We start from the raw sequence: 56620 nt of genomic DNA, 5'->3' as shown, positions 1-56620 counted from the left end.
GCGGTGCTGGAACGCCTCGACAAGGGCGAGCCGGTCCTGCTGGAGATCGACCTCCAGGGCGCACGGCTCGTCCGCGAGTCGATGCCCGACGCCCAGCTGGTCTTCCTGGCTCCGCCGAGCTGGGACGAGCTGGTCCGCCGGCTCACGGGCCGGGGCACGGAATCGGCCGAGGTCATCGAGCGCAGGCTCGGGGCGGCCAAGACCGAGCTCGCTGCCGAATCCGAGTTCGACACCACCCTTGTCAACACCTCCGTCGAGGACGTAGCACGTGAGCTGCTAGCCTTGATGAACGTTGTCTGATCGTCGATCGCTGTTTCTGAGCCGATCGGTCACCATCTGATCGGCAGCGATCTTTTTCCCATCTTCGGAAGGTAGAGCGTGTCCTCTTCCATTACTGCGCCCGAGGGCATCATCAACCCGCCGATCGACGAGCTGCTCGAGGCCACGGACTCGAAGTACAGCCTCGTGATCTACGCGGCCAAGCGCGCGCGTCAGATCAACGCGTACTACTCGCAGCTCGGTGAGGGCCTGCTCGAGTACGTCGGCCCGCTGGTGGACACCCACGTCCACGAGAAGCCGCTTTCGATCGCGCTGCGCGAGATCAACGCGGGTCTGCTGACCTCCGAGGCCATCGAGGCCCCGGCTCAGTAAGGCACCGGCATTCCTTTCGCCACAGGCCCGGCAGACCATCTGCCGGGCCTGTGGTGTGTCATGGGTACTGTCGGGCCTGTCCGGGCCGGGTCGAGCTCGGTCGAGGCGGTCGAAGGGATGTGTACGGATGGGTAAGCCCAAGGTCGTGCTGGGGGTGAGCGGCGGGATCGCCGCCTACAAGGCGTGCGAGCTGCTGCGCCGGCTGACCGAGTCCGGGCACGAGGTGCGGGTGGTGCCCACGGCGGCTTCCCTGAACTTCGTCGGCGAGGCCACCTGGGCCGCGCTCTCGGGGAACCCCGCCTCCACGGAGGTGTGGGAGACCGTCCACGAGGTGTCGCACGTGCGCATCGGGCAGTCCGCCGACCTCGTCGTGGTCGCCCCGGCCACCGCCGACATGCTGGCCAAGGCCGCCCACGGGCTGGCCGACGACCTGCTCACCAACACCCTGCTCACCGCCCGCTGCCCGGTGGTCTTCGCCCCCGCCATGCACACCGAGATGTGGGAGCACCCGGCCACCCAGGAGAACGTCGCCACGCTGCGGCGCCGCGGGGCCGTGGTCATCGAGCCCGCCGTCGGCCGGCTGACCGGCAAGGACACCGGCAAGGGCCGGCTGCCCGACCCCGAGGAGATCTTCGAGGTGTGCCGGAGCGTCCTGGCCCGCGGAGCGGCCGGGCCGGACCTCGCCGGACGGCACGTGGTGATCAGCGCGGGCGGCACCCGCGAACCCCTGGACCCCGTCCGCTTCCTCGGCAACCGCTCCTCCGGCAAGCAGGGGTACGCCCTGGCCCGCACCGCCGTGGCGCGCGGCGCCCGGGTCACCCTGGTCGCGGCCAACACCGCGCTGGCCGACCCGGCCGGGGTGGACGTCGTACGCGTGGGGACGGCCGTGCAGCTGCGCGAAGCGGTCCTCGAGGCGGCGGCGGACGCCGACGCCGTGGTGATGGCGGCGGCCGTGGCCGACTTCCGGCCCGCCGTGTACGCGGGCGGGAAGATCAAGAAGAAGGACGGGGAGGAGCCGGCGCCGGTCGCCCTCGTGCGCAATCCGGACGTCCTCGCCGAGATCTCGGCCGACCGGACCCGGGAGGGGCAGGTCGTGGTGGGATTCGCCGCCGAGACCGACGACGTCCTGGCGAACGGCCGCGCCAAGCTCCTGCGCAAGGGCTGCGATCTCCTCGTCGTCAACGAGGTGGGCGAGACCAAGACCTTCGGTTCGGAGGAGAACGAAGCTGTGATCCTGGCCTCGGACGGCTCGGAACTTCCCGTGCCCTACGGTCCGAAGGAAGCCCTCGCGGAACTGGTGTGGGACCAGGTGGGAGCGCGACTGCCGGCGCGACGCGCCTGACGCACTTCCCTTCTCCTTGCCGGGTCCGTGCGCCAGAATGGAGTGCCGCAGGTCACACGCCTCCCATAAGGCGAGACGGGTGGACCGGCGAACGGTGGCAACCGATAAACTGCATTCGGAACGTGATCAGGCGCAGCCTCTGGTGTGGTTCCAACAAATGATCAGCCAGCAGCCGCTGCAACCCCAGGGAGCGTTGTGTCCCGTCGTCTGTTCACCTCGGAGTCCGTCACCGAGGGCCACCCTGACAAGATCGCTGACCAGATCAGCGACACGATCCTCGACGCCCTCCTCACCGAGGACCCCACCTCGCGTGTCGCCGTGGAGACCCTCATCACCACGGGTCTCGTGCACATCGCGGGAGAGGTGACGACGAAGGCCTACGCGCCGATCGCGCAGCTCGTCCGCGACAAGATCCTCGAGATCGGCTACGACTCCTCGAAGAAGGGCTTCGACGGCGCGTCCTGCGGCGTCTCGGTGTCCATCGGCGCGCAGTCCCCGGACATCGCGCAGGGCGTCGACACCGCGTACGAGAAGCGGGTCGAGGGCGACGAGGACGAGCTCGACAAGCAGGGCGCCGGCGACCAGGGCCTGATGTTCGGCTACGCCTGCGACGAGACCCCCGAGCTGATGCCGCTGCCGATCCACCTGGCGCACCGGCTCTCCAAGCGGCTCTCCGAGGTCCGCAAGAACGGGACCATCCCGTACCTGCGCCCCGACGGCAAGACCCAGGTCACCATCGAGTACGACGGCGACAAGGCCGTCCGCCTCGACACCGTGGTCGTCTCCTCGCAGCACGCCTCGGACATCGACCTGGACTCGCTGCTCGCTCCCGACATCCGCGAGTTCGTCGTCGAGCACGTGCTGGCCCAGCTCATCGAGGACGGCATCAAGCTGGACACCGAGGGCTACCGCCTGCTGGTGAACCCGACCGGCCGCTTCGAGATCGGCGGCCCGATGGGCGACGCCGGCCTGACCGGCCGCAAGATCATCATCGACACGTACGGCGGCATGGCCCGCCACGGCGGCGGCGCCTTCTCGGGCAAGGACCCGTCGAAGGTCGACCGCAGCGCCGCGTACGCGATGCGCTGGGTCGCCAAGAACGTGGTCGCCGCCGGTCTCGCCTCGCGCTGCGAGGTCCAGGTCGCGTACGCCATCGGCAAGGCCGAGCCCGTCGGCCTGTTCGTCGAGACCTTCGGCACCGCCAAGGTCGACACCCAGAAGATCGAGGACGCCATCGGCGAGGTCTTCGACCTCCGCCCGGCCGCGATCATCCGCGACCTCGACCTGCTGCGCCCGATCTACGCCCAGACCGCCGCCTACGGCCACTTCGGCCGCGAGCTGCCGGACTTCACCTGGGAGCGCACCGACCGCGTCGACGCGCTGCGCGCGGCCGCCGGTCTCTAGGCACCACCGCTCGTCACGGACGGCCCCGGACCCAGCGGTCCGGGGCCGTCCGCATGCCTGCCTGTCAGTGGTCTTTGGTAAGAATGCTGATGTGAGCAGCGCGAACGATCCCCCGCCGGAGCAGCTGGCGCTGATCCGGGAGATGGTCGCCGAGGCGAAGGCCAAGGCGCCCAAGGCGAAGCCCCGCACCTGGCGCGGCGCCGCCCTCGCCGAAGAGCTCCCCGTCGCGCGGATCCTCGTGAACAAGGGCGTGCTCCACCTCGACCAGCTCTGGGACTACGCCGTCCCCGCCGAGCTCTCGGAGGCCGCGCAGCCCGGCGTCCGCGTCCGGGTCCGTTTCGGGGCCGGCTCCCACCAGGTGCACGGCGGCCGCCGCGAGGGCGGCGGCCTCATCGACGGCTTCATCGTCGAACGGCGCGCCGAGTCCGACTACAACGGGGCGCTGGCCGCCCTCGCCCACGTCGTCTCGCCCGAGGTGGTCCTCGGCCCGCGCATGCTGGCCCTGGCCCGGGCCGTCGCCGACCGGTACGCGGGCAGCCTGGCCGACGTACTCCAGCTCGCCCTGCCCGCGCGGAGCGCCCGCGCCGAGTCCAAGCCCTCACCCGAGCCGCTGCCCCCGCCCGCCGCGCCCGAGCCCGGCGGCTGGCAGCGCTACGGCTCGGGGCCCGCCTTCCTGCGCGCCCTCGCCACCGGCGGCACCCCGCGCGCCGTCTGGACCGCCCTGCCCGGCCCCGGCTGGGCCGACGAGCTGGCCCGCGCCATGGCCGCCACCCTCGCCTCCGGCCGCGGTGCCCTCGCCGTGGTGCCCGACGGGCGCACGGCCGCCCGTGTGGACGCGGCGCTCACCGCCCTGCTCGGCGAGGGACGGCACGCGCTGCTGACCGCCGAGTCCGGGCCGGAGAAGCGCTACCGCCAGTGGCTCGCCGTGAGCCGGGGCTCGGTGCGGGCCGTCGTCGGCACCCGCGCGGCGATGTTCGCCCCCGTGCGCGACCTCGGGCTGGTCGCGGTCTGGGACGACGGGGACTCCAGCCACAGCGACGACCGCGCCCCCTTCCCGCACGTCCGCGAGGTCCTGGAACTGCGCGCGGTCACCGACGGCTGCGGGTTCCTGGCGGGGAGCACGAGCTGCACCGTCGAGGCCGCCCAGCTGGTCGAGTCCGGCTGGGCGCGGCCGCTGGCCGCGGACCGGGAGACGGTGCGCCGGTGTGCCCCGCGGATCCGGACGGTGGGCGACGAACTGCTGGCCCGCGACGAGGCGGCGCGGGCCGCGCGCCTGCCGAGCCTGGCGTGGGAGACCGTACGGGAGGGGCTCAAGACCGGGCCCGTACTGGTCCAGGTGCCGCGGCGCGGCTATGTGCCCCGGCTGGCGTGCGAGCGCTGCCGTACGCCGGCCCGCTGCACGGCCTGCGCCGGGCCGCTCGAGGCCCCCGACGCGCGGGACCTGCACTGCGGCTGGTGCGGGCGGCCCGAGCCGTCCTGGCACTGCGAGGAGTGCGGGTCCTTCCGGCTGCGGGCCCAGGTGGTCGGCGCGCGGCGGACCGCCGAGGAGCTGGGCCGGGCCTTCCCGGCCGTGGCCGTACGGACGTCCGGGCGGGACCACGTCCTGGACGAGGTGCCCGACCGGCCGGCGCTGGTGGTGAGCACCCCCGGGGCGGAACCGGTCGCGGCGGGCGCCGGGTACGCGGCGGCGCTGCTGCTCGACGGCTGGGCCATGCTGAGCCGGCCCGACCTGCGGGCCGGCGAGGACGCGCTGCGCCGCTGGATCGCGGCCGCCTCGCTGGTACGGGGGGAGGGGCAGGTCGTCGTGGTCGCGGAGCCGACGCTGCGGCCGGTGCAGGCGCTGGTGCGGTGGGACCCGGTGGGGCATGCCGTGCGGGAGCTCGCGGAGCGGTCCCAGCTCGGGTTCCCGCCGGTGTCCCGGATGGCGGCCGTGGCCGGCCGGGGCGAGGCCGTGGAGGCCTTCCTGGCCGGGGCCGGACTGCCGCCGGACGCCGAGATCCTGGGGCCGGTGCCGCTTCCGGGGCGGCGGGGCGAGGCGTCGCCGGGGGAGCGGGCGCTGGTACGGGTGCCGCCGGGGAGCGGGGCGGCGCTGGCCGCGGCGCTGAAGGCCGCGCAGGCGGCGCGGATGGCCCGGGGGGTTCCGGCGGCGGAGGCGGTGCGGGTCAGGATCGACCCGGCGGACATCGGCTGACGGGCGGGGCCGGTGGTGCTGCTGGTTCCGCTGCGCGGGGAGGGGGGAGGCCCCGCGCAGCGGAACGGGCCTGTCGTCGGGGGTCGGCGGACCGGCGGCAGGCGGGGTCAGCCGTTGCGGGGGCCCGGGAAGGCCGGGGAGCGGGGGGCCGTCACGGCCTGGGACTCCTCGCGCAGCGGCTGCGGCGGGACCGAACGGGCGGCCGGGATCGTCGGCAGCGGGCCCATGGTCCGGGTGGTCGTCCCCTCGGCCGGCGGCTCCACGGCCTCGGCGGCCTGCGCGCGCCGCGCACCGTAGCGCCGGTGCACGGCCTGCTTGGTGACGCCCAGCGCCGAACCGACCGCGTCCCAGGAGAAGCCGAGTGAGCGGTCGAAGTCCACGGCGGCGGTGACCAGCGTCTCGACGCTGTCCCGCAGTTCCTGGGCGAGGCGGACGGTGGGCGCGGGCGCCCGGCCGTAGACGACGAAACCCGTGGAGGGACCGGAGCGGCGCGGGCGGTACACGTTGCCGAGCTGGGCGGTGAGCGTACGCAGGGCATCCACTTGCCGGCGAACCCGCTCGATGTCCCGCACCAGCAGGTGCAGGCTGGCCCGGGCTTGGGCGTCGTGGGTGGCGTGGTCGGCCATGAAGAAGCCTCTCGAACCGGTGCTGAAGGGCGGATCGGGCCGCAGAAACCGTTCGCGAACGCGGCCCGTTTTGGTCAATCTCTTTTGACCAACGCGCCACCTGGCGCGCAGGTCACGCTCTGGGGGCGTGTCGGCATATGCGAGAGGCGCGTGGGTGTGCGTACGCCCCCTGTCGGCCGCGGGTGGGGCGTCCGGGCCGTGCCCCATAGACTGGTGCGCTGCTGACAGCCGAGATAGCGAGGTAGGACCCAGTGAAGCTCGTCTTCGCAGGCACCCCCGAGGTCGCCGTGCCCGCCCTGGACGCCCTCATCGCCTCCGGGCGGCACGAGGTCGCGGCCGTCGTCACCCGGCCCGACGCTCCCGCCGGCCGCGGGCGCCGGCTCGTCGCCAGCCCGGTCGCCGAGCGCGCCGAGGAGGCGGGCATCGAGGTGCTCAAGCCCGTCCGGCCGCGCGACCCCGATTTCCAGGACCGGCTGCGCGCGATCGACCCGGACTGCTGCCCGGTCGTCGCGTACGGGGCGCTGATCCCCAAGAGCGCCATCGAGATCCCCCGGCACGGATGGGTCAACCTGCACTTCTCGCTGCTGCCCGCGTGGCGCGGTGCGGCGCCCGTGCAGCACTCGATCATGGCGGGGGACCAGCTCACGGGCGCCTCCACCTTCCAGATCGAGGAGGGCCTGGACTCCGGCCCGGTCTACGGGATCCTGACCGAGGAGGTCCGCGCGACCGACACCAGCGGAGACCTGCTGACCCGGCTGGCCTTCGCCGGCGCCGGACTGCTGGCCGCCACCATGGACGGCATCGAGGACGGCACCCTGCGCGCCGTCGGGCAGCCCGCCGACGGGATCTCCCTCGCGCCCAAGATCACGGTGGAGGACGCCCGGATCGACTGGACCGCCCCGGCCATGCGCGCCGACCGCGTCGTACGCGGCTGCACGCCGGCGCCGGGCGCGTGGACCGTCTTCCGCGGGGAGCGCCTCAAGCTGATCTCGGTGGGCCTGGTGCCGGACCGCACGGACCTGGCGCCGGGCGTGCTGGCCCCGGCGAAGAACAACGTCTACGTCGGCACCGGCTCGCACGCGGTGGAGCTGCTGTGGGTCCAGCCCCAGGGCAAGAAGCCGATGCGCGGCGCCGACTGGGCCCGCGGGGTGCGGATCGCTCCCGGCGAGCGCGTCGGCGGCACGGACGTAGGCTGAATCCGCCCCGAGCGGTTCCCGTACCTCCAGCACTCCCGTCCCTCTAGTTCCTCCAGTTCCTCTAGCACCTCGTAAATCCGGAGCACCTTTCACGTGAGCGAACAGCCCCGTCGTCGTCCCGCCGCAGGCGCGGGCAACAAGCCCAATAAGCCCAACAAGTCAGCCAAGCCCTACCGGCGGCCGCAGAAGGACCCCGTCCGGATGCTGGCCTTCGAGGTGCTGCGTGCGGTGGACGAGCGCGACGCGTACGCCAACCTCGTGCTGCCGCCGCTGCTGCGCAAGGCCCGCCAGGACGAGAGCTTCCAGGCGCGGGACGCGGCGCTGGCCACCGAGCTGGTCTACGGCACGCTGCGTCGGCAGGGCACGTACGACGCGGTGATCAAGGCCTGCATCGACCGCCCGCTGCGCGAGGTCGACCCGCCGGTGCTGGACGTGCTCTCGCTCGGCGCGCACCAGCTGCTCGGCACCCGCATCCCCACCCACGCCGCCGTCTCGGCCAGCGTGGAGCTGGCCCGGGTGGTGCTCGGGGACGGGCGCGCGAAGTTCGTGAACGCCGTGCTGCGCAAGATCGCCGCGCACGACCTGGACGGCTGGCTGGAGCGGGTCGCGCCGCCGTACGAGGAGGACGCCGAGGAGCACCTCGCCGTCTTCCACTCGCACCCGCGATGGATCGTCAGCGCCCTGTGGGACGCGCTGGGCGGCGGGCGCGCCGGGATCGAGGACCTGCTGGAGGCCGACAACGAGCGGCCCGAGGTCACCCTGGTGGCGCGACCGGGACGGTCCACGCCCGAGGAGCTGCTGGAGGCGGTGGGCGAGGAGTCGGCGCTGCCGGGCCGCTGGTCCCCGTACGCGGTGCGGATGGCCGAGGGCGGCGAGCCGGGCGCGCTGGAGGCCGTGCGCGACGGGAGCGCCGGCGTGCAGGACGAGGGCAGCCAGCTGGTGGCCATGGCGCTGGCGGCGGTACCGGTCGAGGGCCGCGACGAGCGCTGGCTGGACGGCTGCGCGGGCCCCGGCGGCAAGGCGGCGCTGCTCGCCGCGCTGGCGGCGGGGCGCGGCGCCTTCCTGCTGGCCTCCGAGAAGCAGCCGCACCGGGCGCGCCTGGTGGAGCGGGCGCTGGCGGGCAACCCCGGCCCGTACCAGGTCATCGCGGCGGACGGCACCCGGCCGCCGTGGCTGCCCGGCTCCTTCGACCGCGTCCTGATGGACGTCCCGTGCTCCGGCCTGGGCGCCCTGCGCCGCCGCCCGGAGGCCAGGTGGCGCCGCCGCCCGGAGGATCTGGAGGGCTTCGCGCCGCTCCAGCGCGGCCTGCTGCGGGAGGCGCTGTCGGCGGTGCGGGTGGGGGGCGTCGTGGGCTACGCGACCTGCTCGCCGCACCTGGCGGAGACGAGGGTGGTCGTGGACGACGTCCTGAAGGGCCGCGGCGCGGGCGCGGACCCGGTGTCGGCCGAACTCATCGACGCCAGGCCCTTCATGGCGGGCGTTCCGGGTCTGGGCGACGGCCCGGACGTCCAGCTGTGGCCGCACCTGCACGGGACGGACGCGATGTACCTGGCGCTGCTGAGGCGCACGGCCTGAGGCCCGCGGCGCCGGACAGAAGCGTGCGAAGGCGACCTCGCAGGACAAGTGAAGTGTTCTGCATGATCACTTAAGCCGCGCTACAGGCCCGGCGAGTTCCGGGGTCGTGGCCGGAACCGTGCGGAGGCATGGCACGCTTGGGGCATGGCCGCTCAGATTTCTCCCAGCATCCTGTCCGCAGACTTCGCCCGACTCGCCGAGGAGGCGAAGGCGGTCGAGGGGGCCGACTGGCTGCACGTCGACGTCATGGACAACCACTTCGTCCCCAACCTCACCCTCGGGGTGCCGGTCGTGGAGTCGCTGAGCAGGGCCACGGACACCCCGCTGGACCTCCACCTCATGATCGAGAACCCGGACCGCTGGGCCCCGCAGTACGTGGAGGCGGGCGCCGGGTCGGTCACCTTCCACGCCGAGGCCGCGGCCGCTCCGGTGCGCCTCGCGCGGGAGATCCGGGCGAAGGGCGCACGGGCGTCCATGGCGCTCAAGCCCGCGACGCCGATCGAGCAGTACGAGGACCTGCTCCCCGAGCTCGACATGCTGCTGATCATGACCGTGGAGCCGGGCTTCGGGGGCCAGCCCTTTCTGGACATCATGCTGCCCAAGATCCGCCGCACCCGGGAGCTGATCTCCAAGCACGGCCTGGAACTGTGGCTCCAGGTGGACGGCGGGGTCTCGGCCTCGACCATCGAACGGTGCGCCGAGGCCGGCGCGGACGTCTTCGTCGCGGGCAGCGCGGTCTACGGCGCGGTCGATCCGGCCGCGGCCGTACGCACGCTGCGTGAGCAGGCGGACGCGGCGATCGCCGTGGCGCCGTGGGCTTGCGACCACTGAACCAATCGTTGGTGAACAGCTCGATGAACGGGAGCTGTCCAGGCTGATCAACGGCCGTCGGATCTGACAGGATGAACGGCGAGTCGAGAGTGTGAACAGCAGTGAGGAGAACGCGGTGTCTGCAATGTCGGCGGGACGGTCAGCCCTGCGGATGGGACCCGCGGAGCTGGTGCAGGCGGCGGCCATGGCCCGCCGTTTCTACCTGGAGGGCAAGTCCAAGATCCAGATCGCCGAGGAGTTCGGCGTGAGCCGCTTCAAGGTGGCCCGGGTCCTGGAGACCGCCCTCGAACGCGACCTCGTACGGATCGAGATCCGGGTACCGGCCGAACTGGACGCGGAGCGCTCGGACGCCCTCCGCGCCCGGTACGGGCTCCGGCACGCCGTCGTCGTGGAGTCGCCGGCCGACGCCACCGAGGACGCGCCGGACCCGGAGAACCTGGGCGCCGTCGCCGCCGATCTGCTGGGCGAGCTGGTCAACGAGGGCGACGTACTGGGCCTGGCGTGGGGCCGTTCGACCATTCACATGGCCGCCTCCCTGCACCGGCTGCCGCCGTGCACCGTCGTCCAGCTGACCGGTGTGTACGACGCGGGGACCGCCGAGCGCGGGTCCGTCGAGGCCGTACGCCGTGCCGCGCAGGTCTCGGGCGGGGACGCCCACCCGATCTACGCCCCGATGCTGCTGCCCGACCCGGCCACCGCGGCCGCGCTGCGCAACCAGACCGGGATCGCGCGCGCCTTCGAGTACTTCGACAAGGTGACGGTCGCGGCCGTCTCCATCGGGTCGTGGGAGCCGGGCATCTCGACCGTCCACGACATGCTGACGGACGAGGAGCGGGCCCACTACGCCTCGCTGGGCGTCGCGGCCGAGATGTCCGCGCACCTCTTCGACGCCGAGGGCCGGCGGGTCGGCCGGGACCTCGGCGAACGGTGCATCACCGTCGAGGCCGACCGGCTGCGGCGGATCCCCGAGGTCGTGGCGATCGCGGGCGGGCTGCGCAAGGCCTCCGCGATCGGGGCGGTGCTGCGGTCGGGTCTGGTGACCAGCCTGGTCACGGACACGGCGGTGGCCGACTACCTGCTGACCGAGTCGGCGCCCGGGCTGCGGCCGGCGCTCGAGCGGGCGGATCCGGACGACCTGTAGGCGCCGCTGGTGCGGATGGTGCCGGAATTGAGATCCGAACGGCGGACCGCGAGGCGGCCTGCTGGGCGCATACTGGTCCCAATGACAAAGTCAGCAGTACCTCGCCGCCATTTGCCGTCCAGCCCGTTCAAGGCCCCCGTGGAACAGCCCATCCGGCAGTTCAGCGTCGGCGACCGGGTCTCTCACGATGAGCACGGCCTCGGCCGTGTCGTCGGAATCGAGGAGGGGATCGCCGTTCTCGTCGACTTCGGGTCGGTTCAGAAACGGGTCCTGAGCCCGTACACCAAGATGTCCGCGCTCTGAGCCCTTGAGGCGCCGATTCGCGCGCGATTCGCGAGCGAATCGGATATTTGGCACGATCGGTGCATGATCCCTTGGAACGTGCCCCGATTGCTGTTGCGTTTGCTGGGGGCCGTTTTCCTGTGCGCCGCGCTGGTCGGCGTGGCGGGGTGCGGCGGGACGGAAGCCGCGTCGCCTGCCGCGGCCAGTTCCGGTGCCGTGCCCGGTGCCGCGCCGAGCGCCTCGCCCAGTGTGCCCAGTGCCGCTCCCGGGTGGGCGAAGGGGATGGCGACGGTACGGGCCGACGCCCTGCCGCAGCAGGCCCGGGACGTGCTCGCGCTCATCGACAAGGGCGGGCCGTATCCGTACCGCCAGGACGGGACGGTCTTCGGGAACTTCGAGAAGATCCTGCCCAAACAGAAGCGCGGGTACTACCACGAGTTCACGGTGCGGACGCCGGGGGAGCGCGACCGCGGGGCCCGGCGGATCGTGACGGGTGAGGGTGGGGAGTTCTACTACACGGACGACCACTACGACACCTTCAAGGCGGTTCTCCGATGAGCCTGGACCCGCAGCCGCTCGCCCCTGCGCTCGCCGCCGCCGAGGAGGCGGGCTGGACGACCCTGCGGCTCGACCTGGACGGCGTACGGAGCAAGGCCGGGCTGATGCGGCGGTGCGGGGACGCGTTGCGGGTGCCGGAGTGGTTCGGGGGGAACTGGGACGCGCTGGCCGATGCGCTGCGGGATCTTTCGTGGCTGCCGGATGCGGGTGGGCGGCTGGTTGCCGTTACCTCGTGGCAGGGGTTCGCGGGGGCGCGGCCGCGGGACTGGGAGGTCCTGGTGGAGGTGCTCGAGGAGGCCGTGGATTTCTGGCGCGAGCCGGGGGCGGGGCCGGTGTTGACGGTGCTGCTCGCCGAGGCCGGGCCAGGGCCGGGGCCGGCGCCCGTCGACGGGGCTCCGCCCCGGACCCCGCGCCTCAAGCGCAGGCGGGGCTGAAAGATCCCGGGGCTCCGCCCCGGACCCCGGGCCTCAAGCGCAGGCGGGGCTGGATGGAGGGGGCAAGGGTGGCCCTGCCCCCTGTTCCGGTCAGGGGGTCGGGGTTTTGGGGATCCAGGGCGGGGTCTGGCCCCAGGACCAGACCGGGATCTTGGCCGCGTCGACCGGGGGCGGGTTGGGGCCCGAGTAGATCAGGGCCATACGGGTGCCCCACTCGATGTAGTAGGCGAACACGCCTCGGAACTCGGGGTCCGTCGGGAGGCCGACCTCGTCGGCGGTGTCCATGAGCAGGTCCACCCAGCGGCGGCGCTGCTGCTCGGTGATGGCCCGGCCCAGGTGCTTGGTGGCCATGTGCTGGTGGCCGCCGTGGTGGGCGGTGTAGTCGGACGGGCCGCCGAAGACCTCCGAGAGCCACACCGCGACGTGCTGCGGGTGCTCGGAGTCCATGCCGGCGAAGACCGGGGCCAGGATCTCGTCCTGCAGGGCGTGCGCGTAGAACGCGTCGGTGAGGCGGTTCATGGCCTCCGCGCCGCCCATCCACTCGTAGATCGTGGGTGTCGTGCTCATGGTTACTCCGCGGCCTTTCCCGTTCCGACGACGGACGTCACGAGGTAGTGCTGCATCTCCTCGATGGCCGTCACGTACGGCCGGATCGCGCTGAAGAAGGCGGGGAAGTGCTCGCCCTTGCGGAAGCCGCCCAGGTGCGCTTCGACCGAGGTCCAGCGGATGCGCAGGATGTAGCGCTCGCGCTCCTCCTCGCAGCGGGCCAGTTCGTAGTCGATGCACTCGGGCGCGGCGGCCAGGGACTCGGCCGCCCGGGTGTACGCGTCCTCGAAGGCCTGCTGGTCGTCCAATGCGATCCGGTAGCGGATGTATTCGACGGTCGTGGTCATGGTGCGTGCCTCTCCCTGGATGGTGGTCGTGGCCAGCCTTACGGGATCATGCGTGCCCGTGGGGGAATCGCGCTATTCGGACCCGGACTTCCTGGAGTCCGCGTCCTCCGCCACGTCCGGACCCTGCGCGCGGACCTGCCGGACCTTGTCCAGCGAGTCGCGCAGTTCCGTCAGCCAGGTGTCGGTGTTGCGCCCCACCAGGCGGACGCACCAGGCGAGGGCGTCGGCCCGGCTGCGGGCGACGCCCCCGGCGACCAGGGTGTCGAGGACCTGGCGTTCGGACTGGCGCAGGCGGGTCATGACCGGGACCGCGAGGTGGGTGAAGAGGGTCGTCTCCTCACCCGCCCGCACGCCCCAGGCGACCTTGCGGCGGTAGAGCTCCTCGGCCTCGCGGGCCACCTCGATGCGCTGTTCGCGGGTGCGTTCGCGGAACGCCTTGACCGACTCGGTCGCCGGCAGGGTGCCGACGACCGTGATCTCCTCGCGGTCGGCCGTGACCGACACGAGGGACTCGTACACGTCCACCGGCAGGCGCTCGGCGAACCACACGCGGAGCTGTTCGCTCTGTTCGGCTGTAATCATGTAATCAACGTTGCATCCGATACCTTCTTGATCGCAAGGACCGGGTGTTCGCTCTCAGCCCATCGAGCGGTAGCGGTGGATCAGCGAGACCGCCATCGCGCCCTCGCCGACGCCCGACGCGACCCGTTTCACCGAGTGGGCGCGGACGTCGCCCGCCGCGAACACGCCGGGGACGCTGGTCTCCAGCGGGTAGGGCGCCCGCTCCAGGCTCCACTCGGCCGGCAGCTCGCCGCCGTTCGCGATGAGGTCCGAGCCGGTGAGGACGAAGCCGTACTCGTCGCGCTCGACGACGCCCGAGAGCCAGTCGGTGTGCGGGCGGGCGCCGATGAAGGTGAACATGAAGCGGGCCGGGACCTCGGTGTCCTCGCCGGTGTCCGCGTCGTGCAGGGTCAGCCGCTCCAGGTGCTCCTCGCCGTCGAGGCGGACCACCGTCGTGCGGACCCGCACCTCGATGTTCGGGGTGCGGTCGATCTCGTCGATCAGGTAGCGGGACATGCTCGCGTCCAGGGAGGCCGCACGGACCAGGATCGTCACGCGGGCCGCGTACTTGGCGAAGTGGACGGCCGCCTGCCCGGCCGAGTTGGCCCCGCCCACGATGAACACGTGCTGCGAGATGCAGGCCGAGCTCTCGGTGGTGGCCGCGCCGTAGTAGAGCCCCGCGCCCTCGAAGCGGTCCGCGCCGGGTGCCTCCAGGCGGTTGTACGAGACCCCGGTGGCCAGCAGTACCGTCTCCGCGCTGATCTCCGTGCCGTCGGCCAGCATCAGGATCTTCGCCGGGTCGTCCCGGGTCAGCGAGACCACCTCGACCGGGTGCAGGATCTCGGCGCCGAACCGGGAGGCCTGGATCGTGGCCCGGCGGGTCAGGTCGCCGCCCGAGAGGCCCGACGGGAAGCCGAGGTAGTTCTCGATCAGGCTGGAGGTGCCGGCCTGGCCGCCCGGGGCGCGGGCGTCGAGCATCAGAGTGGACAGGCCCTCGGAGGCCGAGTAGACCCCGGCCGCCAGGCCCGCCGGGCCCGCGCCGACGATGACGCACTCGTAGTGCGGGCGGGAGGCGGTGGTGGCGAGCCCCAGGTGCTGGGCGAGCTGGGTGTCCGTCGGGGCGGAGAGCACCGCTCCGTCCGGGAAGCGGACGAGCGGCAGTGCGGCGTCGGGCTGGCCGGCGATCAGGGTCAGCGCCTCGGGGTCCCGTTCCACGTTGAGGAAGCGGAACGGCTGGCCGTTGCGGGTGAAGAAGTCCCGTACGGCGTGGGTGCCGGGGGAGACCAGGTGCCCGGCCACGATGATCCCGTCGTACGCCGGCCGGTAGGTGGCCAGCCAGTCCGACAGCAGGTCGTCCAGGACCGGGAAGAGCCGCTCGTGCGGCGGGTCCCACGGCTTGAGCAGGTAGTAGTCCAGCCGGACCCGGTTGATCGCGGTGATCGCCGCGTCGGTCTCCGCGTACGCGGTCAGCAGCACGCGGCGGGCGTCCGGGAAGCGGCTGACCGCCTCCAGCAGGAACTCCACGCCGGTCACGTCGGGCATCCGCTGGTCCACGAGGAACAGCGCCGGGTCGTGGCCGCGTTCGTCGAGGGAGTCCAGGATCTTCAGGGCGTCGGCGGCCGAGGAGGCGCCGAGCACCCGGTAGCGGTCTCCGTAGGCGCTGCGCAGGTCGCGGCGCACCGCGCGCAGCACCTGCGGGTCGTCGTCCACGGCCAGGATGACGGGCTTGCGGTGCTCGGCGCGCTCGGTCGCGGCGGCGGTCGCGGCGGCCGTCACGGCGGCGGCGCTCTCGGGGGCCGCGCTCACGCCGGGTCCAGCATCAGCTTGTCGGCGTAGCACCAGGCCCAGTCCTCGCCGGGCTCGTGGGAGGCGGCGATGGGGTGTTCGGACCTGCGGTAGTGCCGGGTGGCGTGACGGTTCTTCGAGGAGTCACAGCATCCGACGTGTCCGCAGCTGAGGCACATCCGCAGATGCACCCAGCCGTCACCGGCGATGAGGCATTCCTCGCAGCCCTCGGTCCCGGGCTTCACCGGACGTATCTGGTCGATGTGTGTGCACAACAGGTCCATCGTCATCGTCCCCGTCCCTCTCCTGGTGCTCGCGCTCCGCGGCCGTCCCGGCCGCGCGCCCGTGATTCACGGCGCGTCCAGACGATAGATCGGAGCCTTCGCGATGGTTCACTGATTCGGCCGAAGTCAGGTAGTCCTGAAGCTACTTCATGACGTCGGCGGACGACTTCCTGAGGTGCCCCCATGACCTGGGCCGCTACCTCACGAAGTCGCACACAGGCGCTTTGACGCAGCCTCCGGGCGCGGCCAGTGTGGGGGACGCCAACGACAACAGGCGGCGCCTGGAGGAATACGTGAGCAGAAAGATTCTGGTCATTGTCTCCGAACACGGTTACTGGGCCGAAGAACTGATAGGCCCCGTATCGAAGTTCGATGAGCGGGGCTACGAGGTCATATTCGCCACGCCGACCGGAAAGCGTGCACACGCTCTCCCGCCGAGCCTCGACGCGAACTACATCGACCCTCCACTGGGACGCTCGGTCACCACCGAGGAGAACGCCCGGCTGGGCCGGGAGTTCGAGCAGTCGAGCCGGCTCGACTCGCCGCTCGACATCGAGGCGTGGGTCCCGGAGCGCCCGTACACGAGCGACGAGGGCTACCTGCGCAAGCTCGAGCAGTACCACCGCGACCTGGACAAGCTCGACGCCGACATCGACGGCTACGACGCGATCCTCATCGTCGGCGGCAGCGGCCCGATCGCCGACCTCGCCAACAACGAGCGCGTGCACGCCCTGATCCTCGCCTTCAAGAAGGCCGGCAAGGTCGTGGCCGCGGAGTGCTACGGGGTCGCCTGCCTGGCCTTCGCCCGGGACTGGAGCGACCGCAAGAGCATCATCTGGGGCAAGCACGTGACCGGCCACTGCAAGGAGTACGACTACAAGGACGGCACCGGATTCCTCGGTACCGACTTCAACATGGGACCGCCGCCGTACCCGCTGGAGTACATCCTGCGCGATGCGACGGGCCCGCGCGGCGCGTACCACGGGAATTTCGGAAAGCCCGTCTCCGTCATCGTCGACTTCCCGTTCGTGACCGGACGGTCCACCCCGGACTCGTACCTCACCGGACAGAAGATCGTGGAAGTTCTCGAGGACGGTCTCACCCGATACGGCTGGTAATTCCGGAAACTCGTGGGAATGAGGGGGAGTTCGATGAATACCGGAGCCACTCCCGGACGGGAAAGGCTGATCGAGCAGTTCAAGGCCGACGGCCTGAAGGTGATGTTCGGAAATCCGGGGACGGTGGAACAGGGATTCCTCGACGCGGTGGACGCGGCGGAGGACTTCCAGTACATCCTCGCCCTCCAGGAGACCGTGGCCGCCGGTATCGCCGACGGGTACGCCCGGGCCACCGGCGGCGCGGCGCTCCTCCAGCTGCACTCCGGGGTGGGGCTGGGCAACGGCATCGGGATGCTCTACCAGTCGCTGCGCGGCCACACCCCGCTCGTCGTGGTCGCCGGTGACGCCGGGGTGCGCTACGACGCCATGGACGCGCAGATGGCGTCCGACCTGGTGGCGATGGCCAAGCCGGTGACGAAGTACGCGACCCGGGTCACCGACCGGCACTCCGTGCTCCGCACCATCCGGCGGGCCGTCAAGATCGCGCTCACCCCGCCCCGCGGACCCGTGTTCGTGGCGCTGCCGATGGACGTGCTGGACGAGCTCAACTCCGAGCCCGTGCTGCCCGCCACGGTGCCGCTCACGGACGTGGCACCGTCCCCGGCCTCGGTGGGGCGGGCGGCCGAGCTGCTCGCCTCCGCCGAGCGGCCCGTCCTCCTCATCGGGGACGGGGTCTCGCTCTCCGGGGCGCAGAACGAACTGGCCGCCGTCGCCGAGCTGCTGGGCGCCGACGTGTACGAGGTCGACTCCTCCGAGGTCAACATCGCGGCCTCGCACCCGCTGCGCCGGGGCCAGACGGGCCACATGTTCGGCCCGCACAGCAAGGAGCTGGTCGGGAGCGCCGACGGGGTGCTGATCGTCGGCACCTACGTCTTCCCGGAGGTGTTCCCCGAACTGGAGAGCCCCTTCCGGGCCGGCGCGAAGGTCGTCCACATCGACCTCAACGCCTATGAGATCGCCAAGAACCACCCGGTGGACCTGGGCCTCGCCGCCGATCCCAAGCAGGCGCTGCGCGCACTGGCGGGCGTACTGGAGCACCGGCTGACCCCGCAGCAGCGGGCCGCCGCGGCCGCCCGGATCGACGTACGGGCCCGCGAGCGGGCGCGGGAGGCGCGGTCGGCCACCGACGGCGGCACGCCGATGGAGGTCTTCCTGCGGACCCTCGCCGAGCGCACCGCCGGGGACCTGATCGTCTTCGACGAGGCGCTGACCACCTCCCCGCTCGTCACGAAGTACCTGCCCGCGGAGCGCCCGGGCGACTACCACCTCACCCGGGGCGGTTCGCTGGGCGTGGGCTTCCCGGGCGCGGTCGGGGCCAAGCTGGCCCGTCCGGACCGGCTCGTCGTCGGCTTCGCGGGCGACGGCGGGTCGATGTACACGTACCAGGCGCTGTGGACGGCGGCCCGGCACGGCATCGACGCCAAGTTCGTCGTCTGCAACAACCGCAAGTACCGGCTGCTGGACGACAACATCGCCCAGTACTGGCGGGAGCGGGACATCCCGGAGCACGGGTTCCCGGGCTCCTTCGACCTCTCCCATCCCGAGATCGACTTCGCCGGGCTGGCCCGGTCGCTCGGCGCCGGCGGCGTACGGGTGGAGAAGCCGGACGAGGCGGCCGCCGCCGTGAGCCGGATGCTGGCCCACCCCGGTCCGTTCCTCGTCGACATCCAGATCTGACCAGAGCAGTCACGCAGCACGGAACAGGAGGAGACCGCATGCCCGCCGAGCGGCAGTTGACCGAGGACGCGATCCGCAGTTTCGCCGAGGACTGGTACGTGGCGCTGGACCAGCACGTACCGCTGGACCAGGTGCTCGCCCTGATCACCGAGGACCTGGAGTTCAAGGTCCCCGAGGACGTCTTCCTCGGGCACCAGGGCTTCGGCCGCTGGTACGAGGCCGTCACCAACCGGTTCTTCGACGAGGTGCACACCGTCACGAAGGTGGAGCCCGTCATCGAGGGCGACCGGGCGATCGTCCGGGTGCTCGTCAACTGGCAGGCCAAGATCTGGAACCCGCCGGCCGCCCGCAGCGAGTGGCTCGGCTTCGACGCCGACCAGACCTGGACCGTGGTGTCCGGCCCCGACGGGCCGCTGATCAAGCAGTACACCGTCAACGACCTGGCTCCGATGCCCGGTTCCGGCTCCCTCTGACCGCGCCGGCGAAGGAGAAGCGACGATGACCGAAGTGACAGCGGAGCGGGTCCGGGCGGCCTACGCCGCCCTCGGCTCCGGCGACCGGGCACGCATCCTCGGGTACTACTCCGAGGACCTGCGCTGGCTGGTGCCGGGCAACCACCCGCTCGCCGGCTGGTACGAGAGCCTGGACGCCTTCCTGGAGCTGATGGGGCAGACCCACAAGCTCACGGGCGGCAGCTTCCGGATGGACCTGGAAGCGGTGCTGGTCGGCGAGGACTGTTCCGCCGACGTCTGCCGCAACGTCGCCGTGCGCGACGGCGCGGACCAGGCCAGCCGGTCCCCGTACGAGCGGATGGACTACCCGGTCTTCCACTACATGCGGTGGCGGGACGGCCGGATCGTCGAAGGCCGCGACGGTCTCTTCGGCGACACGGCCTCGGCCTTCTGCCAGTTCTGGGCGCCGTTCGCGCCGGACGGAACCCGCAGGGACCGATAGGGGGATGAGCGCGATGGACGCGAAGCAGATCCTTGAGAAGTACTACCAGCACGCCAACGCCGGCGACTGGGACAGCTGGTGCGACCTGTTCGCCGACGACCAGGTCATGGACGAACAGCTCGCCGGTCACATCGAGGGCCTCGAGGTCCTGCGGTCGATGATGAAGGGCATGGGCACCATGTACCGGGTCTTCCGGAACGAGCCCGTGCACTTCATCGTCGACGCGGACGGCGAGAAGGCCGCCGCCGTCTCGCACCTGACCGCGGTGAGCGCCTCGGGCGAGGCCATCGAGGCCCGCGTCATGAACTTCTTCCGGATCGTGGACGGAAAGATCGCCTACATGGCGAACTACCACGACACCGTCCCCTTCCAGGTGCTGAGCCAGGGCTGAGGGGGGACCGATGAGCGTGGAAGAGTACGACTACGTCGTGGTGGGGTCCGGTACCGCGGGCAGCGTCCTCGCCAACCGGCTCTCGGAGGACCCGGACGTCTCCGTCCTCGTCCTGGAGGCGGGAGGCTCCCGGATCCCGCCCGAGGTGGACGACCCGTCCTCCTGGTACAAGCTGCTCGGCGGGCCCGTGGACTGGGGCTACACCAGCACCCCGCAGCCCGGTCTGGACGGCCGCCGCACCTACGAACCGCGCGGCAAGGCCCCCGGCGGCAGCAGCAACCTCTACATCATGATGCACATCCGGGGCCACGCCTCGGACTTCGACAACTGGGCCTACCAGGGCGCCGCAGGCTGGGCGTACGAGGACGTGCTCCCGTACTTCGCGCTGCTGGAGGGCCAGGAGGACGTCACCGCCGCCACCACCGGCACCCGCGGTCCGCAGCGGATCACCAACGCCGGACGGCACGGCCCCAACCCGGTCTCGCGCGCCTTCATCGACGCCGCGGTCGAGCTGGGTCACGAGGAGATCGCCGACTTCAACACCGACGGTCCCCGCCGCGGCCTCTTCGGCACCGGCTGGCACCACATCGACGTGGCCGACGGCCGCCGCCAGGGGGTGCTCGCCGCCTACCTGGAGCCCGCCCTGGAGCGCCCCAACCTGACCCTGCGCACCAACGCGCAGTCCACCCGGCTGCTCTTCGACGGAGACACCTGCACGGGCGTCGAGTACGCCCAGCTCCAGGCCCCGGCCACGCTTCCGGACAGCGACGCTCCGGGCCGGACGGTGCGTGACGGGCACAGCTCCGCCGCGGCCCCCGGGACGCACACCGTACGGGCCCGCCGGGAGGTGATCGTGGCGGCCGGGGCCATCGAGTCCCCGAAGCTGCTGCTGCTCTCCGGCATCGGCCACCCCGAGCAGCTGCGCGAGCACGGCATCGAGGTCACGGCGGCCCTGCCCGGGGTCGGCGAGAACTTCCACAACCACGTGCTCACCGGGCTGATGGCCGAGGTGACCCAGGAGCTCCCGCCGCCGGCGCAGAACCTGTCGGAGAGCGCTCTGTTCCTGTCCTCGCAGCCCGGACTGCCCGCGCCGGACCTCCAGATCGCCTTCGTCCACGTGCCCTTCGACGTGATCGTCGGCCAGGACCACCCCAACACGGTGTCCATCCTGCCCGGAGTGGTGCGCCCGGTCTCGCGCGGCTGGATCAGGCTCGCGAGCGCCGACCCGCTGGCCCACCCGCTGATCAACCCGAACTACCTGGGCGACCGGTGGGACCTGGAACGCATGGTCCAGGGCATCAAGATCGCCCGGGACATCTTCGCGACCTCGGCCTTCTCGCCCTGGTACAAGCAGGAGCTCCAGCCCGGACCCGGCTACGTGTCCGACGAGGACCTGCGGACCTTCGCGAAGCAGAAGTCGGAGAGCTACCACCACCAGGCCGGCTCCTGCCGCATGGGCATCGACGACCTCTCCGTCGTCGACCCCGAGCTGCGGGTGCACGGCGTACGGAACCTGCGCGTCGTCGACGCCAGCGTGATGCCCGCGGTCCCGTCGGGCAACTGCCACACCGCCATCGCGATGATCGCCGAGCGTGCGGCGGACTTCCTGAAGGGGGCCTCCCGTGCCTGACGTCGTGCTGCGCGAGGGCGCGCTGAGCGGGACCCGGATCGCGGTGCTCGTCGAGAGCGACTTCTACGAGCCCGAGATCTTCTACTACCAGCACCGGTTCGCGGAGGAGGGCGCCGAGGTCGACTTCCTGACCCGGCTGTGGGGCAACGACTCCATCACCTTCTCCGGCCACGAGTACCGGGCGCCCTTCACCGCCACCCAGTCCCTGGAGGGGCTGAGCGACGAGGACCTGCGCCAGTACGCGGCGATCATCGTGCCCTCCGGCATGGTGGCCGACCGGCTTCGCTACACCGAGGACGTGGACGTCCTCGCCCCGGCGACCGAGCTGCTGCGCCGGGCCTTCGAGGAGCCGACGGTCCTCAAGGGGATCATCTGCCACGGCATGTGGCTGGCCTCCTCGATCCCCGGCAAGGTGAGCGGCCGCAAGGTCGTCTGCCACAACAACCTCATCGGCGACGTCCGCAACATGGGCGGGCAGTACGTCGACGAGGACGTGGTCGTCGACGGGGACCTCGTCACCGGCCGCACCGGCGCCCACCACCACCTCTTCGCCCGCCGCATCATCGAGCTGGTCGCGGCCGGCCGGGGCCGGGGGGCCGCCGCCCGGCCACCGCTGGGGGGTGCCCCCTGATGCCGGGCTCCGGGGACCGTCCGATGGTCTGGTCGCACGTGGGCCTGAACTGCGCGGACCAGAAGACCACCGAGGACTTCTACACCCGGTACTTCGGCTTCACCCGGGCCCGGGTGGTCGACCTGGGGGAGGCACAGATCGTGTTCCTGCGCAAAGGGGACGCGTACCTGGAGCTCTTCGCGGCCGGCGACGCCGAACCGGCCCGTCCTGCGCACCAGGACGGGCCGCAGGCCCCGGGGCGGATGCGCCACCTGGCCTTTCAGACCGACAGCGTGGACGCGTTCCTGGCATCGCTGGGCGACGCGGCCGAAGTGACCCTGGGGCCGCTGGACTTCGACGACTTCATCTGCGGATGGCGGACCGTGTGGGTCCGTGATCCCGACGGGGTCATCGTCGAGGTCAGCCAGGGATTCGAGGACGACCGCACTCACGAGGGCTCTCACGACAAGGACGGTGCATGACATGGCGGACGCCGTGAGCTTCTCCTTCTCCGACACGATCGCCGGCTACGTCGAACGCTTCGACTCCGCGTCGCGCCTGCTGCGCCTGAAGACGTCCGACGGCCGGGGGTTCGACGTCTCGCTCGCCGGCGGCCCCAGCGCCGAGCTGGTCCGCAACCTGGACGAGCCGTACATCGACGCCTCCGGGCACATCGACGAGATGCTGTCGCCGGGCCGGTTCCTCTTCGTCTACGGGGTCCACTACCCGGAGCAGGGCGGGCGCTACGACGCCAAGCGCCTGGTGTTCCTGGGCCGCGGCGCCGAGGACTACCGCTTCGAGGAGCCCAGCTGGTGGATCAAGCAGATCGAGTCGCTGGCCGACTTCTACAAGCGGGCGCAGTTCGGCGACGGGCCGGTGGACTTCACCGAGTACCGCACCGAGGTCCGGCTCGGCGGTGACAAGACCGCGAGCCACGTCCAGGAGACCGACACGATCTCCCGTCTGGTCTACGGCATGGCCTCGGCCTACCTGCTGACGGGCAAGGACGAGTACCTGGAGGTCGCCGAGCGCGGCACCGAGTACCTGCGCAAGCACATGCGGGTCGTGGACAGCGAGGAGGACGTGGTCTTCTGGTACCACGGCATCAGCGTCGACGGGGACAGCGAGCGCAAGCTGTTCACCTCGGAGTTCTCCGACGACTACGACGCGATCCCGATGTACGAGCAGATCTACGCGCTGGCCGGCCCGATCCAGACGTACCGGGTCACCGGTGACGTCCGGATCAAGAACGACGCGGACGCCACCATCCGGCTGTTCGACAAGTTCTTCTTCGACCCGGAGCAGGGCGGCTACTACTCGCACATCGACCCGATCCTCTTCAGCGCCGACCACGAGTCCCTCGGGGAGAACGCCGAGCGCAAGAACTGGAACTCGGTCGGCGACCACGCGCCCGCCTACCTGATCAACCTGTACCTGGCGACCGGCGACCAGAAGTACGCCGACTTCCTCGAGTACACCTTCGACACCATCGCGGACAAGTTCCCGGACTACAAGAACAGCCCCTTCGTCCAGGAGCGCTTCTTCCGCGACTGGTCGCACGACAAGGCGCACAGCTGGCAGCAGGACCGCGCCGTGGTCGGCCACAACCTCAAGATCGCCTGGAACCTGATGCGGATGAACTCGCTGAAGGCCAAGCCGGCGTACGAGGAGCTCGCCAAGAAGATCGGCGAGATCATGCCCCCGGTCGGCAGCGACGTGCAGCGCGGCGGCTGGTACGACGTCGTCGAGCGGACCAAGTCCGGCGACGAGGAGACGTATCGTTTCGCCTGGCACGACCGCAAGGCCTGGTGGCAGCAGGAGCAGGCGATCCTCGCCTACCTCATCCTGGGCGGCACCGTCGGCGGCGAGGCCAACGTGCGCGAGGCCCGGCAGGCGGAGGCCTTCTACAACACCTTCTTCCTCGACCACGACGAGGGAGCCGTCTACTTCAACGTGCTCGCCAGCGGCACCCCGTACCTCCTCGGCACCGAGCGGCTCAAGGGCAGCCACTCGATGTCCATGTACCACTCGGCGGAGCTGTGCTACCTCGCCGCCGTCTACAACAACCTGCTCATCAACGGCCGGGAGATGGACTTCCACTTCCAGCCCGACCCGACCAACCTGCCCGACCGCGTCCTGCGCGTCTCGCCCGACCTGCTTCCGGCGGGCTCGGTGCGGATCGCGTCCGTCGAGATCGACGAGAAGCCGTACACGGACTTCGACGCGGACGCCCTGACCGTGCGGCTGCCCGATGTCCAGGGGCGGGTGAAGGTCAAGGTCCGGCTGCGTCCAGTGGCCAAGAAGTAGCGCTCAACGGGGGGCGCCCCAACCAGAGGGGAAAGCAATGACTCTCAACGTCAAGGAACGCCGGAACAAGACGGGCACCGTACTCGTCGCCACCGGTGAGATCAACAGCGAGACATCCGGAGCGCTGCTCCAGGCCCTGCTGCCGCTGGTCCGTGAGGGCAAGCCGCTGAAGATCGACCTCACGGCGGTCACCTACGTCTCCAGCGCGGGCCTGCGCACCCTGCTCGTCGTCTACCGCGAAGCGCAGCACGCCGGCGTCGGCGTCACCCTGTACGGGGTGAGCGAGGAAGTCCGGTTCGTCATGTCGGCGACCGGCTTCCTCGACTTCTTCGAGACCGGCGAGGCGGCGGCCGCGGCCGCCAAGGCCAAGGCAGCGCGATGAGCGAGGCCCAGGCCGAGCAGGTCCTGCGGGTGGACGCGTACCCGACCCACGAGGTGGGCGGGTACCGCGTCCGCGCCGGCAAACCGTTCCCGTTCGGGGCCAACGTGGTCCCCGGCGGGGTCAGCTTCTCCGTCTTCTCCGACCAGGCCACCTCCATGACCCTGGTCATCTTCAAGCGCGGAGAGCCCGAGCCGATGGCCGAGCTGGAGTTCCCCGAGGAATTCCGCACCGGCAGCGTCTTCGCCATGACGGTCTTCGGCCTCGACCACGAGAACATCGAGTACGGCTACCGTGCCGACGGCCCCTACGACCCGGTCAGCGGCCACCGCTTCGACGCCCGGCAGGTCCTGTCCGACCCGTACGCCCGGCTGATCGCCGGCCGCGACGTGTGGGGCGTGGAACCGGACTACAGCCGCGGCTACCAGTACCGCTCCCGGGTCTGCCTCCAGGACTTCGACTGGGGCGACGACACCCCGCTCGGCATCCCCGCCGAGGACCTCGTCGTCTACGAGACCCACGTGCGCGGCTTCACCCGGCACCCCTCCTCGCAGGTCACCGCCCCCGGCACCTTCGCGGGGCTGCGGGAGAAGATCCCGTACCTGAAGGAACTCGGGGTGAACTGCATCGAGCTGCTCCCCGTGTTCGAGTTCGACGAGAGCGACAACCCGCGCTCGAACCCCGAGACCGGCGAGAAGCTCTACGACTACTGGGGCTACAACACCGTCTCGTTCTTCGCCCCGAAGGCCGGCTACGCGGCCACCGGGCGCTACGGGATGCAGGGCGACGAGTTCCGCACGCTGATCAAGGACCTGCACGCGGCGGGCATCGAGGTCATCCTCGACGTCGTCTTCAACCACACCGCGGAAGGCAACGAGCAGGGGCCGACGATCTCCTTCAAGGGGCTCGACAACTCCACGTACTACATGCTCACGCCCGAGGGGTACTACTTCAACTTCAGCGGCACGGGCAACACCGTCAACTGCAACCACCCCGTCGTGCGCAACTACGTGCTCGACTGCCTGCGCCACTGGGTCGCCGACTACCACATCGACGGCTTCCGCTTCGACCTCGCGGCCATCCTCGGCCGGGCCCTGGACGGCACCCCGCTGCCCAACCCGCCCCTGCTGGAACTGCTCGCCTACGACCCCGTCCTGCGGCACACCAAGCTCATCGCCGAGGCCTGGGACGCGGGCGGCCTCTACGAGGTCGGCAACTTCCCGGCGTACGGCCGCTGGGCGGAGTGGAACGGCAAGTACCGCGACACCGTACGCCGCTGGCTCAAGGGCGACTCCGGCGTCACCGGCGAGCTCGCCACGCGCATCGCCGGCTCACCCGACCTCTACTCCAGCCGCGGCACCGCCGCCTCGGTCAACTTCCTGACCGCGCACGACGGCTTCAGCCTCGCCGACCTGGTCTCGTACAACGACAAGCACAACGAGGCCAACGGCGAGAACAACAACGACGGTGCCAACGACAACAACAGCTGGAACTGCGGCGCCGAGGGTCCGACCGACGACGTCGAGGTCAACCGGCTGCGGACCCGGCAGATGAAGAACGCCCTCGCCATCCTCTTCACCAGCCAGGGCATCCCGATGCTGCTGGCCGGGGACGAGGTCGCGCGGACGCAGGCGGGCAACAACAACACGTACTGCCAGGACAACGAGCTCTCCTGGTTCGACTGGGACCAGGTCGACGAGAACGCCGAACTGCTCCGGTTCACGCGGGAGATGATCGAGTTCCGCAAGCACCACCGCGAGCTGCGCTCCACCGCCCACCCCACCGGACAGGTCCGCGAGAACCTCGGCCTGCCGGACATCAGCTGGCACGGGGAGCGGGCCTGGCAGCCCGACTGGTCCGACGAGAGCCGGCTGCTGGCGGCGGCCCGCTGCGGCACCGGGGACGACGACGTGGTGTACGTGGCCATGAACTCGCACTGGGAGTCGCACGACCTGGAACTGCCCGCCCTGCCCGGCGGCCGCAGCTGGCACCTGTTCGCCGACACGAGCGCCGAGGCACCGCACGACATCCGCACTCCGGGCACCGAGCAGGAGCTGGACAACGCCGGGAAGTACCTGATCGGCCCGCGCTCGGTGGTGATCCTGGTGGGTCGTACCAACGACCCCGAGCGCTTCGACACGCCCTGACCGAAGGAGACCTGACATGCCGCTTTCCGTGTCCCTGAGCATCGAGGGCGACACCACCGTGATCGAGCTGACGGGCGAACTGGACGCCAATACCGCGCCGGACTTCCACCAGACCATCGAGAAGGCCGCCGGCCACGGCACCAACACCGTCGAGATCAGGATGGCAGGCGTCGGCTACATGGCCAGCGCCGGACTGCGCTCCCTGGTCTTCGCCCAGCAGAAGGTCGCGAACAACGTCACCATCAAGGTGGTCGGTGCCATCGAGCCCGTCTCCCGGACCATCCGGACGGCCGGACTCGACCGCAGCATCGTCCTCTCCGATGAGTGACCACCGTGACTGACATGGTCGAACTGGCGAGGACGTCCTCCGTACTGGAGGTGCCCGCGACGGTCGGGGCACTGGGCGACATCGCCTCGTTCGTCCTGCGGCTGGCCGGACGGGCGGGCCTGGACAAGGGCTCCGCCTACCGGCTCCGGCTGGCCGTGGACGAACTGGCCACGAACGTCGTGATGCACGGGTACCGGGACGGCGACGGACGGATCACCGTCCGCGGCCGTTCCGGCCCGGGCGGGGTCCGGATCACGATCGAGGACACCGCACCCGCCTTCGACCCCGTCGAAGGCCGCCTCCCGCCCGCCCCCGGGGTTCCCCCCGAGGACCGGCGGATCGGCGGCCTCGGCATCCACCTGGCGCTGACCAGCGTGGACGAGTTCAGCTACGTGTACAGGGACGGCCGCAACATCAGCGCACTGACTGTGAAGGCTGAGGGGACGGACCCATGCCCTCCACGACCGTGATCATCCTCGACGAGTACCCGCCCCCGCCGCCCGAGCTGCTGACGGCGCTGCGGAGCATGGACGCGGCACTCGTCACCAGAACGCTGGCGGAGCTCCGGGACGGCCCGCAGGACCTGCTGCCCGTCGCGGACGTACTGCTCGCCCCCGCCGAAACCGACGGGGAGGCCGTACGGATGGCCGTACGCAGGCTGCGCCGCTGGGCCGGCGCGCCCATCGTCGTCGTCTGGACGGTGAGCGAGTTCGCCGCCCTGGAGGAACACGTCCGGATCGGGCACGACTACCTCGTACCGCCCTTCCTGCCCGCCCTCGTCGGGGCCCGGCTGCACAGCTGCTCGGAGCGCGCCGGACTCGGCCGCACCCTGCGCGAAGCCGACGCCCGCGCCGAGCTCATGGGATACGAGAAGGAACTGGAGATCGGCCGCGAGATCCAGGCGGGCTTCCTGCCCGAATCGCTGCCGGTCCCCGAAGGCTGGGAGATCGACGTCCGGTTCCGGCCGGCCCGGCAGGTCGCCGGGGACTTCTACGACGTCTTCGAGATCTCCCGGGGCCGCCGGCTCGCCCTCGTCGTCGCCGACGTCTGCGACAAGGGCGTGGGCGCGGCGCTCTTCATGGCACTCATCCGCTCGCTGCTGCGGCACACCGCGGAGAACAGCGGCCTCCAGCACCTGGTCGCCGCCGGACGCACCGGCGGCAGCAGACGCATCCCGGTGGTCGGCGCCACCCCGCTGCTCAACGCGGTCACCGCCACCAACGGCTACCTCACCCGCAACCACCTGAGACAGGGCTACTTCGCCACCCTCTTCTTCGGGGTGCTGGACCCGGTCACCGGCAGCCTCGTCTACATCAACGGCGGTCACAACCCGCCCCTCCTACTGCCCGCGGACGGCAGCCCGCCCGTCGCCCTCGAGGTCACGGGGCCCGCCGTCGGGGTGCTGCCCGACTGCGTCTACACCCTCGGCTACGCCCAGCTGAACCCCGGGGACACGCTGTTCGTGTTCACTGACGGGGTCCCCGAGGCCCGCTGCCCGAACGGCAGCTTCCTCGGTGACGAACGGATGCTGGAACTGCTCGCCGGCACGCAGGTGAGCGGCAAGTCCGTGGTCGACCGGATCGACCTGGCGGTGCGCCAGCACACCGGCACCGCCGAACAGCACGACGACGTCACCATGCTGGCCCTGCACCGGCCACGCGCGGCGCGGGGGCCGCACGCGGACGGTGCCGGTCACCAGGTGGTGGCCTAGGTGACCCGCACCATCGTGGTGCACTCGCACCGCGGCGGCACCGGGAAGTCCTCGGTACTGGCGAACCTCGCGCTGCTCCTCGCGGCCGAGGGACGCCGGGTGGGACTGGTGGACACCGACATCCAGTCACCCACCCTGGACCTGCTGTTCCGGCTCCGGCCGGGCGCCTCGCTGGCCGACTACCTGCTCGGCCGCTGCGAGATCGAGACCGCGGCCCAGCAGGTGGGGGATCCCACCCTGGCCGGGGGGCTGTACGTCGTACCGGCCCGGACCGGGACCGCCGCCCTGCGGGAGATCATGGCCGGCGGGTACGACGTGGGGCTGCTCCCGGAGGGCTTCGACCGGCTGTCGGGGCACTACGCCCTCGACGTCCTGCTGCTCGACACCCACGCCGGGCTCAACAACGAGTCGGTGACCGCCATGGCGAGCGCCGACGTACTGATGATCATGGCCCGGGCCGACCGGATCGACCTGTCCGGGGTCGAGGAGACCATCGCCCTCGCCGGGCGGCTGGCCTGCCGGCGGACCCTCGTACTGAGCATGGCCCCGGAAGGGATCGACCGGGAGAAGGCCCGGCGGCGCGCCGAGGAGGTCTACGGCGCACCCCTGGCCGGAATCCTGCCGTACTCGCCCGAAATGGCCGCGCTGTACGGAGAGCACATATTCGCAGAAGCCCTTCCCGACCACCCCCTGGTCGGTGAATTCCGCACCATCATCTCGGCGTTGGACGCACGTGACGAAGTATCGCGTGCCTGACGCCGCCCCCTTACGCCCCCAGTAGGGGCCGTGTTGAATCGGCAGCGAATCCAGAACAAGGAGAGAATCATGAAGATTCTCGTCGTCATGACGGCCAAGGCCACGCTCCATCTGCTGGACGGCGAACAGCACCCCTCGGGATTCTGGGCCGAGGAATTCGTCGTTCCCTATCAGCTCTTCAACGCAGCCGGCCACACCGTGGACGTGGCGACGATCGGGGGGCGGGCGCCGACCGTCGACCAGACGAGCATCGACCCCCAGTTCCTCCAGTGGGTCCGCCCGCAGGGCTCCCCGAACGAGGACGAGGCCAACGCGGCCGAGTACGTCCGGGTCATCGAGAACACCCCGCGGCTCGCGTCCCCCCTCGCGCTGGAGTCCCTGACCGAGAAGGACATCGCCGACTACGACGGCGTGTACGTCAGCGGCGGCCACGGCGCGATCGGCGACCTGCCCAAGTCCGACGAGCTCGCGCAGATCCTGCGCTGGGTCATCGCCCAGGACAAGCCGCTCGCCACCGTATGCCACGGCCACACCTCGTTCCTCGCGCTGCGCGACGGCGAAGGCCGCTGGCCCTTCGAGGGCTACCGGATGACGGCCTTCTCGCACGCCGAGGAGCTCGTCACGAACATGGCCGGCCGGCTCCCGCTGATCCTCGAGGTCGAGCTCACCCGGCTCGGCGCCCGCTACGAGAAGGCCGAAGCGATCTGGGACTCGCACGTGGTCGTGGACCGCAAGCTGACCACCGGCCAGAACCCGTACTCCTCCAAGGCCCTCGCGGAGACGTTCTTAACCCAGCTCGCGAAGGGCTAGCACAGCCCCCGCATCCGACACCGGAAGGCAGCCATGACCAAGCGCGCGCTCAGCGACCAGCCCTTGGCCAACCCCGGGAAACTGTTCATCGGCGGCACATGGGTCCCCGCCCAGGACGGCCGTACCGAACCGGACATCAGCCCCGTGGACGGCCAGGAGATCGTGCCGGTGGCCCAGGCCACCGCCGCCGACGCGGACGCGGCCGTCGCCGCGGCCCGCAAGGCGTACGAAGAAGGTCCGTGGAGCAGACTCTCCGCTCAGGAACGTGCGCTGCGGCTGAACCGGGTCGGTGAGCTCATCGAGCGCGACCTGGAGGAGATCGCCCTGCTGGAGACCGTGGACATGGGCAAGCCGTTCGCCTTCTCCAGCACGGTCGACGCCCCCATGGCCGCCCAGCTCATGCACTACTACGCCGGCGCGGTGACCCGTGTCGACGGCTCCTCGCGGGCCCCGGCCGGCGGCCAGCTGGCCTACACCCTGCGCGAACCGCTCGGCGTGGTCTGCGCCATCACCCCGTTCAACTTCCCGCTGCTGCTGTCGATGACGAAGATCGCACCGGCGCTCGCGGCGGGCAACACGGTCGTCCACAAGCCCTCCCCGGCCACCCCGCTCACCGCCCTGAAGATCGCCGAGCTCTTCCAGGAGGCGGAGATCCCCGACGGCGTGCTGAACGTCGTCACCGGTCCCGGCGTGGAACTGGGGGAGACCCTCACCGGCCACCCGGACATCGACAAGATCGCCTTCACCGGCTCCACCGCGGTCGGCCAGTCCATCATCCGCAAGGCGGCCGGCACCCTGAAGAAGGTGACGATGGAACTCGGCGGCAAGTCGGCCAACATCGTCTTCGCCGACGCCGATCTCGACGCCGCCGAGGAGCTCGCCTTCTTCGGCATCTACTACAACAAGGGCGAGATCTGCACCGCCGGCTCCCGCCTCCTCCTGCACCGGCCCATCCACGACGAGATGGTCGAACGCCTCGTCCGCCGGGCCGCCGCCCTGCGGCCCGGCGACCCGCGCGACCCGGCCACGCTCTTCGGGCCGCTCGCCCACCGCGGCCAGTTCGACAAGGTCAGCTCCTACATCGAGGTGGGCGAGAAGGAAGGCGCCGTCCTGCGCACCGGCGGCACCGGCTGGACACCCGAGGGCGCATCCAGCGAGGGCCTGTACTTCCTCCCGACCATCTTCACCGGCGTCGACAACGGGATGCGCATCGCCCAGGAGGAGATCTTCGGACCCGTCCTGTCGATCATCCCCTTCGACACGGAGGAGGACGCCGTGCGCATCGCCAACGACAGCGCGTACGGCCTCGCCGCCGGAGTCCACACCAAGGACCTGCGCCGCGCCCACCGGGTCGCCTCGCAGATCAAGGCCGGCACGGTCTGGGTCAACTGCTACAACCAGTACGACCCCTCGGTGCCCTACGGCGGCTACAAGGCCTCCGGATTCGGGCGCGAGTGCGGGCCCGAATCCCTCGAGAGCTACACCCAGACCAAGTCGGTCTGGATCGGCATGGACTGACCCCGCTCGACCGAGACCGGCAACTGAGGAGCGTCAATGCGGACAGGCATCATCGGCACCGGACGGATCGGCACGGTCCTCGCACGGATCCTGGTGGCGGCGGGCCACGAGGTCGTGCTCGCCAACGCCCGGGGCCCGCAGACCCTCGGCCCGCTCGTGGCCGGACTGGGACCGGCGGCCTCGGCGGCGCACCCCGCCAAGGCCGCCGGGCAGGCCGAACTCCTGGTGCTGATGGTGCCGTTCGACAGCGTGCGCGGGCTCCTCCCCCCGCACGTGGTGCAGGACAAGGTGCTGGTGGACGCCACCAACGCGTTCACCGGCCCCGGTGATCCCGCCGACCTCGGCGGGCGCGGCTCCAGCGACCTGGTCGCCGAGTGGTATCCCGGCGCCCAGGTCGTGAAATCCCTGAACACCATGCACTTCGAAACCCTCGCCGTCGCCGGTACAGCATCCGGTGAGCGCCTGGCGCATTACACGGCGGGCGACGACGGGAAAGCGAAGGAAATCGTCGCGGGAATCATCACGGATCTGGGATTCGCGCCCGTGGACACCGGCCCGCTGCACTCCGGAGGAATTCTCCAGCAGCCCGGCGGGCCCCTCTTCAACCGGCCGCTCACGGAAGCGCAGGCGCTGGCATGGATATCACACTGAACGTGAACGGAAGACCCGAGCAGTTCTCGGCGCAGCCGAACGAACTGCTCGTGGAACGGCTCCGCGACGGCCTCGGACTGACCGGCACCAAGGTCGGCTGCGACACCGGCCAGTGCGGCTCCTGCGTCGTCCGGCTCGACGGCCGGTCCGTCAAGAGCTGCCTGGTCCTCACGGCGTCCGCCGCCGGATCCGAAGTGGCCACCATCGAGGGCGTCACCACCCCCGGCGGGGAACTGACCGGCCTCCAGGAGGCGCTGCGCCAGGAGCACGGCACCCAGTGCGGGTTCTGCACCCCGGGCATGGTCATGGCGCTGGGCGAGCTCGTCGACAACACCGCCGGCGCCGAGGCCCCCACCGAACCCGAGATCCGCGAATGGCTCACCGGCAACCTCTGCCGCTGCACCGGCTACCACAGCGTCGTACGCGGCGTGCAGCGCGCCTGCGCCGCCGCCCGCGCCGAGGCCCCCGCCGGCTCCTCCGCATCCACCGCTGCCGGACAGGAGGCGTGAGGGACATGACCACAGTGACGGGGGAGACCTCCCTCCCCGGCAACGGCGTCCTCGGCCGGCCGCTCGACAGCCGCGAGGACCCGCAGCTGCTGCGCGGCGAGGCCACGTACGTCGCGGACATCGACCTGCCCGGCACCGCCCACATGGCGATCCTCGGCAGCCCGGTGGCCCACGCGAAGATCCTCTCCATCGAGACCAAGGCCGCCGAGCAGCTGCCCGGCGTGCTGAAGGTGGCCACCGCGGCCGACTTCACCGACGTGATGCCGCTGCCCTGCATCTGGATACCCGGCGGGGTCGAGAGCCACTTCCCGCCCCACCCGTACGGACTTCCCGGTGCCCGCCCGGTCCTCACCGGCGACGCCGTCCGCCACGTCGGCGACCCCATCGCGGTGGTCGTCGCCGAGACCCCGCGCCAGGCCGCGGCCGCGCTGGCCGCCATCGCGGTCGAGTACGAGCCGCTGCCCGTGGTCACCCGGGCCGACGAAGCGCTCGCCGACGGCGCGCCCCAGCTGCACGAGGCCGTCCCGGGCAACCTGAACGCGTACTGGACCTGCGGCGACAAGGACCGCACCGACGCGGCCATCGCCGAGGCCGAGGTCACCGTCGAGCTCGACCTCGTCAACCAGCGCACCATCAACAGCCCCATCGAGCCCCGCGGAGCGGTCGGCGACTACAACGCCGCCACCGGCGAGTACACGCTCTACGCCTCCACCCAGGGCCCGCACAACCACCGCTTCCTGCTCTCCGCGCTGGTCCTCGGCATCCCCTTCAACAAGCTCCGGGTGATCGCCCCGACCGTCGGCGGCAGCTTCGGCACCAAGGGGTACCTGTACCCCGACATGCCGCTGGTCCTGCTGCTGTCCAAGGCGCTCGGCCGCCCCGTGAAGTGGGTGGACACCCGCACCGGACTGATGAACTCCACCGTCCAGGGCCGCGACCACCGCCAGCACGTCACCCTCGCCGGCACCCGCGACGGCCGCATCACCGCCGTGCGCTGCACCAGTTACGCCAACCTCGGCGCCTACCCGTCGACGATCGGCCCCGGTGTGGCCACCGCCCTCATGGGCCGCTCCATCAGCGGCATGTACGACATCGACGCCGCGTTCTGCGAGGTCTACGCCGCCTTCACCAACACCGTCTCGCTCGGCGCCCAGCGCGGCAGCGGGCGTGCCGAGGCCGCGTTCCTGATGGAGCGCCTCGTCGACCGGTACGCCTCCGAGATCGGCATGGACCCGGCGGCCGTACGGCGCAGGAACCTGGTGCCCAAGGAGAAGTTCCCGTACGACAACGGCCTCGGCTGGACCTACGACTCCGGGAACTACCAGCTGAACTTCGACCGGGCGATCGAACTGTCGGGCTACGCCGACATGCCCGCCCGCAAGGCCGAGGCCCGCACCCGCGGCAAGCGGCTCGGCGTGGGACTCGCCACCTACGTGGCGATCTGCGGAGTCGGCCCCTCCACCCGGATGTCCAAGGAGGGCATGCTGGGCGGCACCTGGGAGAGCGCGAACATCCGCGTCCACCCGACCGGCGAGGTCACCGTCACCGTCGGCTCCGCCTCCACCGGCCAGAGCCACGGCACGGTCTTCGCCCAGGTCGCCGCCGAGGAGCTCGGCATCGACCCGGCCCAGGTCCAGGTCTACGAGGGGGACACGCTCAAGGCCCCGTACGGGCAGGGCACCTACGGCTCCCGCTCCTACAGCATGGCCGCGCCCGCCGTGGCGCTCACCGCCCGGAAGATCAAGAGCAAGCTGGTCAAGGCCGGCGCCGTCTTCCTGGACATCCCCGAGGACAAGGTCGTCTACGCCGGCGGCAAGGTCTACGAGGAGGGCAACGAGGCCAACACCAAGACCTTCGCCGAACTGGCGATGGCCATGTGGTACGGCTGGGGCCTGCCCCCGGAGATCGAGCCCGCCCTCGACGAGACCACCCACTTCGACCCGCCGGACTTCAACTACCCCTTCGGGACGCACGTCGCGGTCGTCGAGATCGACGAACTGACCGGCGAGACCGAGGTGGTGGCCTACACCGCCGTCGACGACGCCGGGAACATCGGCAACCCGAAGGTGGTCCTCGGCCAGATCGAGGGCAGCATCGTGCACGGCCTCGGCCAGGCCCTCATGGAGGCCGCCGAATACGACGAGAACGGGCTGCTCATCAGCTCCGACCTGGGCCACTACGCCCTGCCGCGCGCGGCCGACGTGCCGTTCTTCTCCCTCGACAAGACGGTCACCCCCAGCCCGCACAACCCGCTCGGCGCCAAGGGCGCCGGCGAGATCGCCACCGTCCCGCCCGCCGCGGCCGTGGTCAACGCCGTCGTCGACGCGCTCTCCGACCTGGGCGTCCGGCACATCGACATGCCGCTCACCCCCGAGAAGGTCTGGCGCCGCCTGAGAGGGGAAGCCCAGTGATCCTCACCGAGTTCGACTACGTCCGGCCCGTGGGCCTCGAAGAGGCGCTGACCCTGCTGGCCGGAACGCCCGGCGCCCGGGTGCTGGCCGGCGGGCAGAGCCTGCTGCCCGACCTGCGCACCGGGGCCGGCCGGGCCCGGCTGCTCGTCGACATCCGCCGGATCGAGGAGCTGCGGGGCATCGCCCGCGGCCCCGGGGGCCTGCGGATCGGGGCCCTCACCACCCTGGCCGAGCTCTCCGCGGACCCGCTGGTCCGCGCCGGGGCACCGGAACTGGCCGCCGCGGCCCGGGCCAACGGCGACCCCCAGGTCCGCAACCTCGGCACCGTCGGCGGCAACCTCGCCGCCGACGGCCGGGCCACCGACCTGCCGGTGGCCGCCATCGCGGCCGACGCCCTGGTCGAACTGGCCGGTCCCGGCGGGCTGTCGACCGTACCGGCCGAGGAGTTCGCGGCCGGCGCCCCGGCCGCGGGCACGGTCGTCACCGCCCTGCTGGTGCCCGACACGGGCCGGGCCGGCGCCTTCGAGAAGACCGCCGACCGGGCCACCCGCTACCCGGTGTGCGCCACCGCCGTACGGGTCACGCACGGCGGGCCGCGCATCGCCGTCACCGGAGCCACCGCACGCCCCCTGCGCCTGCGCGGGGTCGAAGACCGGCTGGGCGCAGGCCCGTACACCACGGACGCCGTCCTCGCCGCCTTCCGCGCCGAGCCCCGGGAGCTGTTCGTCCCCGGGCGCGGCACCTCGGCCGAGTACCTCGGCCATCTCGCGGGGGTCCTCACGGCCCGCGCACTGGCCAGGGCGCAGGCCCTCGCCTGACCGCACGTCACGGGCCCTCCCGGGGGCCCATCACGGGGGAGTTGAACGAGCAGTGGCCGACACATCGAAGACGACCGCGGGGGTCAGCGTGCGCCCAGCCGCACCGGCAGTGGCCGGCACACCCAGAGGCTCCGGCTTCTGGCTGGTGGGCGCGGTCCTCGTCCTGCTCATGCTCTCCTCCTCGGTCCCCTCCGCCCTCTACGTGCTCTACCAGGAGAAGTGGGCGCTGTCCTCCGGCACCATCACGGTGGTCTTCGCCCTGTACGCGGTCACCGTGCTCGCCGGGCTCCTGCTCTTCGGGTCGCTGTCCGACACCCTCGGCCGGCGCCCCGTCCTGGCCGCCGGGCTGGTCCTGGCGATCGTCTCGATGGGACTGTTCGCCGGGGCCCAGGGGCTGGGGCTGCTGCTCGCGGCCCGCGCGGTACAGGGCCTCGCCGTGGGCCTGGCCACCGGGGCGATGGGCGCGGCCCTGCTGGAGCTCAGCCCCGCCTCCCGGCCCGCGCTCGGCGCCCAGGTCAACAGTGCCGGGCCGACCGTGGGGATCGGGCTCGGCGGGATCGGGGCGGGGCTCCTCGTCCAGTTCGCGCCCGCACCGACCGTCCTGAGCTACCTGCTGCTGATCGGGGCCTTCGCCCTGACCCTGGTGGGCGTGGTCCGGATGCGCGAGAGCGCTCCCGGCGCGGGGGGCCGCTTCCGGGTGGTCCCGCACCGGATCCACGTGCCCGCCGGCTCCCGCCGCACCTTCGCCGTCCTGATCCTGACCATCATCGCGGTCTGGTCGGTGGGCGGGTTCTACCTCTCGCTCGGCCCGCACCTGGCGCTCTCGCTCCTGGAGTCCACCAACTACCTGGTCGGCGGCGGCACGGTCGCGCTCCTCGCGGGCGCGGCCACCGTGGCCCAGCTGATGCTGGGCCGCACCGAGGCCCTGCGCACGGCCGTGCTCGGGCTGTGCGGACTGCTCGCCGGACTCGGCCTGGTGCTGCTCTCGCTCGGCCTCGGCTCGGCCGCCGTGTTCCTGGTGGCCACCGCCGTGCTGGGCAGCGGCTGGGGCGCCGCCTTCCTCGGCTCCTTCCGGGCGCTGAGCGGGCTCGCCGACCCGGCGCACCGAGGCGAACTGACCGCTGCCGTCTACGTGTTCGCGTACCTGGCGATGAGCGTGCCGGCGGTCCTCGCGGGGATGCTCACCAACATCCACGGGCTGCACCGCACCTCGGTCGGCTTCATGGCCGCCGTCGCCGCGGTGTGCGCACTGGCCCTGGTGGTCACCCTGCGGCTGGCCGCCCGTACCCGGACCGGAGGGAGGGCCGCGTGAGCGCAGTCGGCACGGACCCGGCGGAGCTGCGGTCCGCCCTGCACGGGCTGGAGATCTTCGCCGGAATCACCGAGGAGCAGCTGGACTGGCTGGTGTCGGTGTCCGAGCCGCGGATCCTCGCCGACGGGGAGGTCCTCTTCCGGGACGGTGAGGAGGCGACCGGCTTCCACGTCCTGCTCTCGGGCGGGCTGGTCGTCACGAAGGTCGTCGACGGACGGGAGGAGGTGCTCACGCGCCACTCCACCGAGGAGGAGAGCGCCGCCGCCGAGGACCACGACGGCAAACCGTCGGCCGCCCACCGGTTCACGGGCGAACTGCCCCTGCTCACCGAGGGCGCCTATGTGGCCACCGCGGCCGCGAGCGGGCCCGCGACCACCGTCGTGGCCTACTCGAAGCCGGTCTTCTTCGAGATGCTGACCCGCTGCCACGGGGTGGCCGCCGTACTGATCCCCGTGCTGGCCTGGCGGATCAAGTCCTCCGAGGTGCAGGCCCGCAAACGGGCCACCGTGGAGGCGCTCGGCACCCTGGCCGCCGGCCTGGCCCACGAGCTGAACAACCCGGCGGCGGCGGTGGCCCGGGCCGCGCAGGAGCTGGCCCCCGCCCTGGACCGGCTCACCCGCACCGCCCAGGCCTGGGGCGCGGCCGCCACCGGCGCGGAGCGCTCCGTGTTCGACCGGCTGGCGGACGAACTGGACAAGCTGCCGCCACCGGTGACCACCGACCCGCTGGCCCAGGCCGACGCCGAGGAGGAGATCGCCGACTGGGCGGAGGAGGCCGGCACCGAGCGGCCCGGCCTGCTCGGCTCGGGGGTCTCGGACCTCGGGCTGGAGCTCGGCTGGCTGCTGGAGCGGCTGGAGGGCGTCGGCGAGCCGTCCCTGCCGGCCGCCCTCGACCACCTGGCGGCCCTGCTGGAGATCCGCTCGCTGGCCGCGGAGCTCCGGGCGGCCGGTCCGCGGATCTCCCAACTCGTCTCCGCGACCCGGGATTACGCCAATCTCGACCGCGCACCCGAGCAGCGCTTCCGCGTCACCGACGGACTGGAGAACACGCTGGTCGTGCTGCGTGCCAAGCTCTCCGGGATCAGTATCGTGCGGGAGTACGAACCGGGCCTGCCCGAACTGACGGGCTATCCGAGCGAGTTGAACCAGGTGTGGACCAACCTGGTCGACAACGCCGCCGAGGCCATGGAGGGCTCCGGCGTCCTCACCCTGCGCGCCCGGTCCGAGGGCGTCTGCATGGTCGTGGAGATCACCGACACGGGCCGCGGCATCCCCGCGCAATCCCTGCCGCGGATCTTCGAACCCTTCTACACCACCAAGGACGTGGGCAAGGGCACGGGCCTGGGGCTGCACCTCAGCTACCGCATCGTGACCCAGCGCCACCACGGGTCCATCACGGCCCGTTCGCGTCCGGGCGAGACCCGGATGGCGGTCCGGCTGCCCTTCGCCGGCAGCGCCCAGTCCTGCGCCCCACCTGCCGCAACACCCGAAGTGCCCACCTCCACCAGTTGAACGAACGGAGTCGACATGGCCAAGTACGACATCTCCAAACTGCACCCGGTGTTCGTGCGCCAGATGGACGCGCTGGCCGCCCTGGACATCGAGGCGGTCATGAAGAACTACACCGACGACGCGGTGCTGTTGCGCTTCGAGGGCGTCTCGGTCGGCATCGACGCCGTCCGCGAGACCTTCACCGGCTACCTCACGGTGAAGCCCACCCTGGTGGAACTCCAGGAGTACATCGAGACGGACGACACCATCTTCTACCGGGCGATCATGAGCTTGAACGGCGAACCGGAGCACGCGTTCGGGACACTTGTGGTCCGCGATGGCCGAATCTGGCGGCAGACGGCCGGTTTCGGAGGCTGACCGCGGAAATCTGGGTAGCGTGTGCGGGGAGGGCGTTACACGTACGCCCTCCCCGCATGTGTGGCACGCCGTAGATATATGCAAGTAGATATATGCACGCAGTGGCGAAGGGGAGGCCATGGAGCGCGAAACCGGACGGATCGAGGCATTCAGTGATGGCGTATTTGCCATCATCATTACGATCCTCGTCTTGGAATTGAAAGTTCCGGAAGGAACGGGATCCGAGTTCTGGCACGGAGTCCGGGAACAGTGGCCGCATTACGCCGCGTATGTGGTGAGCTTCCTCATCATCGGCGTGATGTGGGTGAATCACCACACCATCTTCAGTCACCTCAGGCGGGTCGACCGGCCGCTGTTGTTCCTGAATCTCCTGGTGCTCATGGTGGTATCGGTGATTCCCTACACCACCAACGTCCTCGCCGAGCACCTCATGGCGGACGGCTCCGCGAGCCCCGCCGCCGTGCTCTACAGCCTCGTCACCGTGGCCTACGCCTTGGCGTTCCTGGCGTTCTGGTGGTACGTCACCCGGGTCGGGCACCTCTTCCACGAGCAGGTCGACAAGGACGGCGCCCGGGCGACCCGCGTGCGATTCGGCCTCGGTGCCATCGCCTACCCGTTGACGGTCCTCCTGGCGTTCTACTCCGCACCGCTCACGCTCGTCGCGCACTTTCTGATCGCGATCTACTATGCGGCGAACCAGATCCCCATCCCTCTCGTGGTAGAGGAAGAGCGGCTCGATTCTGCCAGCGACCTCAGGAAGTAGCCGCCGGGGCCTACGGCCGTTCTCCGCGGTCAAGTAGGGTAATGGATCTAGTCTGGTCGCGGGGGAGGCCCAGATGGCTCGCGTAGTGCTGCCGGAGGAATCCACGAAGGAAATCTTCGAATTGATCGATGTCCTGATCTCTCTTCTCTTCGAGTCCTTACCCCGGCGGGACCAGCGAAACTGGGCCCGCGTTTATCTGAACGGCCTCGTGCGGACCAAAGGGAAGAAAACAATCCGCAACATCGCCGGAACCGGAGCCAGTTCCGTAGAGCAGAGCCTCCAGCAGTTCATCAGCAAGTCCCCCTGGGACTGGACCCCGGTCCGCCGCTCCCTCGCGCAGCACCTCGAGCGCACCGCACAGCGCCCGCTGGCCTGGGTGCTCCAGCCCATGGTCATAGAGAAGGCGGGCGACCGCTCGGTCGGCGTCGGCCGGCAGTTCGTCCCGCAGCTCGGCCGGACCGCCAACTGCCAGCAGGCCAGCGGGATCTGGCTCGCGTCCAGCGAGGCCAGCTTCCCGGTCGAGTGGACCCTCACCCTCCCCGGTCCCTGGACCAGCGAACTCCTGCGCCGCCGAAGGGCCGGAATCCCCGACACGGCCCGCTCGCTCACCCCCGCCCAGGACGCCGTACACGCCGTCCAGCGGATGGCCGCCACCTGGCAACTCCAGCGCCGGCCCGTCGTGATGGAGGTCGCCAACAGCGACCTCCCGCAGAGCATCGAGTCCTTCGCCCACCAGGACATCCCCTTCGTGTTCAAAGTCGACGGCTCCCTGCCCGTCTCCTTCGGCGGCGCCGGCCGGCACAAACCGGGCCCGCACACCGCGCCCGCCCGCGAGCTCATCGACTCGCTGCGCTCCCAGCGCCGCGTCGTCGAATGGACCCGGCACGGCCGGGCCGAGGGTGCGGTGACCCTGCTGACCTCGGCCTCCATCTTCGCCACCCCCAGCGAGGACCGGCCCGCACCCGCGCCCACCACCCCGCTGCTGCTGCTCGGCGCCTGGACCGAAGCCGCCCTGCTGCCCTCGGAGTTCTGGATCACCAACATCGGCGACCGGCCGCTCGCCCAGCTGTTCCTGCTCGCCAAGCTCACCGACCGGGTCTCCCTCGACTTCACCGAGACCTGCGAACCCGTCGGCATCCGCGACTTCGAGGGCCGCTCCTTCCGGGGCTGGCACCACCACGCCACCCTCGCGAGCGTGGCCCACGCGGCCAGGCTCCTCGGTGCCTCGCGCGACCGCCTGTCCGACACGGGCCCCGCCGGCCGGAGCCTCGGGGACTTCGCCGGCCCCGCCCGCACCGGCGCCACCCGGCCCCCCTTGGCGGCCCGGCCACCCGCCGTCCTGCCGCCGCGACCGCTGATCCCCGGGCAGACCCCCAGACGCGAGTACATCCGCTGATGCTCGACATAGCCGACGAGCTACGCGCGTGGTGTGCCGCGCGCCGGGAATTCGCCCTGGCCACCGTGGTGGCCGTCAGCGGGAGCGCCCCGCGCGGACCGGGTGCCTCGCTCGCCGTCGACGACCGGGGCACCGCCCTCGGCTCGATCTCCGGCGGCTGCGTGGAATCCGCCGTCCACGAACTGTGCCTCGGCGCCATCGAGTCCGGCGAAGGCGGTGTGCACCGCTTCGGATACAGCGACGACGACGCCTTCGCCGTGGGCCTCACCTGCGGGGGAGTCCTCGACGTCCTGGTCACCCCGGTCCGCGGCGGCGATCCCGTCCGGCCGGTCCTCGGCTCGGTGCTCGACGCCGCCGCCGGCGGGACCCGGGCCGCACTGGCCCGGGTGGTCTCCGGCCCGCCGCCGCAGCTCGGCCGGGCCCTCGCCGTCCACGCCGACGGATCGTACGAGGGCGGGCTGGGCGGCGGCGCGGCCCTGGACCGGGCGGCGGCCGACCGGGTACGCGCCCTGCTGCTCGCCGGGCGCACCGGCACCGCCGAACTGGGCACGGCGGGCGGACTGTGCGGGGAGCCGCTCACCCTGCTGGTCGAATCGGCCGCCGAACCGCCCCGGCTGATCGTCTACGGGGCCATCGACTTCGCCGCCGCCCTCGCCCGGATGGGCTCCTTCCTCGGACACCGCGTCACGGTGTGCGACGCCCGGCCCGTCTTCGCGACCCCCGCCCGCTTCCCCGGGGCCGACGAGGTGATCGTCGACTGGCCGCACCGGCACCTGGCCGCCGAATGGGACGCGGGCCGGCTGGACTCCCGTACCGCCGTCTGCGTCCTGACCCACGACGCCAAGTTCGACGTACCGCTGCTGTCCCTCGCCCTGCGGCTGCCGCTCACCTACGTCGGAGCCATGGGATCGCGGCGCACCCACGCCGAACGGGTGGAGCGGCTGCGCGCCGAAGGGGTGCCGCCGCAGGCGCTGGCCCGGCTGCGCTCCCCGATCGGCCTCGACCTGGGCGGGGCGACCCCCGAGGAGACCGCCCTGGCCATCGCCGCCGAGTTCACGGCCGTCCGGCACGGCGGATCGGCCCTCCCGCTGGTCGCGGGCCGTCGGCCGATCCACCACCGCAGGACCAAGGTCCCGTAGGAAACGACCAGAGGGCCCGGAATGTCCTGGACGATCGGCCCGGGCGGTGTAAACCCCAGGTCATGGGAGAATGAAGTACGTGCGTTTCCTCGGCTGCCCTGTCGAGGCCATAGAAGGATCCTTCGATCGACTGGGATGTTCAGCACGTGCGTTTCCTCAATGACCAGAAGCCGCCGTACGACCTGACGTACGACGATGTGTTCATGGTGCCGAGCCGCTCCGCGGTCGGTTCCCGTCAGGGCGTCGACCTCTCCGCCCCCGACGGCACCGGCACCACCATTCCGCTCGTCGTGGCGAACATGACCGCCATCGCCGGCCGCCGGATGGCCGAGACGGTCGCCCGCCGCGGCGGCATCGTCGTCATCCCGCAGGACATCCCGATCGAGATCGTCACCGACGTCATCTCCTGGGTCAAGACCCGCCACCTCGTGCTCGACACCCCGATCACGCTGGCGCCCACCCAGACCGTCGCCGACGCGCTGTCCCTGCTGCCCAAGCGCGCCCACGGCGCGGGCGTCGTCGTCGACGGCGAGGGCCGCCCGGTCGGCGTCGTCACCGACCACGACCTCACCGGCGTGGACCGCTTCACCCAGCTCTCCGAGGTCATGTCGAAGGAGCTGCTGCTCATCGACGCCGACATCGACCCCCGCGAGGCCTTCAACAAGCTCGACGCGGGCCACCGCAAGCTGGCCCCGGCCGTCGACAAGGACGGCAGGCTCGTCGGCATCCTCACCCGCAAGGGCGCGCTGCGCGCGACCCTGTACACCCCGGCCACCGACGCCGACGGCAAGCTGCGCATCGCGGCCGCCGTCGGCATCAACGGCGACTTCGCGGCCAAGGCCAAGCAGCTGCTCGACGCGGGCGTGGACACGCTCGTCATCGACACGGCGCACGGCCACCAGGAGTCGATGATCAACGCGATCAAGGCCGTCCGCGCGCTGGACCCGCAGGTCCCGATCGTGGCCGGCAACATCGTCGCCGCCGAGGGCGTCAAGGACCTCATCGAGGCCGGCGCGGACATCATCAAGGTCGGTGTGGGCCCCGGCGCCATGTGCACCACCCGCATGATGACCGGCGTGGGCCGCCCGCAGTTCTCCGCGGTGCTGGAGTGCGCGGCGGAGGCCAAGAAGTACGGCAAGCACGTGTGGGCCGACGGCGGTGTCCGCCACCCGCGTGACGTGGCGATGGCGCTGGCCGCCGGTGCGTCGAACGTCATGATCGGTTCCTGGTTCGCCGGTACGTACGAGTCCCCGGGCGACCTGCAGCAGTCCGCCGACGGGCGCTTCTACAAGGAGTCCTTCGGCATGGCGTCCGCCCGTGCGGTGCAGAACCGCACGAGCGAGGAGTCGGCGTACGACCGTGCGCGCAAGGGCCTCTTCGAGGAGGGCATCTCCACCTCGCGGATGTTCCTGGACCCGGCGCGTCCGGGCGTCGAGGACCTGATCGACTCGATCATCGCGGGCGTGCGCTCCTCGTGCACCTACGCCGGTGCCGGGTCCCTCGCGGAGTTCGAGGAGAAGGCCGTGATCGGGGTCCAGTCCGCCGCGGGCTACGCGGAGGGCAAGCCGCTCCACGCCAGCTGGAGCTAGTACCGCTGGTCTTCCCGCAGCCCCCGGTCACACGGTGACCGGGGGCTGCGGCGTACCCCGCGGCGGGCCGGGGGCCGCGGCGGGGGCGGCCCCGGGGGACCGTTCGGCGTGCCGTTCGACCGGTCGGCGACCGGGCCGTCGGGATACGCCAAGCGGCGGATAACTCCACGGCACGGCTCCGTCACGCTCAGGTCACCGACCCGGAAGGGGCAGCCCGTGACCAGCAACGGCACCAGCACCGGCACCAGCACCCTCGCCCACCGCACCGACGCCCACGCCCTCGCCCACCGCACCGACGCCCACGCCCTCGCCCGCCTGCACGGCGAACACGGCAAGGCCCTCTACGGCTTCCTCCTGGGCATGACCTTCGGCGACCGGCACCGGGCCGAGGACCTCGTCCAGGAGACCCTCTTCCGGGCCTGGAAGCACCCCGAGGCGCTCGAAAGCGCTCACGCCTCCATGCGGCCCTGGCTGTACACCGTCGCCCGGCGCCTCGCCATCGACGCCCGGCGGGCCCGCCGGGCCAGACCCGCCGAGGTCGGGCCCGACGCCCTGGAGCAGTCCCCGGCCGCCGAGGACCGCACCGAGCGGGCCGTCGCCGTCCTCGACCTCCGCGAAGCCCTGCGATTACTGAGCCCCGAGCACCGCGCCGTGCTCGTCCAGATCTACTTCCGCGGGTCCTCCGTCTGCGAGGCCGCCGAGGCGCTCGGCATACCACCGGGAACCGTGAAGTCCCGTACCCACTACGCCCTTCGGGCCCTGCGCGCCGCCATGCCCGGCTACGGACCCGGCGCCCCCGGAGCGCGGCCCGCCGCCTGAGCCGCCACCGCCGCCCGCGAACGGACCTGCAGCTTCGCGAGGATGTGCGACACGTGCGTCTGCACCGTCCGCCGGGACAGGAACAGCGCACCCGCGATCTCCGGGTTGGAGCGGCCCTGCGCCACCAGCAGCGCCACCTTCAGCTCGGCCGGGGTCAGCGCCTCCCAGCCGTTCGCCGGCCTGCGCCGCGCCGACCGGCTGCCCCGGCGCACCCCCAGGCTCCGCAGCCGGGCATCGGCCCGGGCCACGTCCCACCGCGCGCCCGGCTCCTCGTACGCCGCCGCCGCGCGGGCCAGCGCCGACCGCGCCGCGGCCAGATCGCCGTGCCAGGCCCGCGCCACCGCCAGGTCCTCCAGGACATGGCCCAGCATCAGCGGCCACCCGCCGCGCTCCGCGCGCACCACCGCCTCCGCCAGCAGCTCCGGATCCTGCGCGAACAGCCCCCGGCAGCGCAGCAGCGCCAGCGCCGGACCCGGATAGTCCGGCAGCGCCGCCGCGATGCGCCCGCACGCCGCCACGGCTTCCCGGGCCGTACCCGTCTCCCCGCACTCCAGGGCCAGCCGCACGATCTCCGACAGCACCCAGGGCCGCTCGTACGCCACCACCTCCTCCACCTCCGCCGTCCCCTCCGCGGGCCCGGGCCGCAGCGCGCGCAGCGCGTCCTGCGGGCGGCCGTCCCGCTCCGCCAGCAGGGCCCGCGCCAGCTGGACGTGGGAGGCGTACCGGCGGGCCGCCGACGTCGCGAAGACGTCCTCCGCCAGCCCCGCGAGCTCGGCCCGCGCCGCCTCCCGGTCGCCCCGGTGGCCCAGCACCAGCGCCCGCAGCCCGTGCACCACCGCCGGCAGCCAGCCGTCGGACACCGGCAGCGCGCACGCGCGCGCCACCGCGGACAGCGCCTCGTCCCAGTCGCCGAGCCGGTAGTGGAACTCGCCCAGCCGCGCCTCGGTCACCACCAGCCGGCCCGTCGAACCGGTCGCGGCGGCCAGCTCCCGTGCCTCCCGCAGCGCGGCGGCCACGATCTCCGGCTCGTCGAAGCGCATGTGTCCCTCGGCCTGGTTCGCCAGCAGCAGCAGCCGCATGTCGTTGGCGGCGGGGCTGCGCCGCGCGCAGACGATCCCCTCCGCGGCCCGGCGCAGCGAGTCCCGTCCCCGGCCCAGGTGGAACAGCGCGAACGACAGGGCGTGGTGGGCCTCCGCCCCGCACAGCGGATCACCCAGCCGCCGCGCCCGCTCCACCAGCGGCCCGGCCAGCGCGAAGGCCTCGGCCGCCCGGTGCAGATCGGCCAGCGCCAGCACCCGGCAGGCTTCCAGCCTGAGCCGCCAGGAGGCCGAGGGGAACTCCGCGGCCAGGGCCCGCTGGGTGACGTCCAGGGAGCGGGCCATGTCCCCCTGGATCATCAGCGCCGACACCAGCTTGAAGTCCACCGCCGCCCGCCGGTCCGGATCCGTGGTCCGGGCCCGCAACGCCTCGAGGAGGCCCGCCGACTCGGGGCGGCGCAGCATCAGCGCCGCGTCCGCCAGCTGCTCCTCCAGTGCCTCCCGCGCCCCGGGCTCCCGCGGATCGCCCTGCGCGATGGCCCGCTCCAGCAGTTCGGCCGCCGCGGCCGGAGCCCCGGCGATCAGCGCGGGCGCCGCATCGGCCAGCCAGCGCACCGCCCACGGGCCCAGCCGCCCGGCGCGCACCAGCTGCTCGGCGGTCCGGGCCGGATCCAGCCCCGCCTCGGCGAAGGCCCGCGCGGCGTCCTGGTGCAGGGCCGCGTGCAGCGCCCCGGGGGTCTGCGCCGCCAGCACCTCCCGCAGCGCCGCATGCCGGAAGCGCAGGCGCTCCCCGGTGTCCTCCAGCAGCCCCGCCAGCAGCGGCTCCTCCAGCTCCGCGAGCACCTCCCTGACGGGCCTGGCCTGTACGAGGGCCAGCTCGTGCACGGTGAAGGCCGGGCCCAGCAGCGCCGCGTGCCGCAGGGTGGTGTGCGCCGGCCGGGACAGGCAGTCCAGCGCCCGCCCCAGGGACTCGGGCGGCGGCGGCAACTCGGCCACGGGGACGGACAGTTCCACGCAGCCCTCCTCGACCCGGACGAGTCCCGACCACTGGGCGAGGAGCTCCCGCAGCATCCGCGGATTGCCGCCCGCCCGCTCTGCGGCCTCCCGCAACCGCGGCCCGGGCGGCGCCCCCAGCAGACCGCGGGCCAGCTCGGCCGACTCCGCTGCCGTCAGCGGCTCCAGCCGCACCGTGCGCCCGCCCGGCGCCGCGCACAGCCGCTCCGTCCCGGGCCGGCGGGGCAGCGGCCGCCGCGCGGCGGCCAGCAGCAGCGGGAGCCGGCCGGCCGCCGTCCCGGCCAGCCGCCGCCACAGGACCAGGCTGGCCGCGTCCGCCCAGTGCGCGTCGTCCAGTACGAGCAGCAGCGGCCGCTCGGCACACCAGTCCTCGATGCCCGCCGTCAGCAGGTCCATCGCCGCCAGCAGCGCGCCGCCCGGCTCGGTGGCCGCCCCGGCCTCCCGCAGCAGGCCGACCACGGCGGCCCGGGCGGGACCCGAGGGGTGCACGCAGTCCAGCACCGCCCGCAGCGGCAGGTCCGCCGCGAGGGAGTCGGCCGCCGCGTAGCGCACCCGGCAGCCGAGTGCCGCGGCCTGGACCAGGGCCTCCCGCACGAAGGCGGTCCGGCCCGCGCCGGGCTCGCCCTCCACGGTCAGGCAGCCTCCGGCTCCCTCCGCGCCCCCGCGCACCCAGTCCCGTAGCTCCTCGTACTGCTGCTCTCGCCCGACCCGCACCTCGGGGGTCCTTCCGGTCACGTCGCGCCGTTCACAGGATGCCACGCGGCGGGTCCGTCAGAAACGGGGCGGATGCGGTCCCGGAGGTGAACTGTGCACCCCGGCCCGGTACTTCGGGATCCGTACGGTGACCTTGAGACCGGCCCCGACACCCGTCTCGATCACCGGCCCGTACGCGTCCCCGTACACCTGCCGGATCCGCTCGTCGATATTGGGCAGCCCGATGCCGGAGGAGGAGCCGGCGTGCTCCCCGGCCAGGATCCGGCGCAGCAGCGCCGGGTCCATCCCGATCCCGTTGTCCTCGACGGTGATCACCGCCTCGGCGCCCGCGTCCCGTGCGGTGATGGTGATCCGGCACTCCTCGGGGGAGTCCTCCAGCCCGTGCTTCACGGCGTTCTCCACCAGCGGCTGGAGGCACAGGAACGGCAGCGCCACCGGCAGTACCTCCGGCGCCACCTGCAGGGTCACCTTCAGCCGGTCCCCGAACCGGGCCCCGGCCAGCGCCAGGTACTGCTCGATGGAGCGCAGCTCCTCAGCGAGCGTGGTGAACTCCCCGTGCCGCCGGAAGGAGTACCGGGTGAAGTCGGCGAACTCCAGCAGCAGGTCCCGGGCCCGCTCCGGGTCCGTCCGGACGAACGAGGCGATCGCGGCCAGCGAGTTGAAGATGAAGTGCGGGGAGATCTGCGCCCGCAGCGCCTTGATCTCCGCCTCCATCAGCCGGGTCCGCGACCGGTCCAGCTCCGACAGCTCCAGCTGTACGGACACCCACCGCGCGACCTCCGTCGCCGCCCGCACCAGCACCGCGGACTCCCGCGACCCGTACGCCACCAGCGCCCCCAGCATCCCGTCCTCGCCCGTCAGCGGGGCCACCACCGCCCACTTCAGCGGACAGCCCGGCCGCTGGCACTCGGTCTGCACGCTCTGGCTGCGCCCCGACTCCAGCATCACCGCGACCCGGGCCATCGCGCGCCGCTGGTGGTGATCGGCGCCCGGGCCGTCCCACGCCAGCACCGACTCCCGGTCGGTCAGGCACAGCGCCTCCGTGCCCAGCAGCGACCGCAGCCGCCGGGCGGCCTTGCGGGCCGCGTCCTCGGTCAGCCCGGCCCGCAGCGGGGGAGCGGCCAGCGAAGCCGTGTGCAGGGTGTGGAACGTGGCCCGCTCCACCGGCGTCCCCAGGTCCAGGCCGGCCGCCCGCTCCCCGCGCCGGGCCTGCCACCGGCCCGCCAGCCAGCCCGCGGTCAGCAGCAGGGCGGCGCCGGCGACCGCCAGCACCACCAGGGCCGCCCCGCTCACCGGGCGCCTCCCGCGGCCCGGGCACCGGCCGCCACGTCCTCCGGCAGGTGCAGCCGCGCCAGGGTGGCGGCCGTCCCGGCCGGGATCCGCGACCGGGTGGCCAGCGACACCAGCACCATCGTCAGGAACCCGAGCGGCACCGACCAGGCCGCCGGCCACGCCAGCAGGGTGTGCGCCCAGCCCGCCGGGGCCAGCCCGCCGCGGGTCGCCAGCACCGCGCTGAGCGCCGCCCCGCCGCCCGTGACCAGCCCGGCCACCGCCCCGGGCGGAGTCAGCCGCGGCCACCAGATGCCCAGCACCAGCAGCGGACAGAACGACGAGGCCGACACGGCGAAGGCCAGCCCCACCGCGTCCGCCACCGGCACGTCACGGGCCGCCACGCTCCCGGCCAGCGGCACCAGCATCGCCACCAGCACCGCGCAGCGGAAACTGCGCACCCCGCGCGTCGGCAGCAGGTCCTGGTGCAGCACCCCCGCCACCGCCATGGTCAGCCCCGAGGCCGTCGACAGGAACGCCGCGAAGGCACCCCCGGCCAGCAGCGCCCCCAGCAGCTCCCCGAGCAGCCCGCCCAGCATCCGCTCGGGCAGCACCAGCACCGCCGCGTCCGCGTCGCCGGTCAGGGCCAGCTCGGGCGCGTAGATCCGGCCCAGCGCCCCGTACACCGGCGGCAGCAGGTAGAACACCCCGACCAGGCCCAGCACGACCAGCGTGGTGCGCCGGGCCGCCCGCCCGTTGGGGCTGGTGTAGAAGCGCACCGCGACGTGCGGCAGGCCCATCGTGCCGAGGAAGGTGGCCAGGATCAGCCCGTACGTCGCGTACAGCCGGTACTGCCAGTGCTCCCCCGACAGCGGCTGCGACCAGCTGGACACGCCGAGGCCGGCCTCCGCCCGGGTGTCGGGGACGGGCGTGTCCGGGGCGAACTCCAGCCGCGCGTCGGCCCGTACGGAATGCTGCCCGGCCGCGAGGGTCAGCGGGACCGCGTCGTAGGTCCTCCCGTCCACCTGCCCGGTCACCGTCAGCGTCAGCGGCGCCTCCACCGACAGCCGGACGTCCTCGGCCACCGTCACGGACGTGTGCTCGCGGAAGACGGCCGGCGCGTCGAAGGTGGCCCGGGGCGCGCCGTCCCCGGCCCAGGCGGCGACCAGGAAGAAGGCGGGGACCAGCAGAGCGGTGAGCTTGAGCCAGTACTGGAAGGCCTGTACGAAGGTGATGCTGCGCATCCCGCCGGCGGCCACGGCCGCGATCACCACGAAGGCCACCACCACCCCGCCCACCCAGTGCGGGGCCCCGGTCAGGATCGCCAGGGTCAGGCCCGCGCCCTGCAACTGCGGCAGCAGGTACAGCCAGCCGACCCCGATCACGAACAGCACCGCGATCCGGCGCACCGCCAGCGACTCCAGCCGGGCCTCGGCGAAGTCCGGCAGCGTGTAAGCGCCGGAGCGGCGCAGCGGGGCCGCCACCAGTACGAGCAGCACCAGGTACCCGGCGGTGTACCCCACCGGGTACCAGAGCAGCTCGGGCCCCTGGAGCAGCACCAGCCCGGCCACCCCGAGGAAGGAGGCGGCGGAGAGGTACTCCCCGCTGATCGCGGCCGCGTTGAGGCGGGGGCCGACGGTGCGGGAGGCGACGTAGAAGTCGGAGGTGGTCCGGGATATGCGCAGGCCGAGCGCGCCGACGAGGACGGTGGCCAGGACGACGACGGCGACGGCGGTCAGCGCGTACGTCTGGTTCACCGGGGGTCCTTCGGCCGGGGGAGGGTGACGGGAGTCTATGCACGGCCCGGGCCGCGCAACAGGCACGATCCGGCCCGCCCGGCACGCGGCCCCCGCCGCGGTCGCGGCGGGTCAGACGGCCGGGTCGCGGTGTTCCGCGCAGTCGCGGAGCGCGATCTCCAGCTCCACGTACGACTCCTCCGCCCGCCGGAAGGCCAGCGTCAACGCGGCCTCGGCCCGCGGCGGCACCTGGCCCCGCACCCCTTCGCCCGCCTCGTAGAGGACATCGGCCCAGCGCGCGGCGGCACTGCGCAGCCGGGCCAGCAGCGCTTCCGCCTCGGCGGGTCCGGCCGGAGCCGTGCGCGGCAGCGCGTTCAGCGTGTCGAGCAGAGCCTGGATTTCGGACATCACGCTCCTCCCCCGCCGGAAGATCCACGATACGGGGGCAGGAAGCCGTCGGCGGCCGACGGCCCCGCCGGATCGCCGTACGCCACTCGCCGTGCGACGAACGGCGCCCCACCGCCGCCGGACGGTCACCCGACCGCCGGGCGACGGCCCGGCTTCCGCCCGCGCCCCGGCTCCGCCCCGGGCTCAGCCGGTCGCGTGCCGCATCAGCAGGTCCCTCAGCTCCCTCGCGTGGCGACGGCTCACCTGGAGCTCCGCCGACCCCACCCGGACGCTCGTCGTGCCCGCGTCCAGCCGGAGTTCGTCGATCCGGGCCAGGGCCACCAGGTGGCGGCGGTGGATCCGTACGAACCCGCGCGCCGCCCACCGCTCCTCCAGCGTGGACAGCGGGATGCGGACCAGGTGGCTGCCCTCGTCGGTGTGCAGACGGGCGTAGTCGCCCTGCGCCTCGACGTACGCGATGTCCGCGATCGCCACGAACCGGGTGACACCGCCCAGCTCGACGGCTATCTGCTCCGGCGCGCGGTCGGCGACGGTGACCTCGGCCGGCTGGCGGGGCGCTGGCGGCACCGGCGGAACCCGAACCGGCACCGCGGGCGCGCCCCGGGGGGCCGCCGGCACCTCCCCGGACTGCCCCAGCTGCGCGCAGGCCCGCCGCACGGCCTCGGCCAGCCGCTCCGGCCGTACGGGCTTGAGCACGTAGTCCACGGCCTTGAGGTCGAAAGCCTGTACGGCGAACCCCTCGTGGGCGGTGACGAACACGATCAGCGGCGGCCGGGCGAACCCGGCCAGCAGCCGGGCGATGTCCAGCCCGGTCAGCCCGGCCATGTGGATGTCGAGGAAGACCACGTCGATGCCGTCCGCGCCGTCCGGCCCGGCCTCCAGCGCCACCGTGATCCGGCGCAGCGCCCCGGTGGCGTCGGAGGCGCCCTCGGCGCTGCGGATCCGCGGATCGGAGCGCAGCAGGTAGAGGAGCTCCTCCAGGAGCGGCTTCTCGTCGTCGACGGCCAGTACGCGCAGCATGCGGGGAGTTTAGGAGGTGTCCGGTCCGGGCGGAACGGTGCGCGGCCCTGCCCCGGGGGATGAGGGCAGGGCCGCGCGGCCGGGAGGCGGGGGGTGGGGAGGCGGCGGTTACTGGACGGTGATGAGCTTGCCGTCGGGGGAGACCGCGTACCAGGTGCCGCCGACGCCCTGGCCGTTGACGTCGCCCGGCTTCTTGTCGCCGGCGAAGGTGTACACGGGCCAGCAGTCGACGGTCTGCTGCTTCTTGCCGTCGGGGCGGTCCAGCACCAGGTAGTTGCGCTCGGTGATGCCCTTGACGTCGGCCTTGTCCACCGGCGGCACGACCGGCCACTTGGCCAGGCAGTCGCCGACGCACTTGGAGACCATCGGCCACGCGGTGTCCGGCTTGAAGCGGTAGACGGTCATGCCCTTGCCGTCGACGATGTGGTCGCCCAGCTTGGGGTCCTTCGCGACGGACAGGCCCGTGCCCGCCTCGGCCGCGCCGGCCGGAGCCGGGGCCGCCTTCTCGGCCTTCTTGCCGTCGGGGGCGAACGCGAACCACACGCCGCCGACGCCCTGGCCGTTGATGTCGCCCGCCTTGGTGTCCTTGGCGAAGCGGTACGCGGGCCAGCCCGCCACCGTCAGCTGCTTCGTACCGTCGCTGCGCACGACCTCGCCGAGCAGCGCCGGATCCATGCCCGCGGCGGCGGTGGCGTCGCCGGCCGCGACCACCGGCCAGGTCTTGGCGCAGTCCCCGTCGCAGGTGGACTTCGGGGGCTTGGCGGTGTCCTTGTCGAAGCGGTACAGGGTGAGGCCGGCGCTGTCGGTGAGGACGGAGCCGAGCTGCTCGCCGGTGGCGATCGCCAGCTGGCCGCCGGGCTTGGCCGCGCCGTCCGCGGCGGGCTGGGAGGAGGCCTGGGCGGCGGCTCCGGCCGGGGTCGCCGGGTCGGCGGCCGAGTCCTGCGAGGGGCCGCAGGCGGTCGCCGCCAGGATGACGGCGACGGCGGCCGCGGCGATGGTGGTTCCGCGCTTCATGCCCATGTTGATCTCTCCCACGTGTGTGTCCGTTCCGCGCCGTCGCCCCAGCGGCGGCAACTGTGCACAGGACACGCCGTGGTGGGTTCGCTCTGTTCAAGCGGACCGGTGTGGGCTGTTTCACTCAGCCGGCGCCGAACCCGGCCCGCCGCAGGGCCGTGGCCACAGCGAGGCCGAGTACCCGGTGTCCGGCGTCGTTGGGGTGCAGCCCGTCCTCCAGGTGCTCGGGACCGAGCAGGTCACGGCCCGGGAGCACGGCGAGGTGCTCGTCCCCGGCGGCGATCCGGTCCCGGGTGGCGCGCTCCATCGCGTCGCGCAGGGCGCCCAGGGTGGCGCCGAGCCGGTTCGGGGTGCGCTCGGCGTCGGGCCGCAGGACGGGGGAGACCAGCAGGAGCGGGGTCCGCGGGTGGCCCTGGCGGACCAGTTCGAGGAAGGCGCGGGTGGTCTCGTAGAGCAGGGGCGCGGAGTAGGGCACCCGGGACCAGCAGTTGGTGCCGAAGGCGAGGGTGAGGACGTCGGCGGGCAGCGCGGCGAGCTGTTCGGCGGTGGCGAGCTCGCCGCGGGCGGCGCCCGCGTAGCCGAGGTTGACCGTGTCCCAGCCCAGGGCCCGGCCGGTCACGGCGGGCCAGCCGTGGGCGGGCCGGGTGGACCACCACCCCTCGGTGATGGAGTCCCCGTGCACCACCCAGCGCGGGGCGGGCGGCGGCGGGGCGAGGGGGCCGCCGATCCCGCGCAGGCCGAGGACCAGCGGGGCCTGGGTTTCGGGCGGGTGGATGGTGAACGGGCCGGGCCCGCCGCCCAGTTCGATGCGTACGACGGCCTCCGCGGCCGGTTCGGTGAACACCTCGCGGACCACCCCGTGCCGGTCCCACAGCGCGAAGCCGTGCGCGAGGTCGTGCAGGGAGTCGGTGGGGCCGGGCACGGTGGCCCGGTAGCGGATCTCCACCGCCCGCGCGGTCGGGGCGGTGAACTCGAGCCGTACCCCGATGGGCAGGGTGGCCCGCTCGCCGGTGTCCCAGGGCAGCCGCATGGTGTCGGCCGGGTCGGCCCGCACGGGCCGTCCCTTGTCCAGCCAGGCGACCCCGCGCAGGAAGGGCCCGGGGTCCTGCCACAGATCGAGGTCCATGGCGGCACGCTGCGGGAGATCTGATGAGCTGTCAAGAACGCCGGTCGAGGTCCGCCGTGCAGCGATCGATCATCCGCGCGCAACAAAGGACCATCTGGGACAGATCCGCGCAACGATCGTGCGGCAATGTGCAAGGATGGTGCATTACGGGCGGTATCACTCAGCTCGTAGGCTCACTCGCTGTACGTGGAGTGGCGCGGACCGCCTGCTCGGCGGTCCTCCCATGCCCAGGCAGGCTTCACACTCGCCTGCCCTGCTCCGGACCGCTGCGGTCGACGCCTGAATCCCCACCCGCAGCAAGAAGGAGTCACCCCGTGCTCGACCACGGCCAGGCGCCATCCGCCACGACCGGGGCCCGCAGGCCCGTCCACCCGCTGCTCCGCCGCAAGCCGGTCGAGCAGCTGGTCTCCGAGGGCGGCCAGGGCGAGGGCGGCTCGCTGCGCCGCTCGCTCACCATGTGGCAGCTGACGATGATCAGCATCGGCGCGACGCTGGGCACCGGCATCTTCGTCGTCCTCGGCGAAGCCGCCCCCAAGGCCGGCCCGGCCGTGACGATCTCGTTCATCATCGCGGGCCTGACCGCGCTGTTCTCGGCCCTGTCCTACGCCGAGCTCGCCGGATCCGTCCCCGTCTCCGGCTCCTCGTACTCCTACACGTACGCCACCATGGGCGAGCTGATCGCCTGGATCTGCGGCTGGTGCCTGGTCCTGGAGTACGCCGTGTCGGTCGCGGCCGTCGCCGTCGGCTGGGGCCAGTACCTCAACGAGCTCCTCGACGGGACCCTGGGCTTCACCATCCCCGAAGGCCTCTCGGCGCCGCTGGGCGAAGGCGGCTGGATCAACCTGCCCTCGCTGGTCGTCGTCCTGCTCGCGATGGTGTTCCTGATGCGCGGCGCCAAGGAGAGCGCCCGGATCAACACGATCATGGTCGTGGTGAAGGTCATCACGCTGCTGCTCTTCATCGGCATCGGCTTCATGGGCATCAAGGCCGGCAACTACGCCCCGCTCGCCCCGCTCGGCATCACCGGCATCAGCGCCGCCGCCGCCACGCTCTTCTTCTCGTACATCGGCTTCGACGCCGCCTCCACCGCCGGTGAGGAAGCCAAGAACCCGAAGAAGGACCTGCCCCGCGCGATCATGCTCTCGCTGGGCATCGTCACCGTCCTGTACTGCCTCGTCGCGCTCGTCGCCGTCGGCGCCATGCCGTGGCAGGACTTCGAGGGCACCGAGGCCGCGCTCGCCCAGATCATGACCGACGTCACCGGCCACAGCTTCTGGGGCGTCGTCCTCGCGGCCGGCGCGGTCGTCGCCATCGCCTCCGTCGTCTTCGCCGTGCTGTACGGACAGACCCGCATCCTCTTCGCGATGTCCCGCGACGGCCTCGTCCCCAAGGCCTTCGCCAAGGTCGACGCGAAGACCGGCGTCCCGCGCGTCAACGTGCTGATCGTCTCGCTCTTCTGCGGCGCGCTCGCCGCGTTCATCCCGCTGGGTGAGCTGGCCAACGCGACCAGCATCGGCACGCTCTTCGCCTTCGCCCTGGTCAACGTCGCGGTCGTGATCCTGCGCCGCACCAAGCCCGACCTGCCGCGCACCTTCAAGGTGGCTCTCTTCCCGGTCACCCCGATCCTCGGCTTCATCGCCTGCGGCTACATGATGTACAGCCTGCCGGCCGCCACGTGGGTCGCTTTCGGTGGCTGGATGGCCATCGGCCTCGTGGTCTACTTCGTGTACGGCATGCGCCGCTCCTCACTGGCCACAGCAGAAAAGTGATCCACCCGCAGTGCGACTGAACGATCTCGACGAACGCATCGTGCACGCCCTCGCCGAGGACGCCCGCCGCTCCTACGCGGACATCGGCTCCGAGGTCGGGCTCTCCGCCCCCGCCGTCAAGCGGCGCGTGGACCGGCTGCGCGCCGAG

General features: G+C 72.1%; 56 protein-coding genes (2 of these 56 cut by a window edge). 43 read left to right on the top strand and 13 right to left on the bottom strand.

What is annotated here, in order from left to right; all coding sequences use genetic code 11:
• The 5 genes from gmk to ACTVZO_RS08775 all read left to right on the top strand — a co-directional run.
• Positions 1 to 300, top strand: the 3' portion of a protein-coding gene (gene gmk, locus ACTVZO_RS08795; protein WP_443297855.1) for a guanylate kinase. It extends 264 nt beyond the left edge of the window; 300 of the gene's 564 nt are visible here — the last part of the coding sequence; its start codon lies off the left edge, out of view; its stop codon occupies positions 298 to 300.
• A 78-nt stretch (positions 301 to 378) separates the two neighbouring features.
• On the top strand, positions 379 to 651 hold the full coding sequence (gene rpoZ, locus ACTVZO_RS08790; RefSeq protein WP_004948662.1) for a DNA-directed RNA polymerase subunit omega: 273 nt from the start codon (positions 379 to 381) through the stop codon (positions 649 to 651).
• Between the two features lie 127 nt (positions 652 to 778).
• On the top strand, positions 779 to 1993 hold the full coding sequence (coaBC, locus tag ACTVZO_RS08785) for a bifunctional phosphopantothenoylcysteine decarboxylase/phosphopantothenate--cysteine ligase CoaBC (RefSeq protein ID WP_443297854.1): 1215 nt from the start codon (positions 779 to 781) through the stop codon (positions 1991 to 1993).
• 195 nt (positions 1994 to 2188) lie between these two features.
• A complete protein-coding gene (gene metK / locus ACTVZO_RS08780; protein ID WP_443297853.1) occupies positions 2189 to 3397 on the top strand; it encodes a methionine adenosyltransferase in 1209 nt (402 codons plus the stop codon).
• Positions 3398 to 3488: 91 nt separating this feature from the next.
• On the top strand, positions 3489 to 5588 hold the full coding sequence (locus tag ACTVZO_RS08775) for a primosomal protein N' (protein WP_443297852.1): 2100 nt from the start codon (positions 3489 to 3491) through the stop codon (positions 5586 to 5588).
• A gap of 107 nt (positions 5589 to 5695) precedes the next feature.
• Here the strand turns inward: ACTVZO_RS08775 and ACTVZO_RS08770 are convergent, their stop codons facing one another.
• Positions 5696 to 6214: a hypothetical protein gene (locus ACTVZO_RS08770; RefSeq protein ID WP_443297851.1), complete on the bottom strand. Its 519-nt coding sequence runs from the start codon at positions 6212 to 6214 to the stop codon at positions 5696 to 5698.
• 251 nt (positions 6215 to 6465) lie between these two features.
• Here ACTVZO_RS08770 and fmt point away from each other — a divergent pair, with 251 nt between their 5' ends.
• The 7 genes from fmt to ACTVZO_RS08735 all read left to right on the top strand — a co-directional run bounded on the left by fmt (position 6466) and on the right by ACTVZO_RS08735 (position 12231).
• The gene (gene fmt, locus ACTVZO_RS08765) at positions 6466 to 7410 is read left to right on the top strand and encodes a methionyl-tRNA formyltransferase (protein WP_443297850.1); all 945 of its coding nucleotides are present in this window, start codon (positions 6466 to 6468) and stop codon (positions 7408 to 7410) included.
• A 93-nt stretch (positions 7411 to 7503) separates the two neighbouring features.
• On the top strand, positions 7504 to 8985 hold the full coding sequence (locus ACTVZO_RS08760; protein WP_443297849.1) for an RsmB/NOP family class I SAM-dependent RNA methyltransferase: 1482 nt from the start codon (positions 7504 to 7506) through the stop codon (positions 8983 to 8985).
• 144 nt (positions 8986 to 9129) lie between these two features.
• A complete protein-coding gene (rpe, locus tag ACTVZO_RS08755) occupies positions 9130 to 9816 on the top strand; it encodes a ribulose-phosphate 3-epimerase (RefSeq protein ID WP_443297848.1) in 687 nt (228 codons plus the stop codon).
• A gap of 124 nt (positions 9817 to 9940) precedes the next feature.
• On the top strand, positions 9941 to 10957 hold the full coding sequence (locus ACTVZO_RS08750) for a sugar-binding transcriptional regulator (RefSeq protein ID WP_384222557.1): 1017 nt from the start codon (positions 9941 to 9943) through the stop codon (positions 10955 to 10957).
• An 81-nt stretch (positions 10958 to 11038) separates the two neighbouring features.
• Entirely contained in the window at positions 11039 to 11260 is a 222-nt protein-coding gene (locus tag ACTVZO_RS08745; RefSeq protein WP_329387870.1) for a CarD family transcriptional regulator, read from the top strand.
• 63 nt (positions 11261 to 11323) lie between these two features.
• On the top strand, positions 11324 to 11797 hold the full coding sequence (locus ACTVZO_RS08740) for a ribonuclease domain-containing protein (protein ID WP_443297847.1): 474 nt from the start codon (positions 11324 to 11326) through the stop codon (positions 11795 to 11797).
• Positions 11794 to 12231: a barstar family protein gene (locus tag ACTVZO_RS08735; RefSeq protein ID WP_443297846.1), complete on the top strand. Its 438-nt coding sequence runs from the start codon at positions 11794 to 11796 to the stop codon at positions 12229 to 12231. The genes ACTVZO_RS08740 and ACTVZO_RS08735 overlap by 4 nt, the downstream gene beginning before the upstream one ends.
• Before the next feature lie 90 nt (positions 12232 to 12321).
• Here the strand turns inward: ACTVZO_RS08735 and ACTVZO_RS08730 are convergent, their stop codons facing one another.
• From ACTVZO_RS08730 to ACTVZO_RS08710, 5 genes are all read right to left on the bottom strand, one after another.
• The gene (locus ACTVZO_RS08730; RefSeq protein WP_443297845.1) at positions 12322 to 12798 is read right to left on the bottom strand and encodes a group II truncated hemoglobin; all 477 of its coding nucleotides are present in this window, start codon (positions 12796 to 12798) and stop codon (positions 12322 to 12324) included.
• 2 nt (positions 12799 to 12800) lie between these two features.
• Positions 12801 to 13124 (bottom strand): putative quinol monooxygenase, encoded by a 324-nt coding sequence (locus tag ACTVZO_RS08725; RefSeq protein WP_443297844.1) that lies wholly within the window; start codon positions 13122 to 13124, stop codon positions 12801 to 12803.
• A gap of 72 nt (positions 13125 to 13196) precedes the next feature.
• Positions 13197 to 13706 (bottom strand): hypothetical protein, encoded by a 510-nt coding sequence (locus ACTVZO_RS08720; RefSeq protein WP_443297843.1) that lies wholly within the window; start codon positions 13704 to 13706, stop codon positions 13197 to 13199.
• A 54-nt stretch (positions 13707 to 13760) separates the two neighbouring features.
• Positions 13761 to 15491: an FAD-dependent oxidoreductase gene (locus tag ACTVZO_RS08715; RefSeq protein ID WP_443297842.1), complete on the bottom strand. Its 1731-nt coding sequence runs from the start codon at positions 15489 to 15491 to the stop codon at positions 13761 to 13763.
• Complete coding sequence (locus tag ACTVZO_RS08710) at positions 15488 to 15760, bottom strand: UBP-type zinc finger domain-containing protein (RefSeq protein WP_443297841.1); 273 nt, start codon at positions 15758 to 15760, stop codon at positions 15488 to 15490. Before ACTVZO_RS08710 ends, ACTVZO_RS08715 begins: the two co-directional genes overlap by 4 nt.
• 287 nt (positions 15761 to 16047) lie before the next feature.
• Between ACTVZO_RS08710 and ACTVZO_RS08705 the strand changes: the two genes are divergently transcribed.
• The 29 genes from ACTVZO_RS08705 (at position 16048) to ACTVZO_RS08565 (ending at position 45365) form a co-directional block, all read left to right on the top strand.
• Positions 16048 to 16872: a type 1 glutamine amidotransferase domain-containing protein gene (locus ACTVZO_RS08705; protein WP_443297840.1), complete on the top strand. Its 825-nt coding sequence runs from the start codon at positions 16048 to 16050 to the stop codon at positions 16870 to 16872.
• A gap of 33 nt (positions 16873 to 16905) precedes the next feature.
• Positions 16906 to 18549, top strand: a complete 1644-nt coding sequence (locus ACTVZO_RS08700; RefSeq protein WP_443297839.1) for a thiamine pyrophosphate-binding protein — start codon at positions 16906 to 16908, stop codon at positions 18547 to 18549.
• A 38-nt stretch (positions 18550 to 18587) separates the two neighbouring features.
• The gene (locus ACTVZO_RS08695) at positions 18588 to 19022 is read left to right on the top strand and encodes a nuclear transport factor 2 family protein (protein ID WP_443297838.1); all 435 of its coding nucleotides are present in this window, start codon (positions 18588 to 18590) and stop codon (positions 19020 to 19022) included.
• A 25-nt stretch (positions 19023 to 19047) separates the two neighbouring features.
• Positions 19048 to 19503 carry a nuclear transport factor 2 family protein gene (locus tag ACTVZO_RS08690; RefSeq protein ID WP_443297837.1) on the top strand — a complete coding sequence of 152 codons (456 nt, stop codon included), beginning with the start codon at positions 19048 to 19050 and terminating at the stop codon, positions 19501 to 19503.
• 4 nt (positions 19504 to 19507) lie between these two features.
• Positions 19508 to 19894, top strand: coding sequence for a nuclear transport factor 2 family protein (locus ACTVZO_RS08685; protein WP_443297836.1), 387 nt, complete (start codon positions 19508 to 19510; stop codon positions 19892 to 19894).
• A 10-nt stretch (positions 19895 to 19904) separates the two neighbouring features.
• Positions 19905 to 21524 (top strand): GMC family oxidoreductase, encoded by a 1620-nt coding sequence (locus ACTVZO_RS08680; RefSeq protein WP_443297835.1) that lies wholly within the window; start codon positions 19905 to 19907, stop codon positions 21522 to 21524.
• Complete coding sequence (locus ACTVZO_RS08675) at positions 21517 to 22155, top strand: DJ-1/PfpI family protein (RefSeq protein ID WP_443297834.1); 639 nt, start codon at positions 21517 to 21519, stop codon at positions 22153 to 22155. The genes ACTVZO_RS08680 and ACTVZO_RS08675 overlap by 8 nt, the downstream gene beginning before the upstream one ends.
• Positions 22155 to 22616 carry a VOC family protein gene (locus tag ACTVZO_RS08670; RefSeq protein ID WP_443297833.1) on the top strand — a complete coding sequence of 154 codons (462 nt, stop codon included), beginning with the start codon at positions 22155 to 22157 and terminating at the stop codon, positions 22614 to 22616. Before ACTVZO_RS08675 ends, ACTVZO_RS08670 begins: the two co-directional genes overlap by 1 nt.
• Position 22617: 1 nt before the next feature.
• Positions 22618 to 24441, top strand: a complete 1824-nt coding sequence (locus tag ACTVZO_RS08665; protein ID WP_443297832.1) for an AGE family epimerase/isomerase — start codon at positions 22618 to 22620, stop codon at positions 24439 to 24441.
• A gap of 37 nt (positions 24442 to 24478) precedes the next feature.
• Positions 24479 to 24823: an STAS domain-containing protein gene (locus ACTVZO_RS08660; RefSeq protein ID WP_443297831.1), complete on the top strand. Its 345-nt coding sequence runs from the start codon at positions 24479 to 24481 to the stop codon at positions 24821 to 24823.
• On the top strand, positions 24820 to 26967 hold the full coding sequence (gene glgX / locus ACTVZO_RS08655; protein WP_443297830.1) for a glycogen debranching protein GlgX: 2148 nt from the start codon (positions 24820 to 24822) through the stop codon (positions 26965 to 26967). Before ACTVZO_RS08660 ends, glgX begins: the two co-directional genes overlap by 4 nt.
• Before the next feature lie 16 nt (positions 26968 to 26983).
• Positions 26984 to 27295, top strand: a complete 312-nt coding sequence (locus ACTVZO_RS08650) for an STAS domain-containing protein (protein ID WP_443297829.1) — start codon at positions 26984 to 26986, stop codon at positions 27293 to 27295.
• Complete coding sequence (locus tag ACTVZO_RS08645) at positions 27292 to 27765, top strand: ATP-binding protein (RefSeq protein ID WP_443297828.1); 474 nt, start codon at positions 27292 to 27294, stop codon at positions 27763 to 27765. Before ACTVZO_RS08650 ends, ACTVZO_RS08645 begins: the two co-directional genes overlap by 4 nt.
• Positions 27747 to 29006, top strand: a complete 1260-nt coding sequence (locus tag ACTVZO_RS08640; RefSeq protein ID WP_443297827.1) for a PP2C family protein-serine/threonine phosphatase — start codon at positions 27747 to 27749, stop codon at positions 29004 to 29006. Before ACTVZO_RS08645 ends, ACTVZO_RS08640 begins: the two co-directional genes overlap by 19 nt.
• On the top strand, positions 29007 to 29762 hold the full coding sequence (locus ACTVZO_RS08635; protein WP_443297826.1) for a P-loop NTPase: 756 nt from the start codon (positions 29007 to 29009) through the stop codon (positions 29760 to 29762). It begins immediately after the preceding gene.
• 69 nt (positions 29763 to 29831) lie between these two features.
• Positions 29832 to 30572 (top strand): type 1 glutamine amidotransferase domain-containing protein, encoded by a 741-nt coding sequence (locus tag ACTVZO_RS08630; protein WP_443297825.1) that lies wholly within the window; start codon positions 29832 to 29834, stop codon positions 30570 to 30572.
• Positions 30573 to 30605: 33 nt separating this feature from the next.
• Positions 30606 to 32090 (top strand): aldehyde dehydrogenase family protein, encoded by a 1485-nt coding sequence (locus ACTVZO_RS08625; RefSeq protein WP_443297824.1) that lies wholly within the window; start codon positions 30606 to 30608, stop codon positions 32088 to 32090.
• Positions 32091 to 32126: 36 nt separating this feature from the next.
• On the top strand, positions 32127 to 32741 hold the full coding sequence (locus tag ACTVZO_RS08620; RefSeq protein ID WP_443297823.1) for an NADPH-dependent F420 reductase: 615 nt from the start codon (positions 32127 to 32129) through the stop codon (positions 32739 to 32741).
• Positions 32738 to 33250 (top strand): (2Fe-2S)-binding protein, encoded by a 513-nt coding sequence (locus tag ACTVZO_RS08615; RefSeq protein WP_443303090.1) that lies wholly within the window; start codon positions 32738 to 32740, stop codon positions 33248 to 33250. Before ACTVZO_RS08620 ends, ACTVZO_RS08615 begins: the two co-directional genes overlap by 4 nt.
• Positions 33251 to 33255: 5 nt before the next feature.
• On the top strand, positions 33256 to 35661 hold the full coding sequence (locus ACTVZO_RS08610; RefSeq protein ID WP_443297822.1) for a xanthine dehydrogenase family protein molybdopterin-binding subunit: 2406 nt from the start codon (positions 33256 to 33258) through the stop codon (positions 35659 to 35661).
• A complete protein-coding gene (locus ACTVZO_RS08605; RefSeq protein WP_443297821.1) occupies positions 35658 to 36479 on the top strand; it encodes an FAD binding domain-containing protein in 822 nt (273 codons plus the stop codon). Before ACTVZO_RS08610 ends, ACTVZO_RS08605 begins: the two co-directional genes overlap by 4 nt.
• A gap of 52 nt (positions 36480 to 36531) precedes the next feature.
• Positions 36532 to 37791, top strand: coding sequence for an MFS transporter (locus ACTVZO_RS08600; RefSeq protein ID WP_443297820.1), 1260 nt, complete (start codon positions 36532 to 36534; stop codon positions 37789 to 37791).
• Positions 37788 to 39302, top strand: a complete 1515-nt coding sequence (locus tag ACTVZO_RS08595; RefSeq protein ID WP_443297819.1) for an ATP-binding protein — start codon at positions 37788 to 37790, stop codon at positions 39300 to 39302. Before ACTVZO_RS08600 ends, ACTVZO_RS08595 begins: the two co-directional genes overlap by 4 nt.
• Positions 39303 to 39317: 15 nt before the next feature.
• On the top strand, positions 39318 to 39659 hold the full coding sequence (locus ACTVZO_RS08590) for a nuclear transport factor 2 family protein (RefSeq protein WP_443297818.1): 342 nt from the start codon (positions 39318 to 39320) through the stop codon (positions 39657 to 39659).
• A 118-nt stretch (positions 39660 to 39777) separates the two neighbouring features.
• The gene (locus tag ACTVZO_RS08585) at positions 39778 to 40422 is read left to right on the top strand and encodes a TMEM175 family protein (protein WP_443297817.1); all 645 of its coding nucleotides are present in this window, start codon (positions 39778 to 39780) and stop codon (positions 40420 to 40422) included.
• Positions 40423 to 40495: 73 nt separating this feature from the next.
• Positions 40496 to 41818 carry an IS701 family transposase gene (locus tag ACTVZO_RS08580; RefSeq protein ID WP_443297816.1) on the top strand — a complete coding sequence of 441 codons (1323 nt, stop codon included), beginning with the start codon at positions 40496 to 40498 and terminating at the stop codon, positions 41816 to 41818.
• The gene (locus ACTVZO_RS08575) at positions 41818 to 42957 is read left to right on the top strand and encodes an XdhC family protein (protein WP_443297815.1); all 1140 of its coding nucleotides are present in this window, start codon (positions 41818 to 41820) and stop codon (positions 42955 to 42957) included. Before ACTVZO_RS08580 ends, ACTVZO_RS08575 begins: the two co-directional genes overlap by 1 nt.
• Positions 42958 to 43103: 146 nt before the next feature.
• On the top strand, positions 43104 to 44546 hold the full coding sequence (locus tag ACTVZO_RS08570; protein ID WP_443297814.1) for a GuaB1 family IMP dehydrogenase-related protein: 1443 nt from the start codon (positions 43104 to 43106) through the stop codon (positions 44544 to 44546).
• 216 nt (positions 44547 to 44762) lie between these two features.
• Positions 44763 to 45365, top strand: coding sequence for a sigma-70 family RNA polymerase sigma factor (locus ACTVZO_RS08565; RefSeq protein ID WP_443297813.1), 603 nt, complete (start codon positions 44763 to 44765; stop codon positions 45363 to 45365).
• Here ACTVZO_RS08565 and ACTVZO_RS08560 read toward each other — a convergent pair.
• The 7 genes from ACTVZO_RS08560 to ACTVZO_RS08530 form a co-directional block, all read right to left on the bottom strand.
• Positions 45326 to 48151, bottom strand: a complete 2826-nt coding sequence (locus tag ACTVZO_RS08560) for an ATP-binding protein (protein ID WP_443297812.1) — start codon at positions 48149 to 48151, stop codon at positions 45326 to 45328. The genes ACTVZO_RS08565 and ACTVZO_RS08560 overlap by 40 nt on opposite strands.
• 36 nt (positions 48152 to 48187) lie before the next feature.
• On the bottom strand, positions 48188 to 49423 hold the full coding sequence (locus tag ACTVZO_RS08555; RefSeq protein WP_443297811.1) for a sensor histidine kinase: 1236 nt from the start codon (positions 49421 to 49423) through the stop codon (positions 48188 to 48190).
• On the bottom strand, positions 49420 to 51156 hold the full coding sequence (locus ACTVZO_RS08550; protein WP_443297810.1) for a sodium/solute symporter: 1737 nt from the start codon (positions 51154 to 51156) through the stop codon (positions 49420 to 49422). Before ACTVZO_RS08550 ends, ACTVZO_RS08555 begins: the two co-directional genes overlap by 4 nt.
• A 111-nt stretch (positions 51157 to 51267) precedes the next feature.
• A complete protein-coding gene (locus tag ACTVZO_RS08545) occupies positions 51268 to 51543 on the bottom strand; it encodes a hypothetical protein (RefSeq protein WP_443297809.1) in 276 nt (91 codons plus the stop codon).
• 183 nt (positions 51544 to 51726) lie between these two features.
• Positions 51727 to 52563: a LytR/AlgR family response regulator transcription factor gene (locus ACTVZO_RS08540; RefSeq protein WP_443297808.1), complete on the bottom strand. Its 837-nt coding sequence runs from the start codon at positions 52561 to 52563 to the stop codon at positions 51727 to 51729.
• Positions 52564 to 52671: 108 nt separating this feature from the next.
• Positions 52672 to 53583, bottom strand: a complete 912-nt coding sequence (locus ACTVZO_RS08535; RefSeq protein ID WP_443303089.1) for an SCO0930 family lipoprotein — start codon at positions 53581 to 53583, stop codon at positions 52672 to 52674.
• A 118-nt stretch (positions 53584 to 53701) separates the two neighbouring features.
• Positions 53702 to 54703, bottom strand: coding sequence for a GDSL-type esterase/lipase family protein (locus ACTVZO_RS08530; RefSeq protein WP_443297807.1), 1002 nt, complete (start codon positions 54701 to 54703; stop codon positions 53702 to 53704).
• A gap of 314 nt (positions 54704 to 55017) precedes the next feature.
• Here ACTVZO_RS08530 and ACTVZO_RS08525 point away from each other — a divergent pair, with 314 nt between their 5' ends.
• Entirely contained in the window at positions 55018 to 56472 is a 1455-nt protein-coding gene (locus ACTVZO_RS08525; RefSeq protein WP_443297806.1) for an amino acid permease, read from the top strand.
• Between the two features lie 10 nt (positions 56473 to 56482).
• Positions 56483 to 56620 carry the start of an Lrp/AsnC family transcriptional regulator gene (locus ACTVZO_RS08520; protein WP_007262967.1) on the top strand. 318 nt of this gene lie beyond the right edge of the window, so only the first 138 of its 456 coding nucleotides appear in the window; its start codon is at positions 56483 to 56485; the stop codon falls past the right edge of the window.

The sequence above is a fragment of the Streptomyces sp. IBSNAI002 genome, from assembly GCF_052244475.1.
In the GTDB taxonomy this organism is placed as follows: domain Bacteria; phylum Actinomycetota; class Actinomycetes; order Streptomycetales; family Streptomycetaceae; genus Streptomyces.
Note: the sequence above shows the minus strand (reverse complement) of the source record. Positions and strands in the feature narration are given on the sequence as shown.

Excerpts from the sequence above, each read along its gene's own strand:
- ACTVZO_RS08640 (WP_443297827.1), top strand. The coding sequence starts at position 27,747 with ATGCCCTCCACGACCGTGATCATCCTCGACGAGTACCCGCCCCCGCCG.
- ACTVZO_RS08535 (WP_443303089.1), bottom strand. The coding sequence starts at position 53,583 with ATGGGCATGAAGCGCGGAACCACCATCGCCGCGGCCGCCGTCGCCGTC.
- coaBC (WP_443297854.1), top strand. The coding sequence starts at position 779 with ATGGGTAAGCCCAAGGTCGTGCTGGGGGTGAGCGGCGGGATCGCCGCC.
- ACTVZO_RS08610 (WP_443297822.1), top strand. The coding sequence starts at position 33,256 with ATGACCACAGTGACGGGGGAGACCTCCCTCCCCGGCAACGGCGTCCTC.
- ACTVZO_RS08770 (WP_443297851.1), bottom strand. The coding sequence starts at position 6,214 with ATGGCCGACCACGCCACCCACGACGCCCAAGCCCGGGCCAGCCTGCAC.
- ACTVZO_RS08530 (WP_443297807.1), bottom strand. The coding sequence starts at position 54,703 with ATGGACCTCGATCTGTGGCAGGACCCCGGGCCCTTCCTGCGCGGGGTC.
- ACTVZO_RS08650 (WP_443297829.1), top strand. The coding sequence starts at position 26,984 with ATGCCGCTTTCCGTGTCCCTGAGCATCGAGGGCGACACCACCGTGATC.
- ACTVZO_RS08750 (WP_384222557.1), top strand. The coding sequence starts at position 9,941 with ATGTCGGCGGGACGGTCAGCCCTGCGGATGGGACCCGCGGAGCTGGTG.
- ACTVZO_RS08730 (WP_443297845.1), bottom strand. The coding sequence starts at position 12,798 with ATGAGCACGACACCCACGATCTACGAGTGGATGGGCGGCGCGGAGGCC.
- ACTVZO_RS08735 (WP_443297846.1), top strand. The coding sequence starts at position 11,794 with ATGAGCCTGGACCCGCAGCCGCTCGCCCCTGCGCTCGCCGCCGCCGAG.
- ACTVZO_RS08665 (WP_443297832.1), top strand. The coding sequence starts at position 22,618 with ATGGCGGACGCCGTGAGCTTCTCCTTCTCCGACACGATCGCCGGCTAC.
- ACTVZO_RS08710 (WP_443297841.1), bottom strand. The coding sequence starts at position 15,760 with ATGACGATGGACCTGTTGTGCACACACATCGACCAGATACGTCCGGTG.
- ACTVZO_RS08575 (WP_443297815.1), top strand. The coding sequence starts at position 41,818 with ATGCTCGACATAGCCGACGAGCTACGCGCGTGGTGTGCCGCGCGCCGG.
- ACTVZO_RS08745 (WP_329387870.1), top strand. The coding sequence starts at position 11,039 with ATGACAAAGTCAGCAGTACCTCGCCGCCATTTGCCGTCCAGCCCGTTC.
- ACTVZO_RS08700 (WP_443297839.1), top strand. The coding sequence starts at position 16,906 with ATGAATACCGGAGCCACTCCCGGACGGGAAAGGCTGATCGAGCAGTTC.
- ACTVZO_RS08690 (WP_443297837.1), top strand. The coding sequence starts at position 19,048 with ATGACCGAAGTGACAGCGGAGCGGGTCCGGGCGGCCTACGCCGCCCTC.
- ACTVZO_RS08680 (WP_443297835.1), top strand. The coding sequence starts at position 19,905 with ATGAGCGTGGAAGAGTACGACTACGTCGTGGTGGGGTCCGGTACCGCG.
- ACTVZO_RS08670 (WP_443297833.1), top strand. The coding sequence starts at position 22,155 with ATGCCGGGCTCCGGGGACCGTCCGATGGTCTGGTCGCACGTGGGCCTG.
- ACTVZO_RS08740 (WP_443297847.1), top strand. The coding sequence starts at position 11,324 with ATGATCCCTTGGAACGTGCCCCGATTGCTGTTGCGTTTGCTGGGGGCC.
- ACTVZO_RS08630 (WP_443297825.1), top strand. The coding sequence starts at position 29,832 with ATGAAGATTCTCGTCGTCATGACGGCCAAGGCCACGCTCCATCTGCTG.
- rpe (WP_443297848.1), top strand. The coding sequence starts at position 9,130 with ATGGCCGCTCAGATTTCTCCCAGCATCCTGTCCGCAGACTTCGCCCGA.
- ACTVZO_RS08540 (WP_443297808.1), bottom strand. The coding sequence starts at position 52,563 with ATGCTGCGCGTACTGGCCGTCGACGACGAGAAGCCGCTCCTGGAGGAG.
- ACTVZO_RS08590 (WP_443297818.1), top strand. The coding sequence starts at position 39,318 with ATGGCCAAGTACGACATCTCCAAACTGCACCCGGTGTTCGTGCGCCAG.
- ACTVZO_RS08580 (WP_443297816.1), top strand. The coding sequence starts at position 40,496 with ATGGCTCGCGTAGTGCTGCCGGAGGAATCCACGAAGGAAATCTTCGAA.
- ACTVZO_RS08545 (WP_443297809.1), bottom strand. The coding sequence starts at position 51,543 with ATGTCCGAAATCCAGGCTCTGCTCGACACGCTGAACGCGCTGCCGCGC.
- ACTVZO_RS08620 (WP_443297823.1), top strand. The coding sequence starts at position 32,127 with ATGCGGACAGGCATCATCGGCACCGGACGGATCGGCACGGTCCTCGCA.
- ACTVZO_RS08660 (WP_443297831.1), top strand. The coding sequence starts at position 24,479 with ATGACTCTCAACGTCAAGGAACGCCGGAACAAGACGGGCACCGTACTC.
- ACTVZO_RS08625 (WP_443297824.1), top strand. The coding sequence starts at position 30,606 with ATGACCAAGCGCGCGCTCAGCGACCAGCCCTTGGCCAACCCCGGGAAA.
- ACTVZO_RS08585 (WP_443297817.1), top strand. The coding sequence starts at position 39,778 with ATGGAGCGCGAAACCGGACGGATCGAGGCATTCAGTGATGGCGTATTT.
- glgX (WP_443297830.1), top strand. The coding sequence starts at position 24,820 with ATGAGCGAGGCCCAGGCCGAGCAGGTCCTGCGGGTGGACGCGTACCCG.
- ACTVZO_RS08685 (WP_443297836.1), top strand. The coding sequence starts at position 19,508 with ATGAGCGCGATGGACGCGAAGCAGATCCTTGAGAAGTACTACCAGCAC.
- ACTVZO_RS08725 (WP_443297844.1), bottom strand. The coding sequence starts at position 13,124 with ATGACCACGACCGTCGAATACATCCGCTACCGGATCGCATTGGACGAC.
- ACTVZO_RS08695 (WP_443297838.1), top strand. The coding sequence starts at position 18,588 with ATGCCCGCCGAGCGGCAGTTGACCGAGGACGCGATCCGCAGTTTCGCC.
- ACTVZO_RS08720 (WP_443297843.1), bottom strand. The coding sequence starts at position 13,706 with ATGATTACAGCCGAACAGAGCGAACAGCTCCGCGTGTGGTTCGCCGAG.